The organism is Burkholderia aenigmatica (assembly GCF_048627025.1).
GTDB classification, from domain to species: Bacteria; Pseudomonadota; Gammaproteobacteria; order Burkholderiales; family Burkholderiaceae; genus Burkholderia; species Burkholderia aenigmatica.
Window position 1 is genome coordinate 1919930 of record NZ_CP184468.1, and the last position, 55288, is coordinate 1975217.

A 55288-nucleotide genomic window follows, 5' to 3' on the forward strand; every position below is an offset into this window, starting at 1 on the left:
GATCGACGGAATCCGCACGCGGCCCACGCGGCTCGCACTCTGGTCGCAACTGGTGCCGTTCGTCCGGCTCGTCGCCCCGGCGCTCGCCGGCTTGCTGGAAACGAGCTTCGCGCGATTCGCGTCGGGCGCCGCGGCCGGCATCGCGCTATGGAACACGCTGTTCATCACGGCGGGCTACCTGGCCGCGCAAGCGGCCGCCTAGCCGGACATGTCGTTGCCCGATCGAACCCGCCTGGAGCCTGTCGATGCGAATCCCTGAATGGATGCTGTTCCTGCATACCTGGTTGCGCAATCCGCGCCGGGTCGGCGCGCTCGCGCCGTCCGGCCTGGCGCTCGCCGCACTGATCACCGCCGATATCCCGCGCGACGGCGCCACCGTGATCGAACTCGGTGCGGGCACCGGCGTGTTCACGCGCGCGCTGCTCGCACGCGGCGTCGCGAACGACAGGCTGGTGCTGGTGGAAGCCGATCCCGCTTTCGCGAACGCGCTGCGACAGCAGTTTCCCGCGTTGCGGATCATGCAGATGGATGCCGCGCAACTCGGCATGACGGGCGACTTTTTCGGCGGGGCGCGCGCGGATGCGATCGTGAGCGGGTTGCCGCTCGTCGCGATGCCGGTCGAACAGGCCGTGGCGATCGTTCACTGCGCGTTCGCACGTCACCTGGCCGCCGATGGCGCGTTCTACCAGTTCACGTATGTGCCGCGCTGCCCGATCCCGGCGCGCTATCTGGAGGCCATGCGCATTCGCGCCGTCAGGATCGGCGTCGCGTGGATGAACTTTCCGCCCGCCATCGTGTATCGCTTCGAACGCCGGATCGACAGGGTCCGGCAGCAGTGGCCGGGGGCGCGGCCGCAGCTGGATACGGTTGCGCACGCAACCACTTTGCACGGCCTCGACATCGCCCGATTTCCCCATGCGCCATCACTCAACTCGAGCGGCGCCGGGCCATCGACGGAGGGACATCCATCATCGTGAACGCGCTCGGGCAGGGGTGCTGTTCGGCCTGCCACCGCTGCGGTCGCTTCTTCCACACTGGCTGGTTGCTGGAGTTGGCAACCACATCGGCGCCGCGCGCCATCGAATCCCGAGCCGACGCACGCGTGGGGCGCAGGTCGACCTGCAACGCTGTTTTTTGCGGAAAACCGACGAGGCGCGCGTCGTGCTCGCGCGCCCCCGTTTCTCGCACGTCGTACCGAGCTGCCCGGATGGGCTCGACGATTCCGCCACGCCATGCTCAATGACCGAAGTAGATCGAGCGCTCGACCGTGCGAACCGCGCTGCGACTGCCGGACTGCGTCGCATCGCCAGCATCGCTGCCGTAACCGGACGCTTGCGACTCGACCGCGACTGCCTCGTTGTCGTGGACCCGGCGCAGCGCGGCCTGGAGATTGTCCGGATAGTTCGGGTCGTTGGGCCGGTTCGGCAGGTAGCCGGTCTTCTGCAGCGCGGCCAGTTCCGCACGCACCTGCGCGCGCGTCACGGTGCTTTCGCCCGCAAACGCCGGTGCGGCAACAGCAGCCGACACGGCAACGAGAAGGGCGGCGATCAGTGGGGTCTTCATCATTCACCTCGACAAGAAAGGGGGGATTCAGCGGTTGCGCAACGTGCGCGGTTTCGTTCAATGACCGAAGTAGATCGAGCGCTCGGCGATCCGCGTCGCGGGCCGGCTGCCCGACTGCGTCGCGGCGACGGCATCGCTGCCATAGCTGGACGTCGCCGCATCGGCCACGGCGGTGTCGTTCGTGTGAATGCGCGTCAGGGCGGCCTGCAGATCGTCCGGATAGTGCGGATCGTTCGCGCGACCCGGCCGATAGCCGGCCTGTTCGAGCTGGACGAGTTCGGCACGCACCTGCGCGCGGGATACGACGGCTGCATCGGCGAACGCCGGTGCGGCAGCGGATGCGGAAACGGCCACGAGAAGGGCGGCGATCAATTGGGTTTTCATCATTTACCTCGACAGGACTGGGATAGAAAGGAATCAGGGTTCGCGTATCGACGATGCGCCGCGCTCAATGACCGAAATACACCGAGCGATCGGCCACGCTGACCGCATGCCGACGGCCCGATTGCGTCGCCGCATCGCCGTTGCTGCCGTAGCCGGAAGCCTGCTCGGTGCGGGCGACCGCATCGGCCGCATGGATCTGCGTGAGTGCAGCCTGAAGATCGTCCGGATAGGTTGCGTCGGTCGCGCGATTCAACGGGTAGCCGGCCTGTTGCAGTTGCGTAAGCTCGGCGCGCACCTGCGCACGCGTCACGGTGGCTTCGCTGGCAAACGCCGGTGCGGCAACAGAGGCCGAAACAGCGACGAGCAGGGCGGCGATCAGTCGGGTATTCATCATTCACCTCGAAAGGAAAGAAAAGGAATCGGGCATTCGGCAGGCGGCGCTCGGCCGCCCGATGCATCGTTCAAGCGATACGGATGTCGACGTCGATGTTGCCGCGCGTCGCCTTCGAATACGGGCAGGTCTGGTGCGCGGCATCGACGATGCGCTGCGCGACGTCGCGATCGAGCCCCGGCACGCTCACGTTCAGCCGGGCCTGCAGGAAGTACGCGTTGCCGGCGGTGCCGAGATCCACTTCCGCGTCGACCGCAAGATCGGCCGGCAGCGTCACCTTCGCGGCACGCGCCGCAAGCTGCATCGCGCCGATGAAGCAGGCCGACCAGCCGGCCGCGAACAGTTGCTCCGGATTGGTGCCGGTGCCGGCGCTGCCCGGCGACGACAACTGGATGTCGAGGCGGCCGTCGGAACTGCGCGCCGCGCCGTCGCGGCCGCCCGAAGTCGTATGCGTCTTGCCCGTGTACAGCACTGTTTCGATCTTGCTCATCATTTGCTCCGTCAGTTGGGTGGTTTGTTTCAGATGCGATTCGATCGCATGCGATGGAGTTTCGTCGAGACGATCGGCCTCGTCAAGCGCATTCGATTAAATCGCATACGATATTGTGTATTTCAATGTATCTGGAACGTGTGCGGCATTGCCAGACAAGGATTCCCGGCGATCGATCCCTGATATTCGAAGGATCGGCACAAGCAACGCATCCGGGCAAGGCGGGCGAAAACACCCTCCGGAAATGGCTGGCCGCCCCGCAGGGCGGCCGAACCGTCACGCCGGGTCGATCTCGGCGATCACGACGAGAATCACGGCCGCATCGGCCGGCAACTGACGCTGGGAGAACGCCGAGCGCGCGTGTCCGGCCTTGCCGCCCAGCACGGCGGCGAACAGGTCCGACGCGCCGTCGATCACGGCCGGCTGCCCGAAAAAGCCGTCGGCCGAACTCACGTGCCCCTCGACGCGCACGATCTTGCGCAGGCGTTCGAACCCGCCCAGGTGCCGGCGGATCTGCGCGAGCACGTTCAGCGCCGCAAGCCGGGCGGCATGCTTGCCTTCGTCGGCGCTCAACTGCTCGCCGACGCGGCCGGTATAGGCGATCCTGCCGTCAACGAGCGGCAGTTGTCCCGAGATGAACAGCAGGTTGCCGGCTTCGCTGACGGCCGTATAGCTGCCGAGCGGGTTCGGCGGTTCGGGTAACGCGAGGCCGAGGTCGGCCAGCTTCTGTTCGACGGTCATGTCGTGCTCCTTGCGGGATAAGGGTTCGGGCGATCGGTGCTGCCTGTGAACCACTGTAGTCATGCGGCCGAAGCCGGTAAATGTCGGCGGCGCAATTGATTCACGACGCGGTGTAACGAATCGCGCGATGCGCGCCTGCTGGTTTCCCGCGCGAGATTCATGCACACTCGGCTTCATCGCACGCCACACGCCGGAGACGACAGGAATCGCCCCATGCAACGACAATTCGACGATCTGCTGCTCGGCAGCATCGAGCTGTTCTGTCTCGCCGCCGAACTCGGCAGCTTCACGCTGGCGGCCAACGCGGCGAGCGTCACGCCGGCCGCGGTCAGCCGGTCGGTCGCGCGGCTCGAGGAGCGTCTCGGCGTGCGGCTGTTCGTGCGCACGACACGCCAGATCCGCCTGACCGATTCCGGCCGCCGCTATTTCGAGCAATGCCGCGACGCGCTGTCGCAACTCGTCGACGCGGAACGCGAGGCGACCGGCCAGCAGGCCACGCCCGCCGGCTTGCTGCGGATCAGCATGCCGACGCCGTACGGACACTATCGCGTGCTGCCGCTGCTGCCGGCGTTTCGCGAGCGGTACCCGGACGTGCGCGTCGAAACCCACCTGAGCAACCGCAACATCGACTTCGCCGAGGAAGGCTACGATCTCGCGATCCGCGGCAGCGCGCCCGCCGATTCGAACCTGGTCGCACGCAAGCTGGAGGACGCCGAGCTCGTGGTCGTCGCGACGCCCGGCTACCTGAAGCGCGCAGGCATGCCGACCGCCATCGACGACCTGCATGCGCACGAATGCATCCAGTTCGAGCTGCCGAGCAGCGGGCGGCCGATTCCGTGGCTGTTCAACGATGGATCGGAGGGAATCGATGTCGCCACGACCGGCAGCTACAGTACGTCGGGGGACTACATTGCCGGTGTGACGCTCGCGCGCAGCGGTGCGGGCTTGTTCCAGACCTATCGCTTCATCGTCGAGCAGGATCTGCGCGCCGGCACGCTTGTGGAAGTGCTGCCCGGCCTGGGCGGCCGGTCGCGGCCGTTCATGCTGCTGTATCCGCATGCGCGCTTTCTGTCGTCGCGCGTGCGTGTATTCGTCGATTTTCTCGTCGAGCATCTGGCGCACGCGCCCGCCAGGCCGGTGGCCGCGACACGCGCCAAACGGGCCGGCGCATCGCGATAGGTGCGCCGGCTCGCGGTTTCAACGCTGCGCGTCAATGCCCGGCGCTCTGGCCGCCGTCGACATGCAGGATCTCGCCCGTGACGAACGGCGCCGAGTCCAGGTACAGGATCGCGTCGACGATGTCGCTCATCTCGCCCATGCGGCCGACCGGATGCAGCGACGCGAGCGTCGCATGCGATTCGGGCGCATGCATCGGCGACTTGATGATGCCGGGCGACACCGCATTCACGCGGATGCCGGCCTTCGCATACTCGATCGCGAGCGACTTCGTCGCCGCATTCAATCCGCCTTTCGTCAGCGACGCGAGCACCGACGGCACATTGCTGTTCGCGTGATCGATCAGGCTCGTCGTGATACTGACCACGTGGCCGCTGCCGTGCTTCTGCATCGCGGCGATTGCATGCTGCGTGACGTGGAAGAAACCGCTCAGGTTGACGCTCGTGATCTGCGCATAGTCGTCCGCGGTGTATTGCGTGAACGGTTTCGCGATGAACACGCCGGCGTTGTTGACGAGCGTGTCGACGCGGCCGAAACGTTCGATGGCGGCGTCGACCACGCGCCGTGCGACGGCCGGATCGCCGATGTCGCCCGCGACGGTGACGAGATCAGGATCGTTCGACGGCCCGATCGAACGTGACGTGGCGACGACGCGATGGCCGCGGGCCCGGAATGCGTTGACCGTTTCCGCGCCGATGCCTTGCGATGCGCCGGTGACGATGATGACTTTGGATGCGCTCATGATATGCCTCGATAGGTGAATGGTTCTCGGCTTCGGTGCCGACCGGATCAATGAATCCGATGGACCAACTGTAGGCGCGCCGGTCACGATCTCGAACACCCACCGTGGAGCAACAGTCTTGCGTCGGGGGAACAAATCGGGAGGAGGGAGGCTGCCGTCGCGCGGCACATGCGTGAACCGCGTCACCGGCCGGGAGCGCGGGCAGTAAGGGTGTCCGACGGAAATAGCGTGGTGATCGGGGTGCAGTGCGAACGGCGATAGATTCGCGAGCCGGCTGTCGTCGCCTGCCCCGGGTTGCAGCCGGATTTCAGCCGGCCGGATCGATGCCGAGACCGCGATAGGTGCGCGGCGAGCAACCCACGATGCGCTTGAACGCGTGTCCGAACGCGCTATCCGAGTCGTAACCGAGCTGCTGCGCAATCGCCGACACGGACACGTTCGAGCGGCGCAGTTCGCGCATCGCGAGCTGCACCCGCCAGCGCAGCACGTACTCGAGCGGCCCGAATCCCATCCGTCGCTTGAAATGCAGCGCGAACGTCGAACGCGATACATGACAGCACGCGGCAAGATCCTCGACGGTCCAGCGTCGTGCCGGGGCCGCGTGAATCGCGCTGAGCGCCGCCGTGACCCGCGCATCCCCGAATGCGGCGAGCCATCCGGTGTCGTCAGGCGCGCCCTCGGTCACGTAGAGCCGAAGGATATGCACCAGCATCATGTGCCCGAGCTGCCTGACCATGAGCGACGCCCCCGGCGACGACGCGCCGAATTCGTGTGCGAGCTGCTGCAACGCCCAGCGCATCACCGCCGCCTGCTCCGACTCTCCGTTCACGACAACCACCGGAGGCAGGCCACCAAGCAACAGCTGCGCCCCGTCCTCATAAGAGAAGCGGCCACCGATCAGGAAACAATTCGTCGGCTCGCCGTAGTGCGCGATGCCGCTCTCGGTATTCACGTACACCTCCGCCGCGGCCACCGGCGCGACGGCCGGATCGCTCGCCAGCCAGAACGCGCGAGGCGCGGTGAGCAGAAAGCAATCGCCCGCGCGCAGCCGGACGGGCGGACCGGCACCATCGACCGTCAGCCAGCACGAACCTTCGACGATCGCATTGAACTTGATCCCGTCGGGCGGGGGAAGGGCGATCGCCCAGTCTCCACCGGCGCGCAGGCCCGTGAAATAGGAGTCGCGCGTTTCCAGCAGCGACAGCACCTCCGATAGCGGATCCATGCACCCCTCGGACGATCTCGACGAAAAACCGGAGTTTATTGCATTCACAGTCCAGGAACGTCACCCGACAATGAATGCCATGCATCGACGCGGCCGACGCCCGGCCGCGAGCGCCATGCATCACTTCAGGAGTCTTCCATGACGAGTCATCAGATACCCGTGCATTCCGGCTTCAGTTCCGCATCGACTGCCAGCGACGTGCTGGCCGGCGTCGATCTGGGCGGCAAGACCGCGATCGTGACGGGCGGCCATTCGGGCCTGGGCCTCGAAACGACGCGCGCACTCGCGCAAGCGGGTGCGAACGTCGTCGTCGGTGCACGGGATCCCGAGGCCGCGCGGGCCGCGACGCACGGCCTGAGCGGCGTCGAGATTACCGCGCTCGACCTCGCCGATCTGGCCAGCGTAGCCGCATTCGCAGCACGTTTCGTCGACGCACGGCGCGACGTGCACATCGTGATCAACAGCGCGGGCATCATGGCGTGCCCCGAGACGCGCGTCGGCGATGGCTGGGAAGCGCAGTTCGCGGTCAACCACCTCGGCCATTACGCGCTCGTCAACCGACTGTGGCCCGTGCTCGCGCATGGGCACGGCGCACGCATCGTCGCGGTGTCGTCGCTGGGGCATCGGCTGTCGCCGATCCGCTGGGACGACGTCCAGTTTGCGCATGGCTACGACAAATGGCTCGCATACGGACAGTCCAAGACCGCGAACGCGCTGTTTGCGGTGCAGCTCGATGCGCTCGGCGCGCGCAGCGGCGTCAGGGCCTACTCGCTGCATCCGGGCAAGATCGCCACGCCGCTGCAGCGGCATCTGACCCACGCGGAAATGATGGCGCAAGGCTGGGTGGACGAGCACGGGGCGCCCATCGATCCGACTTTCAAGACAACCGCACAAGGTGCCGCGACCCAGGTGTGGGCGGCGACGTCGTCACGCCTCGCACATCTCGGCGGGGTCTACTGCGAGGATTGCGACATCGCGACCGTGACCACGAGCGACGAGGAAGCAGGGGTGCGACCGCACGCGATCGATCCCGGAGAGGCCGCCCGCCTTTGGGCGCTGTCCGCCGAACTGACCGGCATCGACGTCTTCGCCACGCGGCGCTGACATTCGCCCGGTTGCGACCATGCGCGTCATGCCTCGGTCATTTCACGCGTTTTTCCGGTCCGGTGGAGTTGCCGGACCGGCGTTTTCGAATGGTCTGGTTTCGATCATGGCGATTCCATTTGGATAACTTTTCTTATCACAATAGCTCCATTAAATATCCAAACTCGCCGTTTCAAAAACGCATCTGGTGTTCGACTTCCCGGCCCATCCCCGTGTATTCCTCGATCGATTCGATGGAGGGGAGGGCGACCATACGCTGCACCCGCATTCAATCCAGCGCGCTCACGCGTACCGGCACGACATCGTCAGCCCGTCGGCCGGTCGCGCGGCGGCTGTAGCGACGTCAAGGCAGGTGCTGTACCGGCAGGGGGATAGGAGCGGGGCAAAGCCGCGCCGCGTTATGGCTGCGCGCGCTTCGCGAAGTAATGCGCGGGCGAATCGCCGAACGCGCGACGGAACATTGCGATGAAGTTGCTCGGCGTCGCATAGCCGAGCGCATCGGCGATTTCGGCGACGCGCTCGCCATTCGCGAGGCGTTCGAGCGCATGCGTCAGACGCGCCTGCTGACGCCATTGCGCGAAGCTCGTGCCGGTTTCCGCGACGAACAGCCGGCTCAGCGTGCGGGCGGACAACCCGGCCCATTCCGCCCACGCTTCGAGCGTGCGGCTGTCGTGTGGCTGCCCGAGGATCCCGTTGGCGATGCGCAGCAGCCGCCGGTCGCGCGGCATCGGCAGGTGCAGCGGCTCGTGCGGCGCGCGACGCATCTCGTCGAGCAGCACGACGCTGATGCGCGCCTGCTCGACATCGAGCCGATCCTGGTCAGCCCACGACACCGCGCGCCGCACGAGCGCGCGCATCAGCTCGGTGATCGCGATCACGCACGGCCGGCCCGGCATCCGCCGGCTCGCGGCCGGTGCGATCACGACGCTCCAGCCGCTCAACGCACCGCTGATGCTGACCTTGTGCTGCTCACCCGGCGGAATCCAGCCCGCGCGATGCGGCGGCAGCAGCCACGAACCGTGCGGCGTGCGCACGTGTGCGAAACCGCTTTCCACGCAGAACACCTGGCCGCGCAGATGACTGTGCCAGTCGACCTCACGGGTGCCGAGCCGGTACGTATTGCTGCCGTCGTCTTCGCCCCAGACGGCGATCAGCGACGGGCCGTCCTCGCGCTCGCTCGGATCGGAGTCGACGCGCTGCACGGTGCGCGGGGGAGAAGGGTCTCGGATGGGCATGGCCGGAATTCATTATTTTTTGTCTAAATAACATTATCAGCTTTGTCCGGGAGCGTCCAACAATGCGTGTCATGTTCAAACCGATACGAAGCAGAGGAATGCGATGCATGCAGCACTTGCTCCCTGGACACACCATGCCGGCGCGCGGCGTAGCGTGTCGCGAATGGCAGCCGCCGCGGCGCTCGTCATGCTCGGCGCGTGCGCGAACCGCGACGGGCTCGCGCCGGCCGGCACGTTGCGCAATGCCGATGCGCTCGCCGCATCGCGCAGCCTCGCGCATGCGCCGGCCGCCGACTGGCCGGCCGCCAACTGGTGGCGTGCGCTTAACGATGCGCAACTGACTGCCCTGATCGACGAGGCGCTCGCCGGCAACCCCGATCTCGCGACTGCCGATGCGCGCGCCCGCGAAGCGCAGGCGCTGGTAGTCGAGGCGCAGGCCGCGCGGCTGCCGCATCTCGTCGGCCGCGCGAGCGCGAAGGCCGAGCGGCTGTCAGGCACCCAGTTCTCGTCGGGCGAGGGCGGCGGCTTCTTCAGCCACACGCGCGAGATCAATCTCGGCCTGAGCTGGGATCTCGATCTTTGGGGCGGCCGCCGTGCCGCGTGGGAAGCCGCACTCGGCGAAGCGCGCGCCGCGCAGATCGATGCGCAAGCCGCACGCGTGCTGCTGTCGGTGAACGTTGCGCGCGCCTACGTGAATCTCGCGTACGCATTTGATCAGCAGGACGTCGCGCAGGCCGAATACACGCGCGCCGACGAAGCGCTCGTGCTCACGCGCCAGCGCGTCACGAAAGGCATCGACAACGTCGCGCAGCAACGCCAGGCGGAAAGCGAAGTCGCGGCCGCGACGCGCGAGCAGGCCCGCACCGCGCAGGCGATCGACAGCACGCGCATCGCGCTAGCGATCCTGCTCGGCGCGGGCCCCGATCGCGGCCTCGCGCTCGTCCGTCCCGCGCCGTTGCCTGCCGCCGCGCTCGCGGTGCCGGCCGACCTGCCGGCCGCGCTGCTCGGCCGGCGCGCCGACCTCGTCGCTGCGCGCTGGCGGGTCGAGGCAGCCAGCCGCAATGTCACGGCCGCCCGTGCGGATTTCCTGCCCAACGTCAGTCTCACCGCGCTGATCGGGCTCGCGACGCGCGGCGGCGCATCGCTGTTTCAGGCCGCGTCGCGCACCTACAACGCCAGCCCGGCCGTGAGCCTGCCAATCTTCGACGGCGGCGAACGGCGCGGCGTGCTACGCAGGCGCGACGCGCAATACGACCTGGCGGTTGCCGGCTACAACAAAGCACTGATCGGGGCGATCGGCGAGGTCGCCGACGATCTGCACCGGCTGCATTCGCTTGCCGTGCAGGCCGATGCGCAGCGGCATGCGTTCGACTCGGCCACCGATGCGTGGCGGCTCGCGGACGCGCGCTACCGGGCCGGCGTCGGCAGCTATCTCGACGCGCTCGTCGTGCGCCAGCAACTGCTGGTCGCGAGCCGCGAGGTCGCAGCGCTGCGCGCGCAGCGAGCGGACCAGTCACTGCAGCTCGTCGCCGCACTCGGCGGCGGCTTCCGCGCCGAGCCGGAAGACGCCGCGCTCGCCACCACACCTACCCACCATCCCTGACATCGAACCATGAGCAGCGACAACTCCCTGCAGACTCCCGCGCGGCCGGCCGCCGCCGAATCCACCCGAGCCGGACAGCAGCCGGCTGCCGATCACACCGGCGCACCGCGCGTACCGAGTGGGTCGGACACCCGCACGCAACCGGCACCGGGCGGGGCCGCGCCCGCGACGCCGCCGCCCGCGCGACGCAAGCACCTCGTGCGCGCGCTCGTCACCGTATTCACGTTCGGACTCGTCGGTTGGGGCATCTGGTACGCAATCGCCGGACGCTGGTACGAATCCACCGACAACGCATACGCACACGGCAACGTCGTCGAGCTGACGTCGCAGGTGACCGGCACCGTCGTGTCGATCGACGCGGACGACGGCGACCTCGTACACGCCGGCACGCCGCTCGTCCGTCTCGACCCGAGCGACGCGCAGATCACGCTCGAGACCGCGAAGGCCGATCTCGCGGCAACGGTCCGCAAGGTGCGCGGCCTGTACAGCAACGAGCGCGGGCTTGCGAACAGCATCGGCGGCGCACGCGCCGAACTCGACACGCGACGCACCGCGCTCGACAAGGCGAGGGCGGACTACAGCCGACGCGAGGATCTCGGCCGCTCCGGCGCGATTTCACGCGAGGAACTCGCGCATGCACGCGACACGCTGACGTCCGCGCAAAGCGCGTACGCGGCTGCGCAGAGCGCGCTCGCGACGCTGAGCGAGCAGCACCAGACGAGCAAGGCGCTGATCGACGACACCGCGGTCGCGTCGCACCCCGACGTGCAGGCCGCGGCCGAACGGCTGCGTGCCGCTTTCCTCGCACATGCACGCACCGACGTCGTCACGCCCGTCACCGGCCATGTCGCGAAGCGTACGGTCCAGGTCGGGCAGCGTGTGTCGTCCGGCATGCCGCTGCTCGCGGTCGTGCCGCTGCGCGAGCTGTGGGTCGACGCGAACTTCACCGAGAAGCAGCTCGAACACATGCGTATCGGGCAGCCGGTCGAACTGAGCGCCGACCTGTACGGCGACGCGGTGCGCTATACCGGCCGCGTGCAGAGCCTCGGGGTCGGTACCGGCAGCGCGTTCTCGCTGCTGCCCGCGCAGAACGCGACCGGCAACTGGATCAAGATCGTGCAGCGGCTGCCGGTCCGCATCGAACTGACGGATCCAACGCAGCTCGACGCGCATCCGCTGCGCATCGGCCTGTCGATGCACGCACGCGTCGACCAGCACGACCGTAGCGGCGAGATGCTGTCGCGTCGCGAGCAGCGCGATCCGGTATTCCACACCGACGTGTACCGCGACGAGCTCGCACGCGCCGACAGCCTGATCGCCGATGTCATCCATGCGAACCTGCCGGCGGCAGGGCGCGCGGAGGCAGGGCGATGAGCGCCCCGATGGCAGCCGCCGACAGCGGCTTTCGTCCGTCGAGCGTCGCGCTGACGACCTTCGGCCTCGCGCTCGCGGTCTTCATGCAGGTGCTGGACGGCACCGTCGCGAACGTATCGCTGCCGACGATCGCCGGCAACTTCGGCGTGAGCACGACGCAGGGCGCGTGGGTCGTCACGACGTTCTCGGTCAGCAACGCGATTGCGCTGCCGCTGACCGGGTTTCTCGTCAAGCGCATCGGGCAGGTGCGGCTGTTCGTGTGGGCAACGCTCGCGTTCACGTTCGCGTCGCTCCTGTGCGGCCTCGCGCAGAACCTGCCGCAGCTCGTCGCGTTCCGCGCGCTGCAGGGCCTGGTGGCGGGGCCGATGATCCCGACCACGCAGGCGTTGATGCTGTCGATCTACCCGCCGCAGCGGCGCGGCTTCGCGCTGTCGATGATCGCGATGGTCACCGTCGTCGCGCCGATCGCGGGGCCCGTGTTCGGCGGCTGGGTCACCGAGCATTATTCGTGGCGCTGGGCGTTCCTGATCAACCTGCCGATCGGCGTATTCGCCTCGATGTGCGTGTTCGCACAGATGCGTGCCCGCGTCGAGACGACCGTTGCCGCGCGCGTCGACTATGTCGGCCTCGCCGCGCTGATCGTCGGCGTCGGCGCGCTGCAGATCGTGCTCGACAAAGGCAACGAGGCCGACTGGTTCAACTCGACGTTCATCGTCGTGATGTCGGTGGTCGCCGCGTTCGGCATCGCGCTGTTCCTGATCTGGGAGCTCAACGAGCCGAATCCGATCGTGAACCTGCGGCTCTTCGCGCATCGCAACTTCGCGGCCGGCACGCTGACGCTCGTGCTCGCGTACTCCGCATTCTTCGCGGTCAACGTGATCGTGCCGCAGTGGCTGCAGCGCACGCTCGGCTACACGGCGTTCTGGGCCGGGCTCGCCGTCGCGCCGATGGGCGTGATCCCGGTGCTGATGACGCCGTTCATGAGCAAGTACGCGGCGCGCGTCAACATGCGCATGCTCGTGTGCTGCGCGTTCGCGATCCTCGGCACGTCATCGTTCCTGCGCGCGGGCTTCGTGCCCGACATCGACTTCACGCACATCGCGCTGATCCAGCTGCTGCAGGGCCTCGGCCTCGCGCTGTTCATCATGCCGATCAACAGCATCCTGCTGTCGGACCTGAAGCCGGACGAGATCGCCGCCGGCTCCGGCCTGTCGACGTTCCTGCGCACGCTCGGCGCGAGCTTCGCGGTGTCGATCACGTCGTTCCTGTGGGATCGGCGCGCGATCCTGCACCATGCGCAGCTCAGCGAGCACGTGAGCCCGTTCGATCCGGCCGTGCGGACCGAGGTCGCGCGGCTCGGCGGTGGCGATCCGCAGCGGGCGGCGACGCTGCTGGGCAACCTGGTCGACGCGCAGGCATACCAGATCTCGTTCAACGACGTTTCGTTCGCGCTCGGCTGCGTGTATCTCGCCGTGATCGCGGTGGTCTGGCTCGCCCGTCCGCCGTTCGGCCCCGGCGCCGCCGCGAAGCGGTGACGAAGCTGCGCGGCCTCGGACGACGCGCCGGTGATGCCGTCAAGCAGACGAGGGCACGGGCCGGGGCGGTGCCGGCAGTAGTGGTCGTTGCCGGGTAGGGGTACGGCGGGGGCAGGTGAATTGATTGCGGACCTCGCGCGATGCGTTCGGTCGCGCCGCGGTCGCTTGGGTTCAGGCGGTCACCGGAGCCGGAAACAGCGTTCGTGACGATTCTGTCGCTCGCGCTGGATGTTCTGCATCAGTCGCCCTGGATCCGGGTAACCGACGCAAACCCTTCCGCAACGGTCGGCGGCGCAAAGCGGGATGCAACGCTTTCGATACTCGCATCGGGGACGCGCTGGTCCGCCGGCCTCCGCGCGTTCCGTTCTTTTGCGATATCGGGAAGACACGGACGGTGCGGGCGAAGGTTCGTCGCAGCGAGCGCTCGCCCGCGCGCTTTCCGTGATGTATCCGTACCGGAAAGCGACGAGAAAGTAGCCGCTAGTGCAACGCTGCCTCTTCCGTGATGCAGTCGACGAACGCTCTTACCTTCGGCGAGCGCTGCCTGCTCGGCGGCCAAAGAATCCGGTAGGTCACGGAAGGCGCGGCGTCCCCTTCGAGGACGGGGCGCAAGAATCCGTCCCGGAGTTTGTCTTTGACTTCATGGTCCAGCAGGCAGGCGATGCCGGCGCCGTCACACGCCAACGCGAGAAGCGACGGGCTCATGTTCGAGACGGCGGCCGCTTTGAGCTTGATCTCGGCCATCGGCGTTCCATCCGGGAACGGCCAGGGCTGGATTTTCCCGGTACTCGGATATCGATACAGCAGCACCGCATGATGCTCGAGATCCCGAGGTCGTTCCGGTATGCCGTACCGTTCGAAATAGTCCGGCGACCCGACGATGATACGGCGGCAGGATCCCAGCACGCGTGTGATCAAGCGCGAATCCCGCGGCTGTCCTGAACGAACGACGACATCAAAACCTTCGTCGATCACATCGACCAGCCGATCGGAGTAATCCACCTCCAGCTCGATCTCCGGGTAACGTCGATGAAACCTGGACAGGAGCTGCGGCGTCACCACGCTGGTGAGCGGCAGGCTGATCCGCAACTTGCCGCGAGGTGCGCCGGCGCGCTGCTGAAGCTCGACCTCCGCAAGATCCAGCTCGCCCAGTATGCGGCGGCACCGATCCAGAAAAATGACGCCCTCGGGGGTGAGCGCCACGCTGCGCGTACTGCGGTGAAACAGCCTGACGCCGAGGTGCGCTTCCAGCCGTGCCACATTCTTGCCGACCGCAGAAGCCGATACGCCCAAATGCCGGGACGCGGCGACAAAGCTGCGGGTATCGGCGACCCGCACGAACGATTGCACCCAGTTCAGGTTATTCATCATCGGCGTGTGAATTATTCCGGACAGGCAGGTTCATTCTGTATGGAATCGCATCCCGTTTATCCACGATAAACCGGCTTGTAGGATGGCCTGGCGAACTTGAGTCGTTTCCCTGCTGTTCGCCCCTTCATATCCATCCGAATCGAGCGAGCCATGTTCATCTCCGATACCCGCAAGCATGCCGTCGTATTGACTGCGGTCAGTCTGGCCGGCGTCATGTTTCACCTGGAAATATCCAGTGTGCCGGTCATCCTCCCCACGCTGCAGACCGTCCTGCACGGCGATTTCAAGTCCATGCAGTGGGTCATGAATGCCTACACCATCGCCTGCACGACCGTCCTGATGGTCACGGGCACACTGGCGGATCGTTACGGGCGAAAGCGCATGTTCGTCCTGAGTCTTGCCTGGTTTGCAGTGACGTCCCTGATGTGCGGTCTCGCGCAAAGCATGTCCTTCCTGATCGTCAGCCGATTCCTCCAGGGCCTGGGCGGCGGTGCGATGATCATTTCCCAGATAGCGGTGCTGTCGCATCAATTCCAGACGGGAAGGGCGCGTAGCCGGGCGTTTGCCATCTGGGGGCTGGTCTTCGGCATCGGCCTCGGCCTGGGGCCGCTTGTCGGCGGCCTGATCGTGGCGCTCTCGAACTGGCGCTGGATCTTCCTGATACACGTGCTGCTCGCCGGGCTGACCGGCGTGCTCGTTTTCAACCACGTTGAAGAATCGAGGAATCGCCACGAAACGAAGCTGGATTTCGCGGGGCTGTTCACGCTGGTGCTCGCGGTACTTGGCGCGACCTTTTTCATTACACAAGGATCGTCTGCCGGCTTCACCGGCAGCATGGGTGTCTTGCTGGCGGCAACGATCAGCCTCGTTGCATTCATCGTGATCGAATTCAGGCATCCCCAACCGATGTTCGATTTTTCCGTATTCAGGATACGTCCGCTTTCCGGCGCGCTCGTCGGCTCCATCGCGATGAATGTCAGCTTCTGGCCGCTCAATATCTATCTGCCGATCTACTTTCAGGGTGCACTGGGCTACACGCCCGTCGTCGCCGGCGCATGCCTGCTGGCCTATACGCTTCCTACGCTGGTGATGCCGCCGCTCGCGGAACGACTGATGCTTCGGTACAACCCGCGCCTGATCATTCCCGCTGGCTTGTTCACCATTGGCCTGGGCCTTTTCCTGATCCGGATCGGAAGCGGCGCGGCCAATGCCGGCTGGCTCACCGCGATTCCCGGTTGCCTGGTAGCGGGGTGCGGACTCGGTTTCACCAACACGACCGTCACCAATACGGTCACGGGCTCGATATCGAGCGACCGCGCAGGCATGGCCGCCGGTATCGACATGAGCGCGCGGCTGATCACGTTCGCGATCAACATTGCATTGATGGGATCGATCTTGTCTCAAAGCATCTTCGCGTATCTGAAAAGCGCCTGGCCGGATGCTCCAGATGGCCTGCAATTACGCGCGTTGACCGAGGTCATTGCCACCGGCAATCTTGCCCACCTTGCGCAATTCGCCCCTGTGTTGCCGACGCTCGATCCGTCCGGGCGCATTACCCACGACGCGCTCGTTCATGGCTTCGGCTCGGTCATGCTTTACGGCGGCCTGGCGGCATGGTTGCTGGCTGCCGTCAGTTTCGCGATCTTCGGTCCCGCCAGTTCATCCGCACGAGTCGTTGACGTCAATTGGAATCCTGACGACGACAAGGAATTGAACTGATCGGCAGGCCGCGGCGCGGCACATCCCCGGCACCCGTGAGCACTCTTCACATTCGCGCTTCGGCGCACGCCGCCCTGAAGCGCCGCGCCTTCACAATTGTCGAGCGGGTTGCCGACACATCGGGTGTGTATCAGGTGTTGACGACCTTCGCTGCCGTGACGGTCACTTCGACCAGCCAGCCCGGCTCGACCAACCGCACAACTTGTGCGCGAGTGCGAGCAGGCAAATTCGGTTGTGCTTTTGACCCGAAGTAGTTGCGATAGACCGTTGAAAAGCCGTCGAAGTCCGGCATGCCGTCATTCGCCAGATCCGCGACGAACAGGGCCTGTACAGCAACGACATCGCCAAGTGCATATCCCCTGGCTTCCAGGATCTGCTGAATCTGGTCCAGGACGCTTCTTGTTTGCGTCTGCATGTCGCCGAAATACTCGACCGTGCGCGACCCGGCATCCCGATTGGACGGCAACGCGCCTACACCGCTCAACGTTATGGTTTTCGCCCCTGCGGGCACTTCGATCGCTTCGGAGAATTCGCGAGCCCAGGATTCCTCGCGGGACAGGGGAGTCGGGTGTCGTAAAATTGCGTCGCTCATTTCATGTTCCGGATTGAATCTCACGGGTTCGGGCGCTGTCAGCCAGGTCGCGCTCGTGCCGCATGCGCCCACTACCGACAACAAGACGGATGATAGGTGAGCGTCGACGATCTAAAAAATGAATTAATTGGATGGATTCGTTCGACAGTATCGATCGATGTTGCTACGCTGGCGCAATCGAATTGCCCGCTCTCTCGGGCGTGCGCGGCATCGTGAAAAAACTCCACGGCAGGCACCTATGGAACTGCGACACCTTCGCTATTTTCTGGCCATCGCTGAACTGAACAACCTGTCGCGGGCCGCCGAAACGATGTACGTCGCGCAATCCACGCTGTCACACGCGCTGCATCAGCTCGAAGAGGAACTGGGTGCCGCGCTGTTCGACAGGGTCGGGCGCAGCATCCGGCTCACGCAGGCAGGCCGCATTTTTCGCGACTACGCGGCTCGGGCATGCAACGAAGCGATGCACGCCAAACGGGCCGTGCAGGAACTCAAGGCACTCGAGGCGGGTACTTTCACCCTCGGTGCAATCCCCGTGTTTCCGCTTGCATTCTTGCCGGATGCCGTTGCGACCTTCAATCAGCGGTATCCGAAAGTGCGGATCTCGGTTCGGGATCTTCTAGCGGCGGAGCTTGAAGACAATCTGGCGCTGGGCGCGCTTGACCTCGGCATCGCATTTCATCCCGCGTCGCGCGACGATGTCGAATCGGAGTATCTGTTCACGGAGCGACTCGTGCTGGCGGTCGGCCGAAGCCATCCTCTCGCGAAGAAGCACCGGATCCAGTGGAAAGCACTCGATTCGATCCCGCTGGCACTGCTCACTTCGAGATTTTCGACACGAATCCTGATCGAGGAAACGTTCAGAAATGTCGGCGCACATCTGGCAGTCGCCGTAGAAATGGATACCGCCGAGTCGCTTCTCGCCGTCGCGGCGCAAGGACAGCTTGCCGCCATCGTTCCCGAAAGCGCCGGTGCGCGCTTCGAACACGTCAATCTGTTGCGCATAACGGGCCCTGAGCTGTCGCGTGATCTGGGCTTGCTATGGTCGAACAGGACAGGGCGAACCCGCGCGGCGAGCATGTTTGCCGACATGCTGAGGAGCCTGTCCGCCGAGCCGGCGGATCGTTCGCCCCCTTGATTCGTGATTCCGGGTCGGGCTCCCACGACCTTGTGGCGATTCGGGTGTTGGTCCTTGCCGCCGCCGCCGCGATCGCTTCGACACGCGCGCGACGCAACTGCTCGTAGCGGAAGAACGGGCAAGGCACTGTCGCACATCCGCTCCAGGAACCCGGCTACCGGATGACCAGCCGTTCCACCTGGCGCACGCTCAGGCCCAGCCGTTCGGCTGCACGTCCAGGCTTCAAACCCGTGTCTACCACAGCCTGGATTACCTTGAGTCGATCAAGCTCTCGCATCGTCAATGTCACCAATCCGGCTGGCTGCATGGTCGGCTCCGCGCTTGCTCAACGAGCCGTCCAGCATGCCAGCGGTCAAAAACACGACATCTGTAAATAGCCAGAACACGACATTAGGATATGGCTGCTACAAACAAATGTCATACCCGGATTCAGATGTCGTAGCGCCAGCTAAATACAGATGTCGCATGTTTCATCGGTTTTCCGTCATGCAGTGTTGAAGCGCCGAGCCTGAAGCAGCAGGGCGCTTACGTTCACCCACGGGCCTTGGCAGACCGCCGGTTCGACTCTGCTTGATGTGTCTGCGAAGCGACCTGCAGGATGGCTGCTTCGATGTCGGCTTCGGTGAACGCACGCTGCTTCTTGGCACCGGGCAACGATGCCTTGGCGCGTACCGGCAGCCCCCGATTGGCGCGCGACGGCGATCCCGAGATCCGTCGATTGTCGCGCTGCGCCTGGATCGCTTCAGCGACCTGCAGCGCGTGACTCAAGCGTTTGTGTTCGATGATCGCGCCTTGATCAACCTCCGCCAGCTTGTCGTAAAGGCGGCATCGCAATACCTCGCCATCGGCCTGTATTTCGATCCGTCCGTCCGGGTACTCCCAGACGTCGATATAGCGATGAACCAGCTTCCTATTCTCGAGCGTATCGTCCAGCAGATACAGCACACGGTCGTACAACACCGTCAGTGACTTCGATACCCGGCGCGTTTCGCGCCAGGTCATCAGCCGATCCAGATTCTCATCGTTACGCAGCGGCCGGTGCGCATTGAAGTCGCTGCGTGGTGGCTTCGCGAAGCGGGCGTTATACGTGGCGATGAAGGAGGGCGCATACGCGTTGGCGTCGGCTACCGTGCTGATCCCGCGCAAGCGCATCTCCTTGACCAGCCGGTCCTGCAACGTCAGATGGGCTCGCTCGACACGCCCCTTGGCTGAACTGCTGTTCGCGCAGAACGTGTCGATGTTCAGTTCATACATCGCCCGACCAAACTGCGTCACGCTGCTGCCGGTCTTGCCCGCATTCGGGCTGCGGAACACGCTGTACTTGTCGCTGTAGAACGCCACCGGCTTGCCATAGCGCTCCAGATACGCCCGCGTCGCCTCAAAGTAGCTGAAGGTCGATTCGGTTGCCGTAAAGTGCAGATGCATCAGCCGGCTCGTCGCGTCGTCGACATACACCAGCAGCGTGCAGGCCGGCGCCCGTTCCTCGAACCACCGATGATCGCTGCCGTCGATCTGGATCAGTTCACCCAGGCACGCCCGTCGCGCTCGCGGCTGGTAGACCTTCGGCGGTCGTTGCCGGCGCGGAATCCAGAGCCCAGCGTCTGTCATCAGCCTCCTGACGGTTTCCTTCGACAACTGCAGCCCATGGCATTCGCAAAGCTTCTCGCAGGCCAGCGTCGGCCCAAAATCGGCGTAGCGCTCCCGAACCAGGCTCAAGGCACGATGCGCCAAATCCTCGGGCAGTTGATGGTTGCTCGCGTGGCCACGGCGCTGCGAAAGCAGACCGGCCGGGCCAGCAGCCCGATACCGGGCGACCAGCCGTTCAATCTGCCGTCGACTGATCCCAAGCCGCTCCGCGGCTCGCCAAGGCATCAGACGCTGCTCGATCACGGCTTCCACGACCTTCAGACGATCCAGCTCCCGCATGCTCATGGTGATCAGTCCAGGTTGGCCCACGATGCGCTCCGGCAGTTCGAACCGCCGCCAGCATGCGCCGAAACCCTCGAACTACGACATTTCAACTTTGCTCAGATGCGACATTACTACTTTGCTCCTACAACAAAAATGTCGATAACTATGATTATGTCAAATCAAGTTTTTAGCGTGGCAGACAGCCCCGTGACCCGTCCGTTCAAGCAATTTCGCTCCCATTTCCAAAGTCTTGTTCGTCCAATCACGATGCCAAACCAGTACCGACCTCCTGGCCATCAGCGGATTTCGCTCAGTCCGCCACCCCTCACTTTCGCGACGCATTCTTTTCGAGCGCTTTGCGAGCATCCGGGAAATGTTCCTTGGCCTGCTCGAGCGCAAGAAAAGACGGCGCTCGAGCTTCCGCAACAATCTCCAGAAATTGCCCACAATGCTTGCACTGGTACAACTCCGCGTGCCTGGAAATATTTATACCCAGATATTCATAGTTGGAGCGCGTTCCACCAAAGCTGCGACACTTTTCGCACGTCATCGAAATCTCCTGGATGGACCGCTTGCAGTCGATGCTTCACCATCACCCGTCGTTAGCGCATCAGCATCGCAAAGAAGATTGCGGCGATGTACAGCGCAATGCCGTAGTACAGGTGCGCGATAACGCCCTGGCGACGTGCCGCCCAGGGATCCGGCGTGCGCGAGCACAGGACACCCATCCCGAACGCAGGCACGACGATGAAGAACGGTACCGCGAGCGTGAGAAGACCTGCTGCGATCGCCGCTGCCCACGTCGGACGGGCAATCCAGTCCGTGCCGCCACCGAGCAGGATCGGCAAGAAGCCGAACGCCGCACCCAATGCGTAATGGGCGATCCAGCCGATCGCCTTTTCGCCCGGAATCGGCGGCGACGCGAAAATCGGCTTGTGGAAGAATCGTCCGCGTGCCATGTGCCCGATCCAGCGTCCCACGACATCGAAGCCGTAATTCGGCACCTTGAACGCCTTTTCGAGAAACACGGCCCACACATCCGACAGCGCGGTGGCAATCAGGCCGATAAAAACGCCTGCGATGATGATGTCACTCATGGTTTTTCTCTCTGCTTTCCAGACGCGAAGCGCGTCGACGCCACCCGCATCGAGTCGGGCTTTCCACGTATCGGGACGAAGCGATCACCGAAAGATCGAGCGACGGCGGCGCACGTTGCTCCGCCATCGCTGAAACGCCCTGCTCGCTGCAAACCTACTACGCGTTCAGAATCATGTTCAGCACGCGCCGCAGCGGTTCAGCCGCCCCCCATAGCAATTGATCGCCCGTGGTCAACACGCTGTACATCTGCGGCTCGACGTTGAGGCGACGCAGTCTGCCCACACCGATCTTCAGCGATCCGCTGACCGCAGCGGGCGACAGCCGTTGAATCGTTTCCTGCCGGGTGTTCGGCACAAAATCGACCCACTCGTGCGCATCGCGAATCAGCCTTTCGAGACGATCGGGTTCGACGTTCTCCTTCAGCTTCAGCGTGATCGCGGCCGAGTGGCTCTGCAGCGCAGCGACGCGCACGCAGAGTCCGTCAACCCGGATCGTGCCCGGCGGCAGCCCGAGGATCTTGTTCGTCTCGACTTCGCCCTTCCATTCCTCGCGGCTCACGCCGTTGCCGAGGTCGCTGTCGATCCACGGAATGATGCTGCCTGCGAGGGGCGCGCCGAACGCTTCGACCGGATAGTCGCTCGCGCGCGACGCTGCGTGTGCTTTCGCCAGCACGTCGAGCACCGGCGTGTTCGGATCGCCAAGCGTGTCGTCGACACGCTTGGCGACGGCCGACATCTGGCCGAGCAGTTCCTTCACATGCTGTGCGCCGGCGCCCGACGCTGCCTGGTAGGTCATCATGCTCATCCATTCGACGAGCCCGGCGCGGAACAGCCCGGTCAGGCCGATGAGCGAGAGCGTGATCGAGCAGTTGCCGCCGATGTAGTTGCGCACGCCCGCAGCGATGCCGGCTTCGATCTGTTCGCGGTTGACCGGGTCGAGCACGATGATCGAATCGTCATCCATCCGCTTCGCGGACGCCGCATCGATCCAGAATCCGCTCCAGCCCGACGCACGCAGCACCGGATACACCGCCTTCGTGTAGTCGCCGCCCTGGCAGGTGATGATGACGTCCATCTCGCCGAGGCTTTCGACCGAGTTCGCATCGAGCAGACGGTGCTCGGCGCCAAGCGGGTCACGATACGTGCGCCCTGCCGCCGACGTGCTGAAATACGTCGGCGATATTCTCGAAAAATCGCCCTCTTCGCGCATCCGCTTCAGCAGCATGGAACCCACCATGCCGCGCCAACCCACCAGTCCGACCTTCGTCATTGTTTCCCCTGCCTTATCGAAATTACTTCAATCCTGCTCAACCTTGGTATTCAAGATGAATCAGCGGGTACGGCCTGCCTTGATCGTCGACAGGTGAATGGCCAATGCGCTTGAAGCCCATTTTTTCGTAGAAACCCACTGCCTGACTGTTCTGCTCATTAACGTCAGTCGTCATGTTCGGGTGAAGCGTCAGTCCGTGGCGAACCAGCGCAGCGCCAATGCCCGTCCCTCGACAAGCCGGATCAACGAATAGCGCCTGCATGTGCCCGCTCTCGATGAACATGAAGGCCAATGGATAATCATTGGCATCGACGGCAAGCCAAAGCGGCGCTTGCGGCAAAAAGCCGCACACCATTTCGTCAATCGCGCGGCGGTCTTCCGCTGACAAAAAATCATGCGTCGCATCAACCGCACCTCGCCAGATTTCAACTGCGCGCGCACCGTCCTCGGGTCGAGAGGCCCTAATCTTAATCATTTGCATATTTTCAGGTATTGAATCATTCAAAACCCCACACGAAGGGAGGTTTCTAATGTCAGTTAATCCACGCCCCAAACCGAAATCGAATTCGAGTGGCAATCAATTGCATTGAAATCAGCGTCAGGTGCGGCAGTGTGAGCCACCCTGACCTGCCACCCGTGCCGATGCCCTCCATCTGCCCGGACACGCCAACCGCAACGATGGACCGAAACCGGACGGTTCAGGACACGGCACCGCTCAACGCGACGAGCCGGCCGTCACCAGGGCCGATGAACGTCACCGCAGCCATTTGCCGTCACGCGACAGCATTCAAGCCCGTCCGCGCACGAGTTGCATCGCAACCTCGGCCACGCGTTGACCCAGATGGCGCGCCGTGGCCAGATCCGATTCCGGCGGCACGACATCGGCCGCCTGATCGACATTGGATTGCGCTCCCGCACCGAGCCAGAATCCCAGGCGATTCAAGTCCCGATCCGAGCCCGTGGTGGAGTTGTTCGCCGGCGGCAGCGCAAGGTTGACCCAGTGCATGCCGTGCTGGGCGGCAAACAGCGCGATCTGGATCAAGGTGGCAAGCTTGTCGCCGGCGTGAGCGCCCGAGTTCGTAAACCCCGCAGCGACCTTGTCTTGCCATGCGCCCTTGGCCAGAACGGCGTTCGAGGTCGCCTCTTGAAAGATCTTGAATCCTGCGGACACGCTGGCCATATAGGTGGGCGAGCCGAAGATGATGCCGTCCGCCAACGCCAGGTCGTCCCAGCGCGACGGCGCCTCCTCGGTGGTCAGGAGCAGCGCTTCTGCGCCTTGAATGCGTTCCACGCCGGCGCGCACCGCATCCGCCTGCCTGGCGGTGTGGCCATACATGCTGTGATAGATGATTGCGATTCGGACAGTCGACATACCTGCTATTCCTTGAACGTGCGGCCGAAGCCGATGGCTTGCGCCAGGCAAGCATGCCCCCTGGGGCCGGCCGTCCAGCAGGCCCCATCGGGAAGAAGAAAGCGTTGATGTTCAGTCGCCGGAACTAGCCGATGATCTGATCCAGTTTGTCCAGAAAGCGAGGCCAGGCCGCGCCGAGGCGCACGTAGCTGAGCGCGGTCGGAGACGGGAAGCCCGACTGCTCCATGTGCAGCACGGTGCCGCCCTCATGTGGCGTCAAGGTCCACGTGACGATCGTCTTCAGCCCGCTTGCGGATTCCGTTCCATCGCCCCAGCGATAGCTGAGCAACCGTTCCGGCTCCACCGCGATGACCTGGCAATTCGTGATGCCCGACCACCCGGGCAACGGCGCCGCGCGCAGCGTAAAGCGGTGGCCGACCTCAGGCACGAAGTCGTTGGCCATCAGCCACTCCCCGATCAGCCACGATTGCGTGAGTGCGCGCCACACTTTTTCGGGCGGATGCCGAAGGTTTCGCTCCACGACCAGGCTGTGCGATTCTCGCGATGCAGTCATGTGTCCATCCTGTCCAGCAGGTCCGACAGCGCGTCGATTCGATCCCGCCAGAACACGCCGTAGACGCCGAGCCAGTCGATCAACGGCGCAAGCCCCTCCGAACGGGCGCGGTAATAGGTTTCTCGTCCTTCCGGGCGCCCTTCCACCAGCCCGGCCTGTCGCAAGACGGCCAGATGCTTGGACACGGCCGGCTGCGAGACGCCCGCATGCGCGGTCAGTCGTCCGACCGTCTGCTCGCCTTCATGGGAAAGCCGCTGAAAAATGGCCCTGCGGGTCGGTTCGCCCAGCGCGGCAAACAGGTCGTTGGCAGTAGGTTCCAATCCATAGCTCAAAAGTTATGAATCTGAATGATAACCGTAGAGTTATGGATTTTCAACCCGGCAGCGTGTCATTTGCCCCGCGCGTCGATGCGGCGGGTTTCGACGCATCGCCGTGCGCTTCGACGAACCCGATGCGATGGGCATTGCCGTCAGTCATCCACGCCCGACCATCCGCTGGCGGCGGTGCGTCACTCCCCGACTGTCTCCGCCTGTCGATCGTCGCGCCTCGTCACCGCCACCCGCCGGCCGCGCCGGCCAGCCGATGCCACGACGCGAAACGCGACCGGCGCAAACACGAGCCCGAACACCGTCGCCGCCAGCACGCCTCCGAACGCGCCCGTGCCGATCGAGCGCCGGCTTTCCGCGCCCGCGCCCGTCGCCAGGACGAGCGGCACGACCCCGAGCAGGAACGCCATCGACGTCATCACGATCGGCCGGAATCGCGCGGCGGCCGCGTCGACCACCGCCTGCCGCAACGGCACGCCGTGACCGGCCAGGTCGCGCGCGTACTGAACGATCAGGATCGCGTTCTTCGCCGCCAGCCCGACCACGGTGATCATCCCGACCTTGAAGTACACGTCGTTCGGCATGCCGCGCGCGAGCACCGCCGCAATCGCGCCGATCATGCCGAGCGGCACGATCGTCAACACCGACAGCGGAATCGTCCAGCTTTCGTACAACGCGGCCAGCGCCATGAAGACCGCGAGCACCGACAGCCCGACGAGCAGCGGCGTCTGCCGCGCGGCGACCTGCTCCTCGCGCGCCGCATCGACCCAGTCGAAGCCGATCCCGGCCGGCAGCGCAGCGGCAAGCCGCTCCATCTCGGCCATCGCCGCGCCCGAACTCGTGCCGGTCGCTGCCCGGCCGCTGATGTCGAGCGACGGATAGCCGTTGTACCGGTTCAGCATCACCGGCCCGATCGTCCAGTGCGGCGCGGCAATGGCCGACAGCGGCACCATGTCGCCGGTGCGGTTCGGTACGGTGAGCGCCATCAGTTGCGTATCGGTCGCGCGGGCAACCGGATCGGCCTCGATGATCACCCGCCGCATCCGGCCCGACGCCGGAAAGTCGTTGATGTAGTTCGAGCCGAACGTGCCGCCCAAGAGCCCCGCGATCCGCTCGAACGGTACGCCGAGCGCATAGGCCTTCGCGCGATCGACATCGAGCTCGATACGCGGCGCATCCGGCAGGTCTTCGAAATGCACGGCAGACAGCAACGGATCCGCCTTCGCGCGTTCGGCAAGCTGCTCGCGAGCCGCCTTCAACGCGTCGAGCCCGACTCCGCCGCGATCCTCGAGCCGGAACGTGAATCCGTCGGAATGCCCGATGCCGCGCACCGACGGCGGCAGCGCGGCCTCGACGTCGCCGTCGAGGATCGCGCCGAAGCGCGCGTTGAGCCGGTCGCGCAACGCCATCGCGTCGACGTCGCGCTTCGCCCAGTCCTTCAGCTCCACGAACGCCATCCCGACGTTCTGCCCGCTGCCCACGAAACTCCAGCCGATCACGCTCGTCACGTTCGCAATTGCCGGCTCCCCGTGCAGGATGGCCTCCACACGCTCGACGACAGCGAGCGTGCGCGCCTGCGTGGCGCCTGCCGGTAACTGGATCATCACCTGCAACTGCCCCTGGTCCTCGGTGGGCAGAAAGCCGCCCGGCATCATCCAGTACAGCAGCCCGCATCCGATCACGAGCACCGCATAGACCGCCACGACCATGCCGGTGCGACGCACGGCAAACACGGCGACGCGGCGATAGCCGGATTCGGCGCGCGCGAAAGCCGCGCCGAACCGGTCGGCCAGACGCGCGCCGATGCCGCGTCGCCGCGCACGGCCGGTGCCGCCGTCGTGTCGCGCGACCGGCTTCAGCAGGTTCGCGCACAGCGCGGGCGTGAGCGACAGCGCCATGAACGACGACACCAGCATCGACGCGATCATCGCCACCGCGAACTGCCGGTAGATGCCGCCGACGCTGCCCGGGAAAAACGCCATCGGCACGAATACGGCAGTCAGCACCGCGGTCACGCCGACGATCGCCCCGCCGATCCGCTTCATGGCCCGGCGCGTGGCGTCGCGCGGCGACACGCCCTCCTCCATCACGCGGTGCACGCTCTCGACGACGACGATCGCATCGTCGACCAGGATGCCGATCGCCAGCACGAGGCCGAACATCGTGAACACGTTGATCGACAGCCCGAACGCCCACATCGCGACGAACGCGCCCATCAGCGTGACCGGAATCACGACGGTCGGCACCAGCGTGTAGCGCAGGTCGCGCAGGAACAGCCACATCACGCCGAACACCAGCACGACGGCCTCGACGAGCGTCAGCACGACTTCGTGGATCGCGATCTTGACGAAGTGCGCGCCGTCGAACGGAATCTCGACCGCGACGCCCGGCGGCAGCGTCCGCGACAGCTCGGCGAGCCGCGCGCGGATCGCATTCGACGTTTCGAGCGCGTTGCCGCGCGGGCCGAGCTGGATGCCGACGGTCGCCGCCGGCCGGCCGTTCAGTCGCGAATAGAACGAATAGTCGTCGCGGCCGATTTCGACGCGCGCGACGTCGGCGACGCGCACCGCCGAACCGTCCTGCTTCGACTTCAGCACGATCCGGCCGAACTCCTCCGGCGACGTGAGCTGCCCCTTGACGACGACCGTCGCGGTGAGCTGCTGGCCGCGCACGAACGGCGCGTCGCCGATCGCGCCGGCCGTGACCGTCGCGTTCTGCGCGCTGATCGCCGCGATCACGTCGTCGGCGCCGAGATCGTATTCGCGCAACTTGACCGGATCGAGCCAGACCCGCAGCGCCTCGTCGGCATCCCACAGCTCGGCCGCGCCGACACCCGGCGCGCGCTTCAGCTCACGCAGCACGTAGCGGTTCAGGTAATCGCCGAGTTGCGCGGAATCGCGCGTGCCGTCGGTCGACGTCAGCGTGACGAGCATCAGGAACGTGTTCGCCGCCTTGAACACGCCGATCCCCTGCTGGACGACCTGCTGCGGCAGCCGCGGCTCGACCTGCTTCAACCGGTTGTTGACGTCGACGAGCGCGATGTCCGGATCGGTACCGGGCGAAAACGTCACGTCGATCTCGAGGTTGCCGTGGCCGTCGCTGCTCGTCTCGTAGTACAGCAGGCCGTCAGCGCCGTCGAGGCTTTCCTCGATGATGCTGCCGACATCGGCATCGACCGTCTCGGTCGACGCGCCCGGATAGGACGCGGTGATCACCACCCGCGGCGGCGCCAGGCGCGGATACTGCGCGATCGGCAGTTGCGGAATGGCCAGCACGCCCGCGACGACGATCGCGAGCGCGACGATCCACGCAAATACCGGGCGGTCGATGAAGAATGACGGCATCGGCACGTGTCGGCGAACGCGCTACAGCGTGAGCTCGAACGAACGCGCGAGCAGCCCCGGCAGCTGCGCGCCTCCGGTGGCGCGCTCGCCGTACGTGTCGTCGTTCGCCAGCAGCGCCGGTGCCGCGCCGAGCTGCTCGAGCTCCGACCCGAACAGCCGGTAGAAACTGTCGTCGAACCGCATCGCGTCGACCGGCGCGACGATGCGCCCGCCTTCGACCCAGAACGTCGCGAACCGCGTCATCCCCGTCATCCGGCACGTGATCGGATCCGAGAAGTTCAGGTACCAGAGGTTGCCGACGTAGAGCCCCGTGTCGAGCGCGGCCAGCACGTCGGCATCGGCGAGCGTGCCGCCCGCGATCGTCAGCGACTGCGGCGATTCGCCGTTGTCCGCGCCGTTCGGCGCGCACCCTTGCTCGCGCGCGGTCCGTGCGCATACGAGCTGCCCGGCGCCCCGCCCTTCGACGACGAGCGGCACGCTGTCGCGCCGGTAGCCGTCCGCGTTGAACGCCGGGGCGATGCCCAGCGAGAAATCCTCGGTGATCGATACGCGCGGATCGAGCGCGACCTCACCGGCGTACAGACGATGCAGCGGGCTGCGAGCGCTCGCCAGCGCGCGCGCCGAGAAGCCGCTCCAGCCGAGCAGGCTCGTCATCTCGTGGACGGCGTCCGGCGCGAAATAGGTGCGGTAGCGCCCGGGCGCCAGCGCCTTCGGCGTGCGGCCGAGCACGGGCAGCCGCGCGGCGGCCGCGTCGACCTTGGCCGCGAACGCCGCATCGCGCCAGTCGTCGCCCGCATAGACGGTCTTGATCGCGCGGCCGCTCGGGTCGTATAGCGACCAGCTGAAGTTGAAATTCTCGACCTCGTACCAGCCGCGGCTGCCGGTCGACGACGCGAAGCCGCGCGCCAGCGTGCCGCCCGCGTAAAAGCCGACGAAGTCGAGCCCGCGCGCGCATTCGGCCACGATTCGCGCGAGCCCGTCCGCATCCGGCAAACGCCCGGTGCGGCGCGTTTCCTGCACCCACGACGACGTATCGAACAGCAGGTGCGGGTCGTCCTGCGCATCGCGCAGGCCGTCGCGCAGCACGGCAATTGCATCCGCCAGCTCGCGCAGGTCGGCCGCCGGATCGCCGCACACGGTCAGCGCCGAGTGCGCCTGCCGCGCCCCGTCGACGAGCCGCACGGACAACCGCCCCTGCGTGACGCGCCCGGTCTGGCGGATCCTGCCGCCATTGAAGCGGATGAAGTCGGAGGTTTCGCTGGAGAAGCCGAGCAGCACGGTTTCGGCCGGCGTCGTCAGCCGTTGTGCGTCCTCGGCGAGCCGGGAGAAATACGCATGCCAGTCGATGCCGGCCTGGCGCGCCATCGGATCGAATCCCGTCATCACGCCCCTCCGAATACGTCGACGCCGGCGAACACGCAGGCCGGCGCGGCGTGGCCGACACGGATGATCTGCGCAGGCTCGCCCTTCCCGCAGTAAGGCGTGCCGTAGATGCCGAACGTGCTCGCATCGCCGACCGCGCGCAGGCTGCGCCAGAACTGGGCGGAGATGCCGCGGTAGTTCGGGCGCTTGACGACCTGCGTGAGCCGGCCGTTCTCGATCAGTTGCCCGAATTCGCAGCCGAACTGGAATTTGTTGCGGTGGTCGTCGATCGACCAGGACGTGTTGGTGCGCATCAGGATCCCGTGCTCGGTGCCCGCGATCAGCGCGTCGAGCGACTGGTCGCCGGGTTCGACGTTCAGGTTCGCCATCCGGTCGATCGGCGCGCGGTTCCAGCCCGACGCGCGCGAGTTGGCCACGCCCGGCAGGCCCGCGCGCTGCTGCGACAGCGCCCCGCCGAGCAGCCGTTCGAGCACGCCATTGCGAATCAGGTACTGCTTGCGCGCCGGCGTGCCGTCGTCGTCGAACGCATAGGACGCGGCTTCGGCCGTCGGCTCCGGATCGAACGTGACGTTCAGCAGCGGCGAACCATATTGATAGTGGCCGACCATCTCCGGCCGGACGAAACTCGATCCGGCAAAGTTGCGCTCGTCGCCGAGAATCCGGTCGAGTTCGAGCGGATGGCCGATCGACTCGTGGATCTGCAGCATCATCTGGTCCGGCATCAGCAGCAGATCGCGCCGGCCGGTCGGGCAGTTCGGCGCGGCGAGCAGCTGCAGCGCCTCGTCGGCAACCCGAACGCCGGCGCCGTCGAAGCCGTAGCGTGCCAGCACGTCGATGCCGCCCTGCGCGAGCGTGCCCGACTGACCGAGCGAGCGCGTCTGCGTGTCGCCGTCGCCGTGGGCAACGGCTTGCAGCTCGGGCATCAGGAAGCGGAAGCGCTGGTCGATCCGCACGCCGTCGCTCGTCACGTAACACTGCTCGGTGTGCACGATCATCACGCTCGCCGCGCGTTCGACGATGCGCGCGCCGAGGTTCGCCGCCGCGCATTCGTGCGCGAGACGCTCGATCCATTCCGCGCGCGAAGGCAGTGCCGCATCGACCTCGGGCGACGCATACGTGCCGCTCGCCTGCGGGCGCGCGGCGTGACGATGATCGACCAGCGCCCACGGCGCACTGGCCCGCGCCCGCGCGGTCGCGATGTCGAGCGCCGCCTGCAGCCCGGCCGGGGACAGGTCGGGCGTCGCCGCATAGCCCGCGCCCGTGCCGGCCCAGGCCGTCAGCATCGCACCGCGCTCGCGCGTGCGCGAGAACGGTTGCGCGACGTCGTTGCGCACCGCATGTTCGTCGATCGTCTCGTCGACGATGCGCAGCGACCAGAAATCGGCGTCGCTGCGCAACGCCTGCGCCGCCTGCACGGCTCGGGCGCCCGGCGCCCGGTTCTCGTCAATCATCGGTTCTCTCTTGCTGCTCCTGCGGGCCGCGCTCCGGCGCCAGCATGGACGACGCGAGCAGTGCTCGCGTATACGGATGGGATGGCGCATGCAGCACGTCGAGCGTCTCGCCCGCCTCGACTACGCGCCCCGCCTTCATCACGATGACCCGGTGGGCCATCGCGCGCATCACCGCCAGATCGTGCGTGATGAACAGGTAGCTGAGTTTGTACTTCTTTTGCAGATTCGTCAGCAGATTCAGCACCTGCTTCTGGATCGACACGTCGAGCGCGCTCGTCGGCTCGTCGAGCACCAGCAGTTCCGGCTCCACCGCCAGCGCCCGCGCGATCGCGATCCGCTGCCGCTGCCCGCCGGAAAATTCGTGCGGATAGCGCAGCATCGACTCGGGCGGCAAGCCGACCTCCTGCAGCAGCGCGGCGATCCGCGCCCGCCGCGCGTCGCCGGTCACCTGCGGCCGGTGCACGCCCAGCCCCTCGCCGACGATCTGCTCGACCGTCATGCGCGGCGACAGCGAGCCGAACGGATCCTGGAACACCACCTGCATGCGCCCGTACAGCGTGCGGCGGCCCTGCGTCGTGCGCAGCGACGCGAGCGGCATGCCGTCGATCTCGATCCCGCCCGACGCCGGCCGCTGCAAGCCGAGCACCGCCGACGCAAGCGTCGATTTCCCCGAACCCGACTCGCCGACGATCCCGAGCGTTTCGCCGCGCTTCAGGCTCAGCTGCACGTCATGCACGGCGCGGAACGTCGTCTTGCCGAGCACCGAGCGCCAGCCCTTTGCCGCGATGCGATAGTCGACGGCGAGCTGCTGGACGTCGAGGATCGTCTGCGCACCGGCGGCGACCGGCTCGATCGCCCGTTGCGGCGCACTGTCGAGCAGCCGGCGCGTATACGGATGCTGCGGCGCCGCGAACAGCGCGGCCGTCGTGTTGGTCTCCACCAGCACGCCCTTCTCCATCACGGCCACGCGCTGCGCGAAGCGCCGCACGAGGTTCAGGTCGTGCGTGATCAGCAGCACGGCCATCCCGCGCGCGGCGGCCTCCTGCTCCTGCAGCTCGATCAGCAGGTCGACGATCTGCTGGCGCACCGTCACGTCGAGCGCCGTCGTCGGCTCGTCCGCGAGCAGCAGCCGCGGCCGGCAGGCCAGCGCCATCGCGATCATCGCGCGTTGCCGCTGCCCGCCCGACAGCTGATGCGGAAAACTGTCGATGCGCCGCTCCGGCTCCGGAATCCCGGTGCGCCGCAGCAGCGCGATCCCGCGCTCGCGCGCGTCGCCCGGGCGCAGCCCCTCGTGCAGCCGAAGGCTCTCGGCGATCTGCTTGCCGATCGTGTACAGCGGATTGAGCGCCGTCATCGGCTCCTGGAACACCATCGCGATGTCGGCGCCGCGGATCCCGCGCATCTGCTGCTCGGTCTTCGCGAGCAGATCCTCGCCGTCGAACAGCATCCGCCCCGACAGCGTCGCCTGCTGCGCGAGCCGCAGGATCGACAGTGCGGTCACGCTCTTGCCCGACCCCGATTCGCCGACGAGCGCCACGCGCTCGCCGCGGCCGATCGACAGGCTCAGGTCCTGTACGGCCGTATTCGCGCCGAAATGCGCGGAAAACCCGTCGATCTGCAGCAACGGTCTCGTCATCACCGCCCTCCGCCAAATGCCGAGCCGCGCGTACGCGTATCGAGCGCGTTGCGCAGCGCATCGCCCATGAAGGTAAGCAGCAGCAGCGTCACCACCAGCGCCGCGAACGCCGCGATCGAGATCCACCACGCATCCAGATTGTTCTTGCCCTCCTGCAGCAGCTCGCCGAGGCTCGGTGTCGGCGGCGGCACGCCAAGGCCCAGGAAATCGAGGCTCGTCAGCGACAGGATCGCCGCGCTCATCCGGAACGGCAGGAACGTGATCACCGGCGTGAGGCTGTTCGGCAGCACGTGGCGCCACATGATCTGTGCGTTCGTCAGCCCCATCGTGCGCGCTGCTTTCACGTAGTCGAGCCCGCGGTTGCGCAGGAATTCGGCGCGCACGTAATCGGACAGCACGAGCCAGCCGAACATCGACAGCAGGATGAACAGCAGCCACAGCGACGGCGTGAAGATCGACGCGAAGATGATCAGCAGGTACAGGTCGGGCAGCGCGCTCCAGATCTCGATCAGGCGCTGCCCGACCAGGTCGGTGCGGCCGCCGTAGAAGCCTTGCAGCGCGCCCGTCAGCACGCCGACCAGCACGCCCGACACGGTCAGCGCGAACGCCATCAGCACCGACAGCCGAAAGCCGTACAGCAGCCGCGCGAGCACGTCGCGGCCGAACTGGTCGGTGCCGAGCCAGTTGCTCGCCGACGGCGGCGCCGGATACGGCCGCGACGCGAAATAGTCGATCGTGTCGTAGCGATAGCGGTTCGGCGGATAGATCGCGAAATTGCCATGCGACTCGAGCTTCGTGCGGATATACGGATCGAGATAGTTCGTCATCGCGGGAAAGTCGCCGCCGAACGCCGTCTCCGGATAGTCCTTCACGATCGGAAAGTAATAGTGTCCGTCGTAGCGCACGATCAGCGGCCGGTCGTTCGACAGCAGGTCCGCACCCAGGCTGAGCGCGAACAGCACCGTGAAGATCACGAGGCTCCAGTAGCCGAGCGGCTGCGCGCGAAAGCGCAGCCACGTGCGCCGCCATGGCGACGGCGACGCCGCGCATGCGGCGCAGGCCTGGTCAGTGGTCCAGGCGGTTGAACTGGATACGGGGGTCGACGAGGACATAGCAGATATCCGCGATGAGTTTGGTCAGCAGGCCGATCAGCGTGAACAGGAACAGCGAGCCGAGCACGACCGGATAGTCGCGGCGGATCACCGAGTCGTACGACAGTTGCCCCATGCCGTCGAGCGAGAACAGCGTCTCGATCAGCAGGTTGCCGTTCAGGAACGCGCCGACGAACGCGGCCGGCAGCCCGGTGAGCAACGGGATCGCCGCGTTGCGCAGCACGTGCTTCCACAGCACGTCGCGCTCCGGCGCGCCCTTCGCGCGTGCGGTCAGCACGTACTGCCGGCCGATTTCCTCGAGGAACGTGTTCTTGGTCAGGATCGTGACGATCGCGAAGTTGCCGATGACCGACGCCGTCACCGGCATCACGATGTGCCACAGATAGTCGAGCGCCTTGCCGATCAGCGTCAGGTCGTCGAAGTTGTCGGACGTGAGCCCGCGCATCGGGAACACCTGCCAGAACGTGCCGCCGCCGAACAGCATCAGCAGCAGCACGCCGAGCACGAAGCCCGGCACCGCGTAGCCGGCCAGCACCAGCACGCTCGTCACGGTGTCGAACCGCGACCCGTTGCGCACCGCCTTCGCAATGCCGAGCGGCACCGACACCAGATAGGTGAGGATCACCGTCCACATCCCGAGCGTGATCGACACCGGCAGCTTCGAGCGGATCACCGCCCACACGCTGCGGTGCGCGAAATAGGACTGGCCGAGGTCGAACGTCGAATAACTTTTCAGCATCAGCACGTAGCGTTCGAGCGGCGGCTTGTCGAAGCCGAACTGCTTGCGGATCTGCTCGATCTGCTGCGGGTCGACGCCCTGGCTGCCGTGGTAGCCACCGCCTCCACCGCCCGCCTCCCCGCCGCGTGCGCTGCCGTGGCGCAACTGCGCGAGCACCTGTTCGACCGGGCCGCCCGGCACGAACTGCGTGACCGCGAACGTGATCGTCACCACCCCGATCAGCGTCGGGATCATCAGCAGCAAACGCCTGAGTATGTATGCCAGCATCGTCGTTCTCCCGTCAGGCCGCCGGCGCGGGTGTCGCCGCCGGCTGCTTCACGTACCAGTAGTCGATGATCCAGTCCTCGTACTGATAGGAATCCGGCACGATCGCCGGGTGGCCGAGCGTCGCCTTGTATGCGATCCGCGCATTCGGCAGGTAGTACTGCGGGATCACCGCGTACAGGTTGATCAGTACGCGGTCGAGCGCGTGCGTGGCCGTCTCGAGATCGTCGAGCGTGTCGGCCGCGAGCGCCGCGCGGATCAGCGCATCGACGGCCTTCGACTTCACGCCCGGATAGTTCTCGGAGCCCGGCTGCGACGCGGCCGCGCTGCCGAAGCGGCGCGTCAGCTCCGCCCCCGGGATCGTCACGGGCAGGTAGATGTACGTCGTCATGTCGTACTCGAAATTGTCGAGACGCTTCAGGTAGACCGCGCTGTCGATCTCGCGCAGATACGCGTGGATGCCGAGCATCGCGAGCGCCTGCGTGTACGGCAGGATCAGGCGGTCCATGCCGGGCTGGTCGTCGATGATCTCGATCGTCATCGGCGTGCCGTTCGCGTCGCGCAGCGCGCCGTCGCGGTAATGCCAGCCGGCCTGCGCGAGCAGGTCGCGCGCTTCCTTCAGGTTCGCGCGCAACGAGTTGGGCGGCAGCGTCGACGGCTGCTGGACCATCGGGCCGAACACCTCCGGCGGCAACGTCGAACGGAACGGTTCGAGCAGCGCAAGCTCCTTCTCGCTCGGCATACCGGATGCCGCGAACGGGCTCGCCTCCCAGAAGCTATTGGTACGGCGATACTGCCCGTAGAACATCATCCGGCTCATCCAGTCGAAGTCGAACGCCAGCGCGAACGCATGCCGCACCCGCACGTCCTGGAACATCGGCTTGCGCATGTTGATCAGGAAACCCTGCATCTGCGCGGGGCCGTCGGGAAACTCGCCGCGCTTCAGCATGCCGTTGCGGAAATTCTTGCCGACGTACTTGCGCGCCCACTGTGTCGCGCTGTATTCCATGCGCGCGTCGATGTCGCCGGCCTTGAACGCCTCCAGCGCCGTGTACTGGTCCAGGTACAGCTTGAACGACACGTGCGCGAAGCGGAACATGCCGCGTCGCGACGGCAGGTTCGCCGCCCAGTAGTGCGGATCGCGCACGTAGCTGATCTGCTTGTCGTTCTTGCGCTGGTCGATCAGGTACGGGCCACTCGCGATCGGCGGCACGTTCGCGATCTGGTCGAACGGCGGGCGCGTGCCGTCCGCGCGCTGCCCCCATTTCGGCGAAAACACCGGCAGGTCGCCCGCGATCAGCGCGGCGTCGCGCTCCGCGTGCTTGAACTCGAAGCGCACCGTGTGACCGTCGACGACCACCGCGCGCTTGATGATCGAAAACTGTGCGTTGTACAGCGGCGAGGCCTGCGGGCTCGTCAGCGTATCGAACGAATACCTGACGTCGGCCGCGGTGATCGGGTCGCCGTTCGAGAAGCGTGCGGCCGGATTGATGTGGAACGTCGCCGACAGCCCGTCCGGCGCGACGTCGACGTCGTCGGCGATCAGCGCGTATTCGGAAGCGAGCTCGTCCCAGCTGCGTTGCATCAGCGTGTCGAACATCAGGTTCTTGATGTCCGGCGCGGGCGCGCCGCGCACGAGGAACGGGTTCAGCGAATCGTAGCTTTGCGCTTCATCGTAGTTTTCAAATTGGAGCGTGCCGCCGTCGGGCGCATCGGCATTCGCGTAGTCGAAATGCGTGAAGCCCGGCGGATACTTCGGATGATCGTATTGCGAGATCGCCTGCACCGCGAGCGCAGCCTGCGGCATGACGCCGCCCGACACGAGCCACGCGGCGCATACGAGCAGCGCGGCGCGCGTGGCGGCGCGCATCCGCGTAAGCGTGCGCTTCAGGTGCGCGTGGCGCGGTACGCGTGCCCGTCGCCATTTCAACTGTCTCATGGTCAGTCTGTCCGGAAGCGTGCGGGCGTGACGCCTGCGCGCGGTCGATGCCTGTGCCGGACGCCGCATGCCGGCTGCGTCCCGCGGATGGTTCGTGCTGTTCACGATCGGATGAGCTGCGCCGCCGCGCGTCCCGGTTGCGGGCCGTCGTGGCGCCAGGCGAAAAAAGGCCGCTCCGAAAAGGGGGTAGTGGACGTGGAGCGGCCGGTCTAAAGCCTGTCAGTGCATCGCGATCGCCATCAGAACTTGTACGTCGCGCCGATCTGCGCGAACCGGCCGATATACGAATACACCGACGTGTCGTACCCGCTCTGGTCCAGCGTGCCGTTCGCGAAGATCGGGTCGTACGGCGGCGTGCGGTTGAAGAGGTTGTTGATCCCGCCGTAGATCGTCCAGTTCTTGAAGCCGGTGTACGACATCATCAGGTTGAACTGGCTGTACGAACCGACCTTCGACGGCGCGGGCGCCGGCGTGAGGTTCTGTGCGTACGGGCCCGTGAACTGCCACGTCAGCGCCGCATCGAACTTCCGGTAGTTCCAGTCCAGCGTCGTGTTGCCGCGCCAGCGCGGGAAGCTGCCGCCGAACGGCTGCGTGATCGTGAAGTTGTTGCCCGCGCCATTGACCGGCGTACCGCCCGGGAAGCCGATCTTGTAGCTGTTGATGTACGCCCAGTCGCCCGACAGCGTGAGCGTGCCCCAGCCCTTGAGCGGCAGGCCCTGGCGGAACGTGCCTTCGAAGCCGTTCGTGTCGAGGTAGCCGAGGTTCTGGTACGGGATCACCTTGTACAGCAACTGGCCCGTCGTCGGGTCGGTCGCGATCTGCGACGGTGCGCCCTGGCCGATCACGTTGTCGATGCGGATCTTGTACCAGTCGAAGCCGAGATCCGTGTAGCGGCTCGGCGACACCTGGAAGCCGATGTTGAAGTTGCGCGTGCGTTCCGGCGCGAGGTTCGGGTTGCCGACGGTGATCGACGTGTAGTTCTGGCCGGTGGCCGGATCGACCTGGATGCCGAGCGTCTGCGACTTGCTGTCCTCGACGAAGGTCGGCGCGCGGAAGCCGCGGTTGTACGACGTATACAGCGTGAGCGCCTTGATCGGCTGGTAGCGCAACGCGAAGCGCGGCGAGAAGGCTCCGCCCACGTCCGTATAGTGGTCGTAGCGGCCCGCCTGGCTGAACGTCAGGTTCTCGAGGATCGGCACGTTGATCTGGTAATAGACGGCTGCGACGTTGCGCTGGCCATCCACCGTTTCGAGGTCCGGCGTGATGACGGCCCCGCTCATGTATTCGGCGCCCGGCGTCAGCATTTCGCTCTGGTGCGTGAACTGCGCACCGAAGCCGATGCCGACGTCGCCCGTCGGCAGATGGAACAGGTTCGGCGTCGATACCGTCGCGTCGATCGTGTCGAGCTTCGAGATGCCGAGGTTGTTCGCATTCTGATAAAGCCCGTTGAACGCGTTCGGCGTTGCCGCCGGATTCGCGAAGTTCAACGTCCCGTTCTGGTAGATGTTGTTCAGCGCATTGACGTTCAGCTGGTTCGTGAACACGTTCGACACCGTGCTCTGCGAGTGACTGACCGACGTCGCCCAGTCCCAGTCGCCGTACGGCAGCGTAAACGACCCCTTGATACCCACGGCCGCACGCCAGTAGTTGGCCCAGGTCTTCTGCGCGACCGTGTTCGGAAACGCATAGGTGAGCGGCGTGGCCGCGCCTGTCGTGTTGTACGGGTTGCTGACCGGTACCGTGAAATTGAACGGCGACAGCAGCTTCGTCTGCGGATTCCAGACGAGCGCCGGGTTCTGCGAATTGCCGATCACGTTGTTCCACAGGCCGTCGTTGGTCGTGGTCGTGTTGTAGCTCTCGAGGAAATCCGCGAACGCGGTCGTCTTGTCGTCGATCTTGAAGTCCCCGTGGAGCTTCGCGTTCAGGCGCTCGGTCATCGGCAGGATCGACGTGCTTTCGGCCGTGTTGTACGCGCAGACCGTGCCCGGCGACCCGGCCGACAACGAATTCGACACGGCCGGACGCACCGAGCCGCCGAACGGGCAGCCCCCGCTCAGCGCCTGCGCGACGCCGCCGGGCATGTTCCAGTACGACGGCGCGAGCAGCGAGAAGCCGCCCGGCTTGCCCGTGAAGTCCTGGTTGCGCGTCGAATCGCGGTCGGCCAGCGTGAAGCCGTTCGACTTGTAGTAGCTGACTGCGGCCGTCACGTTGAAGCGGTCGGCGTTCAGGTCGCCGAAGCCGCCGAGCACGCCGAACTTCACCGTGCCGTCGCCGTTACCGGCGTTGATCGCGCTGCCGAGGCTGCCGTCGAGCTGCAGGCCGCGGAAATTGTGTTTCGTGATGATGTTGACGACACCGCCGATCGCGTCCGACCCGTACTGCGACACGGCGCCCGTCTTCACGATTTCGATCCGCTCGATATCGTTGAGCGGAATCGTGTTGAGGTCGAAGAACGAGTCGACGCTGTTCGAAAAGAATGCGTACGGTGCGACGCGCTGGCCGTCGACCATCACGAGCGTGTACTTCTCGGACAGGCCGCGCAGCGCGATGCCGGCCGCGCCGGCCGCGAAATTGCCCGATTGCCCTTCGCCCCAGCTGTTCGCCGAGTTGGCCGCCGCGTCGCGCAGGAAGTCGGTGACGGTCACCGCGCCGCTGGCCTGGATTTCCTTCGGCGTGATCGTCTGCACCTGCTGGAAACCGGTCTTGTCGGCCTGCCGGATCAGCGAACCCGTCACTTCGAATCGCTTGATCTGCGCGACCTTGCCCTGCCCGTTCGCACCGGGTGCGGCGGGCGTCGCTTCGGCTGCCGCGCCTGCTGCGCCTGCTGTCGCATCGGGTGCCGCGGTGCCCGTGGCAGCGGCGGCACCCGGCGTACCGCTCGCCTGTGCAACGGTCACGGGCGCGCCGTTCGCGACCGCATCCGCGATCGCGACGGCGCCCGGCGCCGGCTGGCTCTGGGCGAACGCCGGCGGCGCCAGTGCGGCCGTCAGCGCCAGCTCCGCCCAGACTATCCTCTTGATGGCCAACGCCAAAACTCTCTGCTTCATCTCGTTCCCTCTCGCTCGTAGTAAGACCCCACCTGCTGTGCGCCGGAACCTTGTGAATTCCTTGCGCGTCCTGGGTGCCCGTGTACCGGAACCCGCGATTGCCACGCTTTCGCTGCCACGACTCGAACGGATCGGCCTCGGATCACCCGCACCATCCAGCATCACCGTCGTTTTCTATTTCGATTCGTCATACTAAACACCTACATTGAGCGCATTGCCTGCTTCCTCCCGATTCGACGGACAACGGGTTCCGTACAAGGCGAGCCTGTGCGCGCGCCTTGATGCACACCCTCCGCGGCCGATCGGGTACTTCTCCTTCGTGGCGGCTTGCCGCTGCGGCCGCCGTCGCTAGAACAGCCTGGGCGTTCCGACCCAGACGATCACCGCCTCTTCGTCGGCCGTGTTGCGCCACGCATGCGGCATCGTCGATTCGTAATGCGCGGTGTCGCCCTCGTTCAGCGTGAACGTGCAATCCTCGAGCGTCAGCGCTACCTGCCCGCGCAGGACGTAGACGAACTCCTCGCCCGCATGCGTCGTCATCTCGGACGACAACTGCCCCGCCGGCATCCGGACGAGAATCGCGTCGAGCTTGCGACCGTCCACCAGGTTCGTCAGCCTGGCAAACAGGCTGGCCGAGTTCGTGAACTGGAAATACTGCAGCGCGTTGCCCCGGCATACCGAGCGCGCCTCCGTCGGCGTATCGATGAAGTACTGCATCGTCACGCCCAGCGCCTTCGCGATCCGGACCAGCGACGTGATCGACGGCGTCGCCCGGCCGCGCTCGACTTGAGACAGGAACGGTTTCGAAATGCCGGCGATCGTCGACGTTTCGTCGAGCGTGAGTTTCAGGCGCTGGCGCAGCGCCCGGATCTTGTTGCCTAGCGACACGGCGACGAGCACCGACTCATCAGGGGGCAAAACCATGGAAAGACGGACCCTCGCAGTCGAAATCGGTTTGATGTCGTCAAGACGCGCCCCATGCCGTGACGCGACCGGCCCGGCGCGATACCCGGCTGCACGCTTCCGTGGCCTGAGAGCCACGCGCGGCGCGGCATGGCACCCGCGTCGTGCGGCCACGCAGCCCTCGCACATTTCGTTCGGTTTACTAATCAACAAGGCTGCCCCTTTCCATCGGCTGACCTGCCCGTCGTGCATCGGTGTTGTCGCGGCGGCACACCGCTTGCCGACCGCGCCCGTGTTGTGCGCCGTCGGACCCTTCCGTTGCGTTACCGGGATGCCACCACCGTCCAGAGGCGCGCGAGGTCACCGGAACCGTCGGTTCCCTTCACCGTGCGCAGTACCTGGACCGCACGCGCCTTCTGGCCGGCCACGTAGTACGCCTCGCCGAGCCGCAGTCGCGCCGCATCGGGATGCTCGATCCCGCCCTTCGCGATCGCCTGCTCCATCATCGGCAGCCCCTGCTGGGGATGGCCCTCGAAGACGAGGTTCATGCCCGTATCGATCGGCGTCGCAGGCGTCGTGGCGTCGCCGCCCGATTGCGCGCGCTTCGCGGCCAATGCCTGCAGCCGCTTCTCGCGGTCGGCCTGTGCATCCTTGCCGAGTACGCCGGACGCGAACCCCTGGTCGATCACCTGCTTGCCTTCGGCGGGCGACCCCGCCACCAGCGCGAGCTGCGTCATCTCCATGTACGCGTTCGCTGACGCGAGCGAGCCTGTCGCCCGCCGCAACCGGTAGATGTCGAGGTCGAGCGACGGCAGATAGCCGGGGGTGCCGCGAATGGCCGTGACCATTTCGTCCCAGTACGCGGGACTCGGGTGGTAGGCCACCAGCAGCCCCAGTGCGCTGCGATACGCGTTGCCGTCCTTCACTTTCTGCGCGCAGGTCGCCAGCATCTGCAACTGCCCTTCATCCGGCGCGTGTCCGCCATTCGCCTGCGCGTCCGTGCTCGCTTTCAACTGACTCACGAGCGGTGCGCAATCGTTTGACAGGTAGTACGACTGCGTGAGCAGCGTGCGCATTTCCGGATCCGATCCACCTGCCTTCAGGTAGCGCTGGGCAATCCGGATCGCGAGCGGATAGTTCTTTTGCTGGAAGTAGATGCCGGCCAGCGCCGCCGTTGTCCGCTGCTCATCCTCGCCCGACAGCCGCCCCGAATTCAGCACGGTTTCGTACGCCTGCGCAGCCGTGCCCGAGTCGCCGGCCGCCATCGCTGCCGCGCCGCGCATCTCTTCGACCATATAGGTTTCGTACGGCGTCCGGTTCGGCACGGCGGCCGCCTGGGCGATCTTGCCCAGCGCATCGCGATACTTGTGCGCCCGGTACAGCTCCTGTGCGGCCGCCAACGGCTTCGCCACGTCCGGCCGCAGCGCGTCCGCCGGCAACGCCGGGCGTCCGAGCATGCCTGCCGCGCCGAGCGCCGTCACCGCCATCATCCGTTTCCATCGTCGCTGGTTCATCGGCTCGTCCGTGTCGTCATTGCATGAACTGTTCGTTACCGATCAGGCCGATCTTGGTCGCGCCCACGCGTTGCGCGGACGCGAGCACGGCGGCCACATCCTTGTACGGCACCAGCTTGTTGGGGCGCAGATGGATCTCCGCTTGCACGGGCTCCGCCGCCACCTGGGTCAGTTTCGACTCGAGCGCCGCGCGGTCCGGCACTGGCGCACCGTTCCATGTCGTCGTGCCGTCGAAGTCGATGTCGATCTGCACGATTTCCGGCGGCGTGGCCGGCGGCGGCGGATTACCGACCGGCAGGTCCATCTTCACCGAATGCATCTGAATCGGGATCGTGATGATCAGCATGATCAGCAACACCAGCATCACGTCGATCAACGGCGTGGTGTTGATATCGACCATCACTTCCGGTTCGGCGTTGCTTCCGCCCGAAGGCACATTCATTCCCATCGTCGACTCCTGTCGATCCACGTTAGCGCTTCAGCACCCACGCAGCCCCATACATCACGGTCGACCCGCGCCGGCGCTTTTGCCCTTACACCGGCCCAGTGCGTCACCGTCAGCCAGCGTCAGTGCCTCAACCCTGCCGCCGGCCCCCTGTTTCACCCCCATTCCCGTGCGCGACTACCCCCCGCGCGCAGGCGGCTCCGTAATGAACGACAGTTTCGCAATCCCCGCGCGCTCGCACATCGTGACCACCCGGCCGATGAACTCGTAGCGCGTGTTCTGATCGCCGCGCACGTGGACGCTCGGCTGCGGCTGCTGCTGCGACACGCCCTTCAGCTTCGCAAGCAGCGTCTGTGCGTCCACCAGCTGCTCGCCCCAGAAGAAATCACCGTCGCGGTTCACCGCGATCTCGATGCTCTTCGGTGTCGTCTGCAGCGGCTGCACCGTCTCCTTCGGCAGCTGAAGCTGGATCGTGTGCGTCACGACCGGAATCGTGATCAGGAAGATGATCAGCAACACCAGCATCACGTCGACGAGCGGCGTCGTGTTGATGTTGGCGATCACCTCGTCGCTATCGTCCTGCCCGACGTTCATGGCCATCGCGCGTCTCCGTCAGCCGATCAGTTCGCAAGCGACGCGGCTGCCGGCGACGCCGCCGCGCGCACCGGGCGCCGATTGCCGGCCAGCAGCACCGTATGCAGTTGCGCGCCGAAGTTGCGGACCCGCTCCATCACCGACTTGTTGCGCCGGACCAGGAAGTTGTAGCCGAGCACCGCCGGCACCGCGACGGCGAGGCCGATCGCGGTCATGATGAGCGCCTCGCCCACCGGGCCCGCGACCTTGTCGATCGACGCCTGGCCGGCAATGCCGATGGCCGTCAGTGCGTGATAGATCCCCCAGACCGTGCCGAACAGCCCGACGAACGGCGCGGTGGAGCCCACCGTGGCGAGGAAGGCCAGCCCGTCCTGCATCCGGTTCGACACGTTCGTGATCGAGCGCTCGACCGAGACGTCGATCCACGTGTTGCGGTCCACCGCTTCCAGCAGCGCGTCTTCATGGTGCTCGCCGGCCTCGATCGCCGTTTCGGCGATGAACCGGAACGGCGACGCCTCGTCGAGCAGCTTGGCGCCCTCGGCCAGCGACGGCGCGGACCAGAGCTGCGCGTCCGCCAGCTTCGCGCGGCGATTCGCGCGCAACTGTTCCACGAACTTCGTGATCATGATGTACCAGCTTCCCATCGACATGATCACCAGCAGGATCAGCACGAAACGGGCGACGAAGTCGCCGTTCTTCCATAGCGCGCCGAGCCCGTACGGATTCTCGACCGCTTCCGTCGTGGCCGGCGCAGGCGGCGGAGCCGGCTCGGCAGCGGCCGGAGCCGGGGCCGGTGCGGCCGACGGCGCCGCGGCCTGCGCCGATGTGCCGGCCGCGCCGCTTGCCTGCGCATGGGCGAGCTGCGGCGCAACGAACCCGTCGATTGCGGCGACGGACATCAGGATGCTTGCCGCCAGCGCGGCCAGTGAACGCTTCGTCATTCCCCACTCCAATTATTTCGGTGAACTTAATACGTCAGTTCGAGATGGTTTTCCCCGGCCCGGTTCGCGCCGGGCCGCCCACTGCATCAATTCAGATTGAACGAGAACGGTACCTGGACCCGCACCGACTGGCCCTGCGCGACACACTTGAATCGTTTCACGGTGTTGTAGGCCGCGCGATCGAGGATCGGATCCGCCGACTGCGCCACGCGCTCGTTCGTGATGTTCCCTTCCGCATCCACGACGAACTCGATCGTCACGTCGCCCGTGATGTTGTTTTCCTGCGCTTCCTTCGGATACTGGATCGACGCGCGAAGCGTGTCCGAATTCGGGCAGACCACACCTACGTCATGGCTGACGGGCTTGGCCGGGGCCGGAGGCGCCACGACCGGCACCTGCACGGCCGGCGCGGACGGTACCGGGGCCGACTGGTGCGTGATCGTCGCCTGCGGCGGCGCCTGCACCGGCACTTCCGGCGGCGGGACGAACGGCGGCGGCGGCGGCGCGAATTTCGGCGGCGGGAGTTTGACCACGGGCATCGGCGGTGGCGGCGGTGGCTTGACCGGCTCGATGATGCGGGTTTCGATCGGATGCTGGATCACCTGCACGACTTTCGTCGCGAGGCCGTTGAGCAGCGCGTAGATCAGCACTGCATGCAGCACCAGGACGATTCCGATGCCACCGAACCGGCGCACCGGATTCTGTTGCTTCTTGCCGAACTCTCGCGGACGGCCCAGCGTAGCCAGTCCGCTGTTCGACGTAACCAGACGTTCTTCGACTTTCATGCCCACCATCCCATCCCCCAAGCGATTCGCCCAGTTTCGGATTGCTGCCGGCGGCGAAGCCAGGTCGGCATCGCCACCGCATCAACCCGAACATTTCATTTCAAATTCAATTAGCAATCCGAATTGAAAGAATTGCATTCGAATTCCAATTCATTCTTTTTCAAGGAATCGTTCCGGCCGGCGCGGCCCGGCATTGAACCGGAAAACCACGCGCCTGCACGGTCAGGCAATTGTCAGCTGAGCGGGCGGCACCTCGCGTTTCGCATGACGGTTCGCCGTTCGTTACACGGTGATGTCATTTGTGCCGTTCACTTGGGAGCAGAAGATAGCAAGGAAAAAATTTTGACGTCAAACTTTATTTGATACCCGAATACAAAGTTTGGAGGGTTTATTCAAATAATATTCCAGTAAGCACAAATCAAACTTTTATTATTAAAACAGTAATTTAATTGTATGGATATATGCAAAATAGGATATTAAGCCGATTCAACATAAATATCGGCATATTTCCCGCGCTGCACCAAAATGAGCCGTCCGGGAAGGGAGCGGCAGGGTGTGCGCCCTCGCCTCGTCGACGTCCGCACCGGTCGCCCGATACGCTTGTCGACCGCATCGAGCTGGTCTACACCGCTTCCTAAAAACGTCCGAAGCAGCATCGATATCCAGGCAGTTAATCTGCAATACGATACAAATTTCAGCCTGAACTCACCCTCACCAGGCAATCAAAATAGTTTCGTACATCGAATTAACTGTCTCGCGACACACCCCATCCCCCGACACGCAGCGTTGTCACACGCGCATCGCCCCGTACCCACGCGCCGCGCACGTCAGGACTGCATGCCCTGCATCTTGTGCGAGAAATGCGCGCGCTCGGCCGTCTCCATCAGCATCAGGAATTCATCCTGCATCATGTGGATCAGCGCTTCGTGGTCGCCGGCCTCGAAATAGACTTCCGGCTGCTGCGCGAGACGTTCCTCGAGAAACGTCTTCATTCCGTACGCCATGCAAACCGGCGGCAGCGCACCCATGTCGCAATCCTTGAACAGCTCGCGCAGTTCGACCTCCCGGGCGAGCACGAGATGGCGTCCCGTCTTCACCCAGAGATCCGACAGGCGCACGGCATATGTGGTCGGCAATACGGCGGCGACGTAGCCTTCGTCGTCTTCAAGGAGCACGGTTTTCGCGAGGCGATCGCCGGGAATATGCGCGGCAGCGGCCGTCTCCATGCTCGTATGGCTATAGGGGTGGTACACCACTTCGTACCGCGATGACTTCTGACGCAGGCAATCCTGCAGGGTGGCTGACACAGGCATGGCACACCTCGTCTGAACGATCGGGCGAACGAAGTTCGCTCCGGATTCGTTCAGCATAGGTCGCATTCGGGCGGATGGAAATCCTCGCCTCTCCCGCGCCGCACACTGGCTCAACTCCAGGGTTCCGTCCCCGGGTCCAGCCCCTTTTCGCGCAGCCATTCCCGATTGAAAAGCCGCGCGCGATAGATGTCGCCGCGGTCGCACAGCAAGGTCACGATCGTGTGCCCCGGGCCCATCCGGCCGGCCAGCCAGACCGCCGCCGCGACGTTGATGCCGCTCGATCCGCCGACGTACAGCCCTTCCTCGCGCAGCAGCCGGTAGACCATCGTCACGCACTGCTGATCGTCGATCCGCACGGCGTCGTCGATCGGCGTGCCCGCCAGGTTCTCGGTGACGCGCGTCGATCCGATGCCTTCGGTGATCGAGCTGCCTTCCGCACCGAGGTCGCCCGTTTTCACGTAGCCATAGAGCCCGCTGCCGTGCGGGTCGGCCAGCACGATCCGGACGTCGGGATTCTGCTCTTTCAGATAACGGCTCACGCCGGCCAGCGTGCCGCCCGTTCCGGTCGCGCAGACGAACGCATCGATCGTGCCCGCCGTATCGCGCCAGATTTCGGGCCCGGTCGTCTCGTAGTGCGCCTGACGATTGACGACGTTGTCGAACTGATTGGCCCACACGGCGTTGTCGAGTTCGTCCGCGAGCCGCCCGGCAATCTTCTGATAGTTGTTCGGGTCACGGTAGGGCGCCGCCGGTACCGGGCGTACCTCGGCGCCGAGCGTGCGCAGGATCGCCATCTTGTCCGGCGATTGCGTGTCGGGAATCACGATCACGCAGCGATAGCCGCGCGCCGCGCAGATGTGCGCGAGACCGATGCCGGTGTTGCCCGCCGTGCCCTCGACGACGGTGCCGCCCGGCTTCAGCACGCCGCGCCGCTCGGCATCGCGGATGATGTAGAGTGCCGCGCGGTCCTTCACCGACCCGCCCGGATTCATGAATTCCGCCTTACCCAGGATCTCGCAGCCCGTCTCGGCGCTGAGCTTCGTCAGGCGAATCAGCGGCGTGCGCCCCACGCAGTCGACGAAGCCTTGTCGCACGTCCATGTCTGCCTCCGTTGCCTTCGCGCAGCGCGCGCCACACACAACGAAGGATAGGCCGCCCGCGCGGCTTTCGTCGCCGGCCGCCGCGTATTAAGCTTGAAGAGCCCATTGCGGCGCACGCGCCGCATCGCGAGACGAGGTCCGCCATGCTGCAACTGCAAACCGTTGCCGTCGACAAGCCCGAGACCGTGAATTTCATCCTCGGCCAGTCGCATTTCATCAAGTCCGTCGAGGACATCCACGAGGCGCTGGTCGGCACCGTGCCCGGCATCCGCTTCGGGCTCGCCTTCTGCGAGGCCTCGGGCAAGCGGCTGGTGCGCCACTCCGGCACCGATGCGGCGCTCGTCGAACTGGCATGCCGCAACGCCAGTGCGATCGGCGCCGGTCACGCGTTCATCGTGTTCCTCGGCGACGGGTTCTATCCGGTCAACGTCCTCAATGCGATCAAGGCCGTGCCGGAGGTCTGCCGGATCTATTGCGCCACCGCGAACCCGACCGACGTGATCGTCGCGGAAACCGCGCAAGGACGCGGGATCGTCGGCGTCGTCGACGGCTTTGGGCCGCTCGGTGTCGAAAATGACGACGACGTCCGCTGGCGCAAGGAACTGCTGCGCACGATCGGCTACAAGGCGTAGGAACCGGCCGCCGGCGCCGGCCTGTAGACCTGGCTGCATCGAAGGCGCGTTGCGGCCGGGATTTCAGGACGGCTGGCGCCCAGACCGTTAGTTGCGTTTATCGGCACGAACGCGCGCCGCCGCCCCTGTCGTGCCGCTACCGTCCGCCTGCCCTATACTGCCCGCAGCAGACTGACCGACGGCGCGCTGACACACCCACCGGCCGCCGCGATTCCTACCGGAGCCACCATGCATTACCAGTTGATCTACGAACTCGTCGACGATTACCTGTCCCGTCGCGAACCGTTCCGCGCCCAGCACCTCGCGCTGGCACAGGCCGCGACCGAGCGCGGCGAGCTCGTGCTCGCCGGCGCGCTGTCGGACCCGGCCGACCAGGCCGTGCTCGTGTTCGAAGGGGATTCGCCCGAGGCGGCCGAGTCGTTCGCACGCGCCGATCCGTACGTGCAGAACGGCGTCGTGAAATCGTGGCGCGTGCGTCCGTGGCAAGTCGTGATCGGCAAGCACGCGCCGCGCTAGGCGCGACGCGGGACTACAGCCACCCTGCCCGCTTGAATCGCCACCACAGCGCGAAATCGGCGACGACCATCACGGCGATACAGCCGTAGAAACCGTATTTCAGGTGCAGTTCGGGCATGTTCGCGAAGTTCATCCCGTAGATGCCGGCGATCATCGTCGGGATCGCGAACAGCGCGGCGAACGAGCCGAGCCGCTTCGTCACTTCGCTTTCGGCCAGCGAGATCATCCCGAGATTGACCTGGATCGCCGTGACCACCATCTCGCGCCGCCCTTCGATCGTCTTCACGATCCGCTGCAAATGGTCGTACACGTCGCGAAAGTACGGCTCCATGCCGCTGCAGACCTGCGGAATGCGCCCGCCGGTGAGCTTCGCGAGCGGCTCGATCAACGGCGCCGTGTGCTGGTACAGCATCACGAGCCGGCGCTTCAGCGAATAGAGATCCTCGATGATCGCGCGCGACGACGCGGGCGTGGCCTTCGCGAAGATGCGGTCCTCGAGTGCCTCGAGTTCGGTGCCGAGCGTTTCGAGGATCGGGAAATAGCGGTCGACGACCTGGTCCATCAGCGCGTAGAACACGAATGCCGAGCCTTCCTGGAGCAGATGCGGCTCGCGCTCGCAACGCTTGCGCACGTCGCGAAAATCCTGCTCGGTATGGTTGCGGATCGACAGCACATAGTTCGGTCCGACGAACACGTTCAACTCGCCGACATTCAATTCATCGTCGTCGTCCAGTTCGACCATATGCAGCACCGCGAACAGCGAATCGCCATACTCCTCGATCTTCGGTCGCTGATGCCCCTTGCGGGCATCCTCGAGCGCCAGTTCGTGCAGCCCGAACTCCTCGCCCATCAGGTCGAGTTCGGCAGGCGTCGGATCCTTCAGCGCGACCCACACGAAGCACTCGGGCTTCGACACGTAGTCGCTGATGGCGTCGATATCGATGTCGGCCAGCTTGCGGCCGTCCTGGTATGCAGCACAGTTGATCAGCATGTTGTCCGTGATGTTGCGGTTTGCGCATCAGTTTACCGGTTTGCTGCGCAGGCGGCCCGGCTTGCGCGGCACGGCGATATTGGTCATGATCGGGCTGCATGCACCGCAGCATGCGTATCGGGACACTTCGAACCACACGCCGCACGGCCGTGCGGCCCAACCGTCAAGGAGACAGACCCATGTGGTATTTCTCGTGGATACTCGGCATCGGCGTGGCGCTCGGCTTCGGCATCATCAACGCGATGTGGCTGGAAGCGGAAGTCTTCTCGCGCGGCGACAAGCGCAACGGCGCGTCGAGCCCGCGGTCGGGAGGCAAGGCTTCGTGACGCATCTGGTGTTCTTCTGCGGTCACGCCGGCACCGGCAAGACCACGCTCGCGAAGCGGCTCATCGGGCCGCTGATGCGCGCGACCGGCGAGGCGTTCTGCCTGCTCGACAAGGACACGCTGTACGGCCGCTACAGCTCGGCCGCGATGGGCGCGCTCACCGAGGATCCGAACGACCGCGACAGCCCGCTCTACCTGAAGCACCTGCGCGATCCCGAATACCAGGGCCTGCTCGACACGGCCCGTGAAAATCTCGCGCTCGGCATCGGCGCACTCGTCGTCGGCCCGCTGTCGCGCGAAGTGCGCGATCGCCGCATTCTCGACCGCGCGTGGCTCGGCATTGCGCCCGACGTCACGCTGACGGTCGTCTGGGTTCACACGTCGGAAGACGTCGCGCACCAGCGGATCGTCGCGCGCGGCAACCCGAACGATGCCTACAAGCTCGCGCACTGGGACGAATACCGGCAGCGCCGCTTCGTGCCGACCGGCCACGAATGCGACGGCATCGTGATGTTCGACAACACCGCCCCCTCCGACAAGGACGTCGATGCGCTGCTGTACCGCATCGCGCCGCCTCCGCCGGCGGCAACGATCGTCCCGCCGCTGCCGGCCTGACCGGCCCTTCTGTTTCGTTACCCGCAAAAAACAACGCCGGAAGCGCTGCTGCGCTCCCGGCGTCGTAAGGCCCTCGTGCCGGAGGTTGGCGGGTGGTCAGGCCACCGCGTGCGCACGCTCCATCGTGCCGCCCTCGTACAGCTTGCCGAAGCGGTTCGACAGGAACGCCTTCAGCGACACCTTTTCCTGCGGGATGAAACCGCTCTGCGGCAGCTTCTTCTCGCGGAACAGATCCAGCACCGCGCACATCGCGCCGGCCGTCGTGATCTGGATCGCGCTCATGTGCATCCCGCACACGTCCTTCGCGAAGATCTTGCGCGTGAACACGTCCTGCACCAGCTGGCCGTCCTTCACACCCGTCACCGTGATGAACACCAGCACGACGTCCTGCTTCGTCGACGGCACGGCACGGCGCATGATCGACTTCAGCGTGTCGCGGTCGGTCGACAGGCGCAGGTCCTCGAGCAGGAACTGCACGAGATCGCGGTGGCCCGGATAGCGCACCGACTTGTAGTCGAGCGTCTCGACCTTGCCCGACAGCGTTTCGCACAGGGTACCGAGGCCGCCCGACGTGTTGAACGCTTCGTATTCGGTACCGTCGAGCGAGAAGTGCTCGAGGCCTTCGAGCGGCTGCACCCACTGCTTGCGGCCGTCGCGGATCGCTTCGCACGGCTGGCAGTATTCGTTGATCAGGCCGTCGACGCTCCACGTCAGGTTGTACTTCAGCGCGTTGGTCGGATACTCGGGCAGCGCGCCGACGCGCATCTTCACGTCACGCACTTCGCTGAAGCCGTTCACGAGCTCGTGTGCGGCGAGACCGATGAAGCCCGGTGCCAGGCCGCACTGCGGCATGAACGCACGGTCGGAGCCTTCGGCCAGTTCGCGGATCGCGTGGGTCGCGCGGACGTCTTCGGTCAGGTCGAAGTAGTGGACGCCGGCAGCCTTCGCAGCGGCGGCAACGTTGACCGCGAGGTAGTAAGGCAGCGCGTTGACGAGCGCATCGAAGCCCTTCACTGCTTCGCGAATCGCGTTCGCGTCGGCCGAATCGACCCGTTGCGTCGCGATGCCTTCACGCGACAGCTTCGCAAGCGCATCCGCATCGCGGTCGAACGCGACGACTTCGTAGTCGCCCGTTTCACGCAGCATGTGAGCAATGGTGTGGCCGATCAGACCTGCGCCGACGATGGCGATTTTCATGCGCTTATCTCCTGATGATGGGTTGGTGTTGTGAACGGCGTTGAGCCATGAACACAGTTTAGGGACGCTCAAAATCAGTTCCAAGACGAAGAATGATGCGAAACGACCGATAATTTCGACGCTTCGACGACACATTTCGTCGAAACGTCGAAACGACGCTTTTTTCCCGCTGCCGGCCTCGCTATGGCTGGCCTAAGTCTTCCGTTTCAGACTGCATGCCGACCACCCGATCGCCAAGGAGGCATCGCATGCAATCCCTGTCCGTCAACCGCACGTCGCACTGGCTGAACAAGGTGCCCGACGTCGCGCTCTCGTTCTGGATCATCAAGATCATGTCGACCACGGTCGGCGAAACCGGCGCGGACTTTCTCGCGGTCAACGCGGGGCTCGGCCAGACCGTCACGCGCATCGCGATGGCGGCGCTGCTCGCAGTCGCGCTGTGGCTGCAGTTGCGCACGCGCCGCTACGTGCCGTGGATCTACTGGCTCACGGTGGTGCTGGTCAGCATCGTCGGCACGCAGATCACCGACCTGCTCACCGACGGCCTGAACGTCAGCCTCTATGCGAGCACCGCCGCGTTTGCCGTCGCGCTCGCCGCGATCTTCTTCGTGTGGCATCGCGTCGAAGGCACGCTGTCGATCGAGACGATCGTCACGCCGCGGCGCGAGCTGTTCTATTGGGCCGCGATCCTCTGCACGTTCGCGCTCGGCACCGCCGCGGGCGATCTCGCGACCGAGGCGCTCGGGCTCGGCTTCACGCTCGGCGCGCTGTGCTTCGGCGCGTTGATCGCGGCCGTGTTCGCGATGTGGCGGCTCGGCGTCAACGCCGTGCTGACGTTCTGGATCGCCTACATCCTGACGCGCCCGTTCGGCGCGTCGCTCGGCGACCTGCTCACGCAGGCCCGCACCTATGGCGGGCTCGGCTTCGGCGCCGCATGGACGAGCCTGCTGTTCCTGACCGTGATCGTGTTGCTCGTCGCCGTCGCGCAGTTCGGCAGCGGCCCGCGCACGCGCGCCGGGTCCGCCGAATGACGCTCTTTCCTTTCCGTTCTTTCCGTACTTTCCGTTCATCGAATCGAGGACACGCCATGCGCATCCCCCATCCCGTTTCCCGTCTCGCCGTTGCCGCAGCCACGATTGCCCTGTTGAGCGCCGCCGCCGGCTGTTCGAAGCAGCAGGATGCGAACGCATCGAGCTCGCTGCCCGCCTCGGCCGCAGCGTCGCCGGCAGCGGCCCACGCATCGAAGCTCGGCGACCTGTCGCAATTCCGCACGATCGCCGTCGACGTGAACGCGCTCGTCGCCAAGGGCGACCTGCCCGGCGCGAAAACGCGCATCAAGGATCTCGAGATCGCGTGGGACTCGGCCGAAGCCGGTCTCAAGCCGCGCGCCGCCGCCGACTGGCACATGGTCGACCAGGAAATCGACCGCGCGCTTTCCGCGCTGCGCGCCGACCATCCGACCCAGGCCGATTCGGCCGCCGCGATGAAGAGCCTGCTCGCGGCCCTCGACCGGTTCAGCGGCAAATGAGGATTGCCGCGCGCGCGACACGCGACGCGTGACGCCCGCGCGGGAATCGCATACGCTGGCGGCGTTTGCGCGGCACGGAGAACACGCATGCGAATACTGCTCGTCGAAGACGACCCGATGATCGGCGAGGCCGTCCATGCCGCGCTGAAGGATGCGTCATACGCCACCGACTGGGTCACCGACGGCGCGCACGCGTTGACCGCGTTCGCCGCGCAGCCCTACGACCTGATCCTGCTCGACCTCGGCCTGCCCGGCCGCGACGGGCTCGACGTGCTGGCCGCCATCCGCGCGAAGGACGCCAGCGCACCGCTGCTGATCGTCACGGCCCGCGACGGGCTCGACGATCGCCTGCGCGGCCTCGACGGCGGCGCCGACGACTACATCGTGAAGCCGTTCGAGATGGCCGAGCTGCTCGCGCGGATCCGCGTCGCGATCCGGCGCCGGGCCGGCTCGGCCGCGCCGCTGCTGAGCAACGGGATCGTGTCGCTCGATCCGGCGACGCGCGAGGCCACCGTCGACGGGCACGCGCCGGTGCCGCTGTCGAATCGCGAATTCTCGCTGCTGCGCGCGCTGCTGGTGCGCCCGGGCGCGATCCTGTCGCGGCGCGAGCTCGAGGATCGCCTGTACGGCTGGGGCGAGGAAGTCGAAAGCAACGCGGTCGAATTCCTGATCCATTCGCTGCGCCGCAAGCTCGGCAGCACCGTGATCAAGAACGTCAGGGGGGCGGGATGGATGGTTTCAAGAAACGCCTGAGCGAGTCGATCGGGTTTCGCCTGTCGGTCGCGCTGTCGGCCGCAATCCTGGTCGTCGCGACGGCCGCAGCCGCGTTCGCGTTTTCATCGGCATTCGACGAAGCGCACGAGCTGCAGGACGACGTGCTGCGCGAGGTCGCGACGCTGCTCGACCGCCAGCGCGCGCCGTCGCTCCATGCCGCCGCCGGCGGGCCGGCGCGCGAAAGCGACGAGCTGTCGCGCGTGTTCGTGCAGCCGCTCGGCGGCGCACCGCAACCGGGCGGCGACGGCGCGCCGCGGCTGGCGCTGGCGCCGACGCTCGCCGACGGGCTGCATACGGTCGAAGCCGGCGGCAGCACGTATCGCGTGATGGTCCGGACCTTCGCGAACGGCGAGCGCATCGCGGTCGCGCAGGAAGCCGGCATGCGCGACGACGTCGCACGCGAAAGCGCGTGGCGCACCGCGTTGCCGCTGCTGATCCTCGTCCCGATCCTGCTGCTGCTCGTCGCCGATCTCGTGCGCAAGCTGTTCCGCCCGGTCGCCGCGCTGTCCGCCGGCATCGATGCGCGCGACGAGCACGACCTGCGCCCGGTGCCGGCCGATCGCGTGCCGGTCGAGGTGCGGCCGTTCGTCGTCGCGATCAACCGGATGCTCGAGCGTGTCGCGCAGTCGGTCGCCGCGCAGCGCCGCTTCGTCGCCGATGCCGCACACGAACTGCGCTCGCCGCTCACGGCGATGTCGCTGCAGGCCGAGCGCCTCGCCGATGCCGACCTGCCGGACGATGCGCGTGCGCGGCTCGCCGCGCTGCGCGGCGGGCTCGACCGCAGCCGCCACCTGATCGGGCAACTGCTCGCACTCGCACGGGCGCAAAGCGCGCCAGCGGCGCCGCCCGGCGACGTGTCGGTGCATGCGGTCTATCGCCGCGTGCTGGAAGACCTGATGCCGCTCGCCGATGCGAAAACCCTCGACATCGGCATCGAAGACGGCCCGGACATCTCCGTGCCCGTCGACGAGCTCGAACTCGTGTCGCTCGTGATGAACCTGGTCGACAACGCGATCCGCTACACGCCGCCGGGCGGACGCGTGGACCTGTCGACGCAACGCACGGACACGCACGCGTGCGTGACGATCACCGACACCGGGCCGGGCATCGCGCCGCACGAACGCGAGCGCGTGTTCGATCCGTTCTACCGGGTGCCCGGCAGCGCGCAGATCGGCTCCGGGCTCGGCCTGTCGATCGTGAAGATCGTCGCGGACCGGATGGGCGCAGACGTCACGCTCGCATATGCGGACGACGCGGCATCGCGCGGCTTGCGCATCTCGGTGCGGAT

Annotated in this window: 52 protein-coding genes and 2 pseudogenes (2 of these 54 cut by a window edge); 17 read left to right on the top strand and 37 right to left on the bottom strand. The window is 65.8% G+C overall.

Annotated elements, in window-relative coordinates:
• Positions 1-202: the 3' end of a DedA family protein gene (locus ACN8ZM_RS08975; RefSeq protein WP_205822987.1), read on the top strand. Its footprint begins 326 nt before the window's first position; only the last 202 of its 528 coding nucleotides appear in the window; its start codon lies beyond the left edge, outside the window; its stop codon occupies positions 200-202.
• 43 nt (positions 203-245) lie between these two features.
• Positions 246-854, top strand: a pseudogene (locus tag ACN8ZM_RS08980) (class I SAM-dependent methyltransferase); the annotation flags it as partial.
• A gap of 382 nt (positions 855-1236) precedes the next feature.
• Here the strand turns inward: ACN8ZM_RS08980 and ACN8ZM_RS08985 are convergent.
• The 5 genes from ACN8ZM_RS08985 to ACN8ZM_RS09005 all read right to left on the bottom strand — a co-directional run bounded on the left by ACN8ZM_RS08985 (position 1237) and on the right by ACN8ZM_RS09005 (position 3569).
• A complete protein-coding gene (locus tag ACN8ZM_RS08985) occupies positions 1237-1566 on the bottom strand; it encodes a DUF4148 domain-containing protein (RefSeq protein ID WP_420209828.1) in 330 nt (109 codons plus the stop codon).
• Between the two features lie 54 nt (positions 1567-1620).
• Positions 1621-1950: a DUF4148 domain-containing protein gene (locus tag ACN8ZM_RS08990; RefSeq protein ID WP_301768950.1), complete on the bottom strand. Its 330-nt coding sequence runs from the start codon at positions 1948-1950 to the stop codon at positions 1621-1623.
• Positions 1951-2011: 61 nt separating this feature from the next.
• Entirely contained in the window at positions 2012-2338 is a 327-nt protein-coding gene (locus tag ACN8ZM_RS08995; RefSeq protein WP_205822982.1) for a DUF4148 domain-containing protein, read from the bottom strand.
• A gap of 70 nt (positions 2339-2408) precedes the next feature.
• Positions 2409-2828: an organic hydroperoxide resistance protein gene (locus ACN8ZM_RS09000; protein ID WP_043183177.1), complete on the bottom strand. Its 420-nt coding sequence runs from the start codon at positions 2826-2828 to the stop codon at positions 2409-2411.
• 276 nt (positions 2829-3104) lie between these two features.
• On the bottom strand, positions 3105-3569 hold the full coding sequence (locus ACN8ZM_RS09005) for a RidA family protein (protein ID WP_175984815.1): 465 nt from the start codon (positions 3567-3569) through the stop codon (positions 3105-3107).
• Between the two features lie 213 nt (positions 3570-3782).
• Between ACN8ZM_RS09005 and ACN8ZM_RS09010 the strand changes: the two genes are divergently transcribed.
• Positions 3783-4748, top strand: coding sequence for a LysR family transcriptional regulator (locus ACN8ZM_RS09010; RefSeq protein ID WP_089450523.1), 966 nt, complete (start codon positions 3783-3785; stop codon positions 4746-4748).
• 31 nt (positions 4749-4779) lie between these two features.
• Here the strand turns inward: ACN8ZM_RS09010 and ACN8ZM_RS09015 are convergent, their stop codons facing one another.
• Positions 4780-5487, bottom strand: coding sequence for an SDR family NAD(P)-dependent oxidoreductase (locus ACN8ZM_RS09015; protein ID WP_043182936.1), 708 nt, complete (start codon positions 5485-5487; stop codon positions 4780-4782).
• A 307-nt stretch (positions 5488-5794) separates the two neighbouring features.
• Complete coding sequence (locus tag ACN8ZM_RS09020) at positions 5795-6712, bottom strand: AraC family transcriptional regulator (RefSeq protein ID WP_420209829.1); 918 nt, start codon at positions 6710-6712, stop codon at positions 5795-5797.
• 138 nt (positions 6713-6850) lie between these two features.
• Here ACN8ZM_RS09020 and ACN8ZM_RS09025 point away from each other — a divergent pair, with 138 nt between their 5' ends.
• Positions 6851-7816, top strand: a complete 966-nt coding sequence (locus ACN8ZM_RS09025) for an SDR family NAD(P)-dependent oxidoreductase (protein ID WP_420209830.1) — start codon at positions 6851-6853, stop codon at positions 7814-7816.
• A 398-nt stretch (positions 7817-8214) separates the two neighbouring features.
• Here the strand turns inward: ACN8ZM_RS09025 and ACN8ZM_RS09030 are convergent, their stop codons facing one another.
• Positions 8215-9051 (bottom strand): AraC family transcriptional regulator, encoded by an 837-nt coding sequence (locus tag ACN8ZM_RS09030; protein ID WP_420209831.1) that lies wholly within the window; start codon positions 9049-9051, stop codon positions 8215-8217.
• Between the two features lie 163 nt (positions 9052-9214).
• Here ACN8ZM_RS09030 and ACN8ZM_RS09035 point away from each other — a divergent pair, with 163 nt between their 5' ends.
• From ACN8ZM_RS09035 to ACN8ZM_RS09045, 3 genes are read left to right on the top strand one after another with little or no spacing between them, the layout of a single operon-like run.
• Positions 9215-10654, top strand: coding sequence for an efflux transporter outer membrane subunit (locus tag ACN8ZM_RS09035; protein ID WP_420209832.1), 1440 nt, complete (start codon positions 9215-9217; stop codon positions 10652-10654).
• Positions 10655-10663: 9 nt separating this feature from the next.
• A complete protein-coding gene (locus ACN8ZM_RS09040) occupies positions 10664-12028 on the top strand; it encodes an HlyD family efflux transporter periplasmic adaptor subunit (protein ID WP_420209833.1) in 1365 nt (454 codons plus the stop codon).
• On the top strand, positions 12025-13563 hold the full coding sequence (locus tag ACN8ZM_RS09045) for a DHA2 family efflux MFS transporter permease subunit (RefSeq protein ID WP_420209834.1): 1539 nt from the start codon (positions 12025-12027) through the stop codon (positions 13561-13563). The genes ACN8ZM_RS09040 and ACN8ZM_RS09045 overlap by 4 nt, the downstream gene beginning before the upstream one ends.
• 480 nt (positions 13564-14043) lie before the next feature.
• On the opposite strand, the gene ACN8ZM_RS09050 is transcribed toward ACN8ZM_RS09045, so the two are convergent.
• Complete coding sequence (locus tag ACN8ZM_RS09050) at positions 14044-14931, bottom strand: LysR substrate-binding domain-containing protein (RefSeq protein ID WP_089450707.1); 888 nt, start codon at positions 14929-14931, stop codon at positions 14044-14046.
• Between the two features lie 153 nt (positions 14932-15084).
• On the opposite strand from ACN8ZM_RS09050, the gene ACN8ZM_RS09055 reads away from it, so the two are divergent.
• Positions 15085-16653, top strand: a complete 1569-nt coding sequence (locus tag ACN8ZM_RS09055; RefSeq protein WP_420209835.1) for an MFS transporter — start codon at positions 15085-15087, stop codon at positions 16651-16653.
• Positions 16654-16783: 130 nt separating this feature from the next.
• Here ACN8ZM_RS09055 and ACN8ZM_RS09060 read toward each other — a convergent pair whose 3' ends face one another.
• Positions 16784-17245 (bottom strand): RidA family protein, encoded by a 462-nt coding sequence (locus ACN8ZM_RS09060; RefSeq protein ID WP_420209836.1) that lies wholly within the window; start codon positions 17243-17245, stop codon positions 16784-16786.
• 238 nt (positions 17246-17483) lie between these two features.
• On the opposite strand from ACN8ZM_RS09060, the gene ACN8ZM_RS09065 reads away from it, so the two are divergent.
• A complete protein-coding gene (locus tag ACN8ZM_RS09065; RefSeq protein WP_051889838.1) occupies positions 17484-18383 on the top strand; it encodes a LysR substrate-binding domain-containing protein in 900 nt (299 codons plus the stop codon).
• 157 nt (positions 18384-18540) lie between these two features.
• Here ACN8ZM_RS09065 and ACN8ZM_RS09070 read toward each other — a convergent pair.
• The 25 genes and pseudogenes from ACN8ZM_RS09070 to ACN8ZM_RS09190 form a co-directional block, all read right to left on the bottom strand.
• Positions 18541-18690, bottom strand: a pseudogene (locus ACN8ZM_RS09070) (helix-turn-helix domain-containing protein); the annotation flags it as partial.
• A 224-nt stretch (positions 18691-18914) separates the two neighbouring features.
• The gene (locus tag ACN8ZM_RS09075) at positions 18915-20315 is read right to left on the bottom strand and encodes an ISNCY family transposase (protein WP_420210992.1); all 1401 of its coding nucleotides are present in this window, start codon (positions 20313-20315) and stop codon (positions 18915-18917) included.
• Between the two features lie 304 nt (positions 20316-20619).
• Positions 20620-20844, bottom strand: coding sequence for a hypothetical protein (locus tag ACN8ZM_RS09080; RefSeq protein ID WP_420209837.1), 225 nt, complete (start codon positions 20842-20844; stop codon positions 20620-20622).
• A 52-nt stretch (positions 20845-20896) separates the two neighbouring features.
• The gene (locus tag ACN8ZM_RS09085) at positions 20897-21391 is read right to left on the bottom strand and encodes a DUF2938 family protein (protein ID WP_089450539.1); all 495 of its coding nucleotides are present in this window, start codon (positions 21389-21391) and stop codon (positions 20897-20899) included.
• A gap of 157 nt (positions 21392-21548) precedes the next feature.
• The gene (gene asd / locus ACN8ZM_RS09090; RefSeq protein WP_420209838.1) at positions 21549-22661 is read right to left on the bottom strand and encodes an aspartate-semialdehyde dehydrogenase; all 1113 of its coding nucleotides are present in this window, start codon (positions 22659-22661) and stop codon (positions 21549-21551) included.
• Between the two features lie 37 nt (positions 22662-22698).
• Positions 22699-23136 (bottom strand): acetyltransferase, encoded by a 438-nt coding sequence (locus ACN8ZM_RS09095; RefSeq protein ID WP_043183186.1) that lies wholly within the window; start codon positions 23134-23136, stop codon positions 22699-22701.
• Positions 23137-23448: 312 nt separating this feature from the next.
• Positions 23449-24033, bottom strand: coding sequence for a flavodoxin family protein (locus ACN8ZM_RS09100; RefSeq protein ID WP_420209839.1), 585 nt, complete (start codon positions 24031-24033; stop codon positions 23449-23451).
• 124 nt (positions 24034-24157) lie between these two features.
• On the bottom strand, positions 24158-24586 hold the full coding sequence (locus tag ACN8ZM_RS09105) for an SRPBCC family protein (protein WP_420209840.1): 429 nt from the start codon (positions 24584-24586) through the stop codon (positions 24158-24160).
• The gene (locus ACN8ZM_RS09110) at positions 24583-24906 is read right to left on the bottom strand and encodes an ArsR/SmtB family transcription factor (protein ID WP_043182962.1); all 324 of its coding nucleotides are present in this window, start codon (positions 24904-24906) and stop codon (positions 24583-24585) included. The genes ACN8ZM_RS09105 and ACN8ZM_RS09110 overlap by 4 nt, the downstream gene beginning before the upstream one ends.
• A 188-nt stretch (positions 24907-25094) precedes the next feature.
• A complete protein-coding gene (locus ACN8ZM_RS09115; protein ID WP_420209841.1) occupies positions 25095-28256 on the bottom strand; it encodes a multidrug efflux RND transporter permease subunit in 3162 nt (1053 codons plus the stop codon).
• 21 nt (positions 28257-28277) lie between these two features.
• Positions 28278-29639, bottom strand: coding sequence for a TldD/PmbA family protein (locus tag ACN8ZM_RS09120; protein WP_420209842.1), 1362 nt, complete (start codon positions 29637-29639; stop codon positions 28278-28280).
• On the bottom strand, positions 29639-31090 hold the full coding sequence (locus ACN8ZM_RS09125) for a TldD/PmbA family protein (protein WP_420209843.1): 1452 nt from the start codon (positions 31088-31090) through the stop codon (positions 29639-29641). The genes ACN8ZM_RS09120 and ACN8ZM_RS09125 overlap by 1 nt, the downstream gene beginning before the upstream one ends.
• Positions 31083-32726 (bottom strand): ABC transporter ATP-binding protein, encoded by a 1644-nt coding sequence (locus ACN8ZM_RS09130; protein ID WP_420209844.1) that lies wholly within the window; start codon positions 32724-32726, stop codon positions 31083-31085. The genes ACN8ZM_RS09125 and ACN8ZM_RS09130 overlap by 8 nt, the downstream gene beginning before the upstream one ends.
• A complete protein-coding gene (locus ACN8ZM_RS09135) occupies positions 32726-33838 on the bottom strand; it encodes an ABC transporter permease (protein ID WP_089450547.1) in 1113 nt (370 codons plus the stop codon). The genes ACN8ZM_RS09130 and ACN8ZM_RS09135 overlap by 1 nt, the downstream gene beginning before the upstream one ends.
• Positions 33792-34844, bottom strand: coding sequence for a microcin C ABC transporter permease YejB (locus ACN8ZM_RS09140; protein WP_043182973.1), 1053 nt, complete (start codon positions 34842-34844; stop codon positions 33792-33794). The genes ACN8ZM_RS09135 and ACN8ZM_RS09140 overlap by 47 nt, the downstream gene beginning before the upstream one ends.
• Before the next feature lie 13 nt (positions 34845-34857).
• Entirely contained in the window at positions 34858-36780 is a 1923-nt protein-coding gene (locus ACN8ZM_RS09145) for an extracellular solute-binding protein (RefSeq protein WP_420209845.1), read from the bottom strand.
• 239 nt (positions 36781-37019) lie between these two features.
• Positions 37020-39827 carry a TonB-dependent receptor gene (locus ACN8ZM_RS09150; protein WP_043182975.1) on the bottom strand — a complete coding sequence of 936 codons (2808 nt, stop codon included), beginning with the start codon at positions 39825-39827 and terminating at the stop codon, positions 37020-37022.
• A gap of 348 nt (positions 39828-40175) precedes the next feature.
• Complete coding sequence (locus ACN8ZM_RS09155) at positions 40176-40751, bottom strand: helix-turn-helix domain-containing protein (protein WP_043182976.1); 576 nt, start codon at positions 40749-40751, stop codon at positions 40176-40178.
• Positions 40752-41053: 302 nt separating this feature from the next.
• A complete protein-coding gene (locus ACN8ZM_RS09160; RefSeq protein ID WP_420209846.1) occupies positions 41054-42244 on the bottom strand; it encodes a tetratricopeptide repeat protein in 1191 nt (396 codons plus the stop codon).
• Positions 42245-42260: 16 nt separating this feature from the next.
• Positions 42261-42692, bottom strand: a complete 432-nt coding sequence (locus ACN8ZM_RS09165; RefSeq protein WP_011352157.1) for an ExbD/TolR family protein — start codon at positions 42690-42692, stop codon at positions 42261-42263.
• Between the two features lie 174 nt (positions 42693-42866).
• Positions 42867-43289 (bottom strand): ExbD/TolR family protein, encoded by a 423-nt coding sequence (locus tag ACN8ZM_RS09170; RefSeq protein WP_011352158.1) that lies wholly within the window; start codon positions 43287-43289, stop codon positions 42867-42869.
• A gap of 20 nt (positions 43290-43309) precedes the next feature.
• The gene (locus ACN8ZM_RS09175; protein WP_043182979.1) at positions 43310-44224 is read right to left on the bottom strand and encodes a MotA/TolQ/ExbB proton channel family protein; all 915 of its coding nucleotides are present in this window, start codon (positions 44222-44224) and stop codon (positions 43310-43312) included.
• Between the two features lie 86 nt (positions 44225-44310).
• Positions 44311-45009 carry an energy transducer TonB gene (locus ACN8ZM_RS09180; protein ID WP_420209847.1) on the bottom strand — a complete coding sequence of 233 codons (699 nt, stop codon included), beginning with the start codon at positions 45007-45009 and terminating at the stop codon, positions 44311-44313.
• 827 nt (positions 45010-45836) lie between these two features.
• Positions 45837-46322, bottom strand: a complete 486-nt coding sequence (locus ACN8ZM_RS09185) for an aminoacyl-tRNA deacylase (RefSeq protein WP_043183190.1) — start codon at positions 46320-46322, stop codon at positions 45837-45839.
• A 110-nt stretch (positions 46323-46432) separates the two neighbouring features.
• The gene (locus tag ACN8ZM_RS09190; protein ID WP_043182981.1) at positions 46433-47422 is read right to left on the bottom strand and encodes a cysteine synthase A; all 990 of its coding nucleotides are present in this window, start codon (positions 47420-47422) and stop codon (positions 46433-46435) included.
• Between the two features lie 143 nt (positions 47423-47565).
• On the opposite strand from ACN8ZM_RS09190, the gene ACN8ZM_RS09195 reads away from it, so the two are divergent.
• The gene (locus tag ACN8ZM_RS09195) at positions 47566-48054 is read left to right on the top strand and encodes an adenosine-specific kinase (protein ID WP_089450552.1); all 489 of its coding nucleotides are present in this window, start codon (positions 47566-47568) and stop codon (positions 48052-48054) included.
• 228 nt (positions 48055-48282) lie between these two features.
• Positions 48283-48570: a YciI-like protein gene (locus ACN8ZM_RS09200; protein WP_043182983.1), complete on the top strand. Its 288-nt coding sequence runs from the start codon at positions 48283-48285 to the stop codon at positions 48568-48570.
• A gap of 13 nt (positions 48571-48583) precedes the next feature.
• Here the strand turns inward: ACN8ZM_RS09200 and corA are convergent, their stop codons facing one another.
• Entirely contained in the window at positions 48584-49561 is a 978-nt protein-coding gene (corA, locus tag ACN8ZM_RS09205; protein WP_089450554.1) for a magnesium/cobalt transporter CorA, read from the bottom strand.
• A 179-nt stretch (positions 49562-49740) separates the two neighbouring features.
• Between corA and cydX the strand changes: the two genes are divergently transcribed.
• The gene (cydX, locus tag ACN8ZM_RS09210) at positions 49741-49887 is read left to right on the top strand and encodes a cytochrome bd-I oxidase subunit CydX (protein ID WP_043182986.1); all 147 of its coding nucleotides are present in this window, start codon (positions 49741-49743) and stop codon (positions 49885-49887) included.
• Entirely contained in the window at positions 49884-50501 is a 618-nt protein-coding gene (locus tag ACN8ZM_RS09215; RefSeq protein WP_043182988.1) for an AAA family ATPase, read from the top strand. The genes cydX and ACN8ZM_RS09215 overlap by 4 nt, the downstream gene beginning before the upstream one ends.
• A 96-nt stretch (positions 50502-50597) precedes the next feature.
• Here ACN8ZM_RS09215 and ACN8ZM_RS09220 read toward each other — a convergent pair whose 3' ends face one another.
• Positions 50598-51698 carry a saccharopine dehydrogenase family protein gene (locus ACN8ZM_RS09220; RefSeq protein ID WP_043182990.1) on the bottom strand — a complete coding sequence of 367 codons (1101 nt, stop codon included), beginning with the start codon at positions 51696-51698 and terminating at the stop codon, positions 50598-50600.
• A 248-nt stretch (positions 51699-51946) separates the two neighbouring features.
• Here ACN8ZM_RS09220 and ACN8ZM_RS09225 point away from each other — a divergent pair, with 248 nt between their 5' ends.
• The 4 genes from ACN8ZM_RS09225 to ACN8ZM_RS09240 all read left to right on the top strand — a co-directional run.
• Positions 51947-52729, top strand: coding sequence for a hypothetical protein (locus ACN8ZM_RS09225; RefSeq protein ID WP_420209848.1), 783 nt, complete (start codon positions 51947-51949; stop codon positions 52727-52729).
• A gap of 56 nt (positions 52730-52785) precedes the next feature.
• Complete coding sequence (locus ACN8ZM_RS09230) at positions 52786-53226, top strand: hypothetical protein (protein ID WP_043182993.1); 441 nt, start codon at positions 52786-52788, stop codon at positions 53224-53226.
• 87 nt (positions 53227-53313) lie between these two features.
• Positions 53314-53979 carry a response regulator gene (locus tag ACN8ZM_RS09235; RefSeq protein WP_420209849.1) on the top strand — a complete coding sequence of 222 codons (666 nt, stop codon included), beginning with the start codon at positions 53314-53316 and terminating at the stop codon, positions 53977-53979.
• A protein-coding gene (locus ACN8ZM_RS09240; protein WP_420209850.1) for a sensor histidine kinase crosses the window boundary here: on the top strand, positions 53955-55288 show its 5' portion. It continues 91 nt past the right edge of the window; only the first 1334 of its 1425 coding nucleotides appear in the window; the start codon lies at positions 53955-53957; its stop codon lies off the right edge, out of view. The genes ACN8ZM_RS09235 and ACN8ZM_RS09240 overlap by 25 nt, the downstream gene beginning before the upstream one ends.

Bases quoted from the DNA above. Each gene is read 5' to 3' on its own strand.
- ACN8ZM_RS09125 (WP_420209843.1), bottom strand. From the start codon at position 31,090: ATGATTGACGAGAACCGGGCGCCGGGCGCCCGAGCCGTGCAGGCGGCG.
- ACN8ZM_RS09170 (WP_011352158.1), bottom strand. From the start codon at position 43,289: ATGGCCATGAACGTCGGGCAGGACGATAGCGACGAGGTGATCGCCAAC.
- ACN8ZM_RS09140 (WP_043182973.1), bottom strand. From the start codon at position 34,844: ATGCTGGCATACATACTCAGGCGTTTGCTGCTGATGATCCCGACGCTG.
- ACN8ZM_RS09075 (WP_420210992.1), bottom strand. From the start codon at position 20,315: ATGAGCATGCGGGAGCTGGATCGTCTGAAGGTCGTGGAAGCCGTGATC.
- ACN8ZM_RS09055 (WP_420209835.1), top strand. From the start codon at position 15,085: ATGTTCATCTCCGATACCCGCAAGCATGCCGTCGTATTGACTGCGGTC.
- ACN8ZM_RS09025 (WP_420209830.1), top strand. From the start codon at position 6,851: ATGACGAGTCATCAGATACCCGTGCATTCCGGCTTCAGTTCCGCATCG.
- ACN8ZM_RS08990 (WP_301768950.1), bottom strand. From the start codon at position 1,950: ATGATGAAAACCCAATTGATCGCCGCCCTTCTCGTGGCCGTTTCCGCA.
- ACN8ZM_RS09050 (WP_089450707.1), bottom strand. From the start codon at position 14,931: ATGAATAACCTGAACTGGGTGCAATCGTTCGTGCGGGTCGCCGATACC.
- ACN8ZM_RS09030 (WP_420209831.1), bottom strand. From the start codon at position 9,051: ATGCCCATCCGAGACCCTTCTCCCCCGCGCACCGTGCAGCGCGTCGAC.
- ACN8ZM_RS09200 (WP_043182983.1), top strand. From the start codon at position 48,283: ATGCATTACCAGTTGATCTACGAACTCGTCGACGATTACCTGTCCCGT.
- ACN8ZM_RS09160 (WP_420209846.1), bottom strand. From the start codon at position 42,244: ATGAACCAGCGACGATGGAAACGGATGATGGCGGTGACGGCGCTCGGC.
- ACN8ZM_RS08985 (WP_420209828.1), bottom strand. From the start codon at position 1,566: ATGATGAAGACCCCACTGATCGCCGCCCTTCTCGTTGCCGTGTCGGCT.
- ACN8ZM_RS09115 (WP_420209841.1), bottom strand. From the start codon at position 28,256: ATGCCGTCATTCTTCATCGACCGCCCGGTATTTGCGTGGATCGTCGCG.
- ACN8ZM_RS09235 (WP_420209849.1), top strand. From the start codon at position 53,314: ATGCGAATACTGCTCGTCGAAGACGACCCGATGATCGGCGAGGCCGTC.
- ACN8ZM_RS09035 (WP_420209832.1), top strand. From the start codon at position 9,215: ATGGCAGCCGCCGCGGCGCTCGTCATGCTCGGCGCGTGCGCGAACCGC.
- ACN8ZM_RS09130 (WP_420209844.1), bottom strand. From the start codon at position 32,726: ATGACGAGACCGTTGCTGCAGATCGACGGGTTTTCCGCGCATTTCGGC.
- ACN8ZM_RS09005 (WP_175984815.1), bottom strand. From the start codon at position 3,569: ATGACCGTCGAACAGAAGCTGGCCGACCTCGGCCTCGCGTTACCCGAA.
- ACN8ZM_RS09000 (WP_043183177.1), bottom strand. From the start codon at position 2,828: ATGAGCAAGATCGAAACAGTGCTGTACACGGGCAAGACGCATACGACT.
- ACN8ZM_RS09180 (WP_420209847.1), bottom strand. From the start codon at position 45,009: ATGAAAGTCGAAGAACGTCTGGTTACGTCGAACAGCGGACTGGCTACG.
- ACN8ZM_RS09095 (WP_043183186.1), bottom strand. From the start codon at position 23,136: ATGATTAAGATTAGGGCCTCTCGACCCGAGGACGGTGCGCGCGCAGTT.
- ACN8ZM_RS09045 (WP_420209834.1), top strand. From the start codon at position 12,025: ATGAGCGCCCCGATGGCAGCCGCCGACAGCGGCTTTCGTCCGTCGAGC.
- ACN8ZM_RS09225 (WP_420209848.1), top strand. From the start codon at position 51,947: ATGCAATCCCTGTCCGTCAACCGCACGTCGCACTGGCTGAACAAGGTG.
- ACN8ZM_RS09010 (WP_089450523.1), top strand. From the start codon at position 3,783: ATGCAACGACAATTCGACGATCTGCTGCTCGGCAGCATCGAGCTGTTC.
- cydX (WP_043182986.1), top strand. From the start codon at position 49,741: ATGTGGTATTTCTCGTGGATACTCGGCATCGGCGTGGCGCTCGGCTTC.
- ACN8ZM_RS09185 (WP_043183190.1), bottom strand. From the start codon at position 46,322: ATGCCTGTGTCAGCCACCCTGCAGGATTGCCTGCGTCAGAAGTCATCG.
- ACN8ZM_RS09145 (WP_420209845.1), bottom strand. From the start codon at position 36,780: ATGAGACAGTTGAAATGGCGACGGGCACGCGTACCGCGCCACGCGCAC.
- ACN8ZM_RS09105 (WP_420209840.1), bottom strand. From the start codon at position 24,586: ATGACTGCATCGCGAGAATCGCACAGCCTGGTCGTGGAGCGAAACCTT.
- ACN8ZM_RS09230 (WP_043182993.1), top strand. From the start codon at position 52,786: ATGCGCATCCCCCATCCCGTTTCCCGTCTCGCCGTTGCCGCAGCCACG.
- ACN8ZM_RS09040 (WP_420209833.1), top strand. From the start codon at position 10,664: ATGAGCAGCGACAACTCCCTGCAGACTCCCGCGCGGCCGGCCGCCGCC.
- ACN8ZM_RS09135 (WP_089450547.1), bottom strand. From the start codon at position 33,838: ATGTCCTCGTCGACCCCCGTATCCAGTTCAACCGCCTGGACCACTGAC.
- ACN8ZM_RS09190 (WP_043182981.1), bottom strand. From the start codon at position 47,422: ATGGACGTGCGACAAGGCTTCGTCGACTGCGTGGGGCGCACGCCGCTG.
- ACN8ZM_RS09100 (WP_420209839.1), bottom strand. From the start codon at position 24,033: ATGTCGACTGTCCGAATCGCAATCATCTATCACAGCATGTATGGCCAC.
- ACN8ZM_RS09195 (WP_089450552.1), top strand. From the start codon at position 47,566: ATGCTGCAACTGCAAACCGTTGCCGTCGACAAGCCCGAGACCGTGAAT.
- ACN8ZM_RS09080 (WP_420209837.1), bottom strand. From the start codon at position 20,844: ATGACGTGCGAAAAGTGTCGCAGCTTTGGTGGAACGCGCTCCAACTAT.
- ACN8ZM_RS09020 (WP_420209829.1), bottom strand. From the start codon at position 6,712: ATGGATCCGCTATCGGAGGTGCTGTCGCTGCTGGAAACGCGCGACTCC.
- ACN8ZM_RS09220 (WP_043182990.1), bottom strand. From the start codon at position 51,698: ATGAAAATCGCCATCGTCGGCGCAGGTCTGATCGGCCACACCATTGCT.
- ACN8ZM_RS09015 (WP_043182936.1), bottom strand. From the start codon at position 5,487: ATGAGCGCATCCAAAGTCATCATCGTCACCGGCGCATCGCAAGGCATC.
- ACN8ZM_RS08995 (WP_205822982.1), bottom strand. From the start codon at position 2,338: ATGAATACCCGACTGATCGCCGCCCTGCTCGTCGCTGTTTCGGCCTCT.
- asd (WP_420209838.1), bottom strand. From the start codon at position 22,661: ATGACGAAGGTCGGACTGGTGGGTTGGCGCGGCATGGTGGGTTCCATG.
- ACN8ZM_RS09060 (WP_420209836.1), bottom strand. From the start codon at position 17,245: ATGAGCGACGCAATTTTACGACACCCGACTCCCCTGTCCCGCGAGGAA.
- ACN8ZM_RS09155 (WP_043182976.1), bottom strand. From the start codon at position 40,751: ATGGTTTTGCCCCCTGATGAGTCGGTGCTCGTCGCCGTGTCGCTAGGC.
- ACN8ZM_RS09085 (WP_089450539.1), bottom strand. From the start codon at position 21,391: ATGAGTGACATCATCATCGCAGGCGTTTTTATCGGCCTGATTGCCACC.
- ACN8ZM_RS09120 (WP_420209842.1), bottom strand. From the start codon at position 29,639: ATGACGGGATTCGATCCGATGGCGCGCCAGGCCGGCATCGACTGGCAT.
- ACN8ZM_RS09065 (WP_051889838.1), top strand. From the start codon at position 17,484: ATGGAACTGCGACACCTTCGCTATTTTCTGGCCATCGCTGAACTGAAC.
- corA (WP_089450554.1), bottom strand. From the start codon at position 49,561: ATGCTGATCAACTGTGCTGCATACCAGGACGGCCGCAAGCTGGCCGAC.
- ACN8ZM_RS09175 (WP_043182979.1), bottom strand. From the start codon at position 44,224: ATGACGAAGCGTTCACTGGCCGCGCTGGCGGCAAGCATCCTGATGTCC.
- ACN8ZM_RS09150 (WP_043182975.1), bottom strand. From the start codon at position 39,827: ATGAAGCAGAGAGTTTTGGCGTTGGCCATCAAGAGGATAGTCTGGGCG.
- ACN8ZM_RS09165 (WP_011352157.1), bottom strand. From the start codon at position 42,692: ATGGGAATGAATGTGCCTTCGGGCGGAAGCAACGCCGAACCGGAAGTG.